General features: G+C 65.9%; 50 protein-coding genes (1 of these 50 only partly in view). 25 read left to right on the plus strand and 25 right to left on the minus strand.

Annotated features, from left to right (window positions below; translation table 11 throughout):
* Positions 1-305: 305 nt before the first annotated feature.
* The 3 genes from FJ887_RS09830 to FJ887_RS09840 all read right to left on the minus strand — a co-directional run bounded on the left by FJ887_RS09830 (position 306) and on the right by FJ887_RS09840 (position 5499).
* Complete coding sequence (locus FJ887_RS09830; RefSeq protein WP_140955315.1) at positions 306-2519, minus strand: glycosyltransferase; 2214 nt, start codon at positions 2517-2519, stop codon at positions 306-308.
* Entirely contained in the window at positions 2516-3430 is a 915-nt protein-coding gene (locus tag FJ887_RS09835; RefSeq protein ID WP_250786209.1) for a hypothetical protein, read from the minus strand. The genes FJ887_RS09830 and FJ887_RS09835 overlap by 4 nt, the downstream gene beginning before the upstream one ends.
* 224 nt (positions 3431-3654) lie before the next feature.
* The gene (locus FJ887_RS09840) at positions 3655-5499 is read right to left on the minus strand and encodes an asparagine synthase-related protein (RefSeq protein WP_140955319.1); all 1845 of its coding nucleotides are present in this window, start codon (positions 5497-5499) and stop codon (positions 3655-3657) included.
* Between the two features lie 1184 nt (positions 5500-6683).
* Here FJ887_RS09840 and FJ887_RS09845 point away from each other — a divergent pair.
* The 3 genes from FJ887_RS09845 to FJ887_RS09855 all read left to right on the plus strand — a co-directional run bounded on the left by FJ887_RS09845 (position 6684) and on the right by FJ887_RS09855 (position 10276).
* Complete coding sequence (locus FJ887_RS09845; protein ID WP_140955321.1) at positions 6684-9182, plus strand: glycosyltransferase family 4 protein; 2499 nt, start codon at positions 6684-6686, stop codon at positions 9180-9182.
* 86 nt (positions 9183-9268) lie between these two features.
* Positions 9269-9481, plus strand: coding sequence for a UDP binding domain-containing protein (locus FJ887_RS09850; RefSeq protein ID WP_350457226.1), 213 nt, complete (start codon positions 9269-9271; stop codon positions 9479-9481).
* Between the two features lie 84 nt (positions 9482-9565).
* The gene (locus tag FJ887_RS09855; RefSeq protein ID WP_140955323.1) at positions 9566-10276 is read left to right on the plus strand and encodes an 8-oxoguanine DNA glycosylase OGG fold protein; all 711 of its coding nucleotides are present in this window, start codon (positions 9566-9568) and stop codon (positions 10274-10276) included.
* Between the two features lie 90 nt (positions 10277-10366).
* Here the strand turns inward: FJ887_RS09855 and FJ887_RS09860 are convergent, their stop codons facing one another.
* The 4 genes from FJ887_RS09860 to FJ887_RS09875 all read right to left on the minus strand — a co-directional run bounded on the left by FJ887_RS09860 (position 10367) and on the right by FJ887_RS09875 (position 15023).
* Positions 10367-11134, minus strand: a complete 768-nt coding sequence (locus FJ887_RS09860) for an ABC transporter ATP-binding protein (protein WP_101624409.1) — start codon at positions 11132-11134, stop codon at positions 10367-10369.
* Positions 11127-11981, minus strand: a complete 855-nt coding sequence (locus FJ887_RS09865; protein ID WP_350457227.1) for an ABC transporter permease — start codon at positions 11979-11981, stop codon at positions 11127-11129. The genes FJ887_RS09860 and FJ887_RS09865 overlap by 8 nt, the downstream gene beginning before the upstream one ends.
* 77 nt (positions 11982-12058) lie before the next feature.
* Positions 12059-13345 (minus strand): FAD-dependent oxidoreductase, encoded by a 1287-nt coding sequence (locus FJ887_RS09870; protein ID WP_140955327.1) that lies wholly within the window; start codon positions 13343-13345, stop codon positions 12059-12061.
* Between the two features lie 163 nt (positions 13346-13508).
* Entirely contained in the window at positions 13509-15023 is a 1515-nt protein-coding gene (locus FJ887_RS09875; RefSeq protein ID WP_140955329.1) for an alanine/glycine:cation symporter family protein, read from the minus strand.
* 165 nt (positions 15024-15188) lie between these two features.
* On the opposite strand from FJ887_RS09875, the gene FJ887_RS09880 reads away from it, so the two are divergent.
* From FJ887_RS09880 to FJ887_RS09905, 6 genes are all read left to right on the plus strand, one after another.
* The gene (locus FJ887_RS09880; protein ID WP_140955331.1) at positions 15189-16118 is read left to right on the plus strand and encodes a dihydrodipicolinate synthase family protein; all 930 of its coding nucleotides are present in this window, start codon (positions 15189-15191) and stop codon (positions 16116-16118) included.
* A 102-nt stretch (positions 16119-16220) separates the two neighbouring features.
* Positions 16221-17228 carry a proline racemase family protein gene (locus tag FJ887_RS09885; protein WP_140955332.1) on the plus strand — a complete coding sequence of 336 codons (1008 nt, stop codon included), beginning with the start codon at positions 16221-16223 and terminating at the stop codon, positions 17226-17228.
* A gap of 35 nt (positions 17229-17263) precedes the next feature.
* Entirely contained in the window at positions 17264-18061 is a 798-nt protein-coding gene (locus FJ887_RS09890; RefSeq protein WP_063250414.1) for a GntR family transcriptional regulator, read from the plus strand.
* Positions 18062-18074: 13 nt separating this feature from the next.
* Positions 18075-19340, plus strand: coding sequence for an NAD(P)/FAD-dependent oxidoreductase (locus tag FJ887_RS09895; RefSeq protein WP_100227434.1), 1266 nt, complete (start codon positions 18075-18077; stop codon positions 19338-19340).
* Entirely contained in the window at positions 19337-19699 is a 363-nt protein-coding gene (locus FJ887_RS09900) for a (2Fe-2S)-binding protein (protein ID WP_140955333.1), read from the plus strand. The genes FJ887_RS09895 and FJ887_RS09900 overlap by 4 nt, the downstream gene beginning before the upstream one ends.
* Positions 19696-21159, plus strand: coding sequence for an FAD/NAD(P)-dependent oxidoreductase (locus FJ887_RS09905; RefSeq protein WP_140955334.1), 1464 nt, complete (start codon positions 19696-19698; stop codon positions 21157-21159). The genes FJ887_RS09900 and FJ887_RS09905 overlap by 4 nt, the downstream gene beginning before the upstream one ends.
* Positions 21160-21249: 90 nt before the next feature.
* Here the strand turns inward: FJ887_RS09905 and FJ887_RS18350 are convergent, their stop codons facing one another.
* Positions 21250-22029 carry a pyridoxamine 5'-phosphate oxidase family protein gene (locus FJ887_RS18350; RefSeq protein WP_140955335.1) on the minus strand — a complete coding sequence of 260 codons (780 nt, stop codon included), beginning with the start codon at positions 22027-22029 and terminating at the stop codon, positions 21250-21252.
* 298 nt (positions 22030-22327) lie between these two features.
* Between FJ887_RS18350 and FJ887_RS09915 the strand changes: the two genes are divergently transcribed.
* The 3 genes from FJ887_RS09915 (at position 22328) to ykgO (ending at position 24656) form a co-directional block, all read left to right on the plus strand.
* Positions 22328-22654: a rhodanese-like domain-containing protein gene (locus FJ887_RS09915; RefSeq protein WP_009377292.1), complete on the plus strand. Its 327-nt coding sequence runs from the start codon at positions 22328-22330 to the stop codon at positions 22652-22654.
* Between the two features lie 145 nt (positions 22655-22799).
* Complete coding sequence (gene pgm / locus FJ887_RS09920) at positions 22800-24455, plus strand: phosphoglucomutase (alpha-D-glucose-1,6-bisphosphate-dependent) (protein ID WP_140955336.1); 1656 nt, start codon at positions 22800-22802, stop codon at positions 24453-24455.
* 78 nt (positions 24456-24533) lie between these two features.
* Entirely contained in the window at positions 24534-24656 is a 123-nt protein-coding gene (ykgO, locus tag FJ887_RS09925) for a type B 50S ribosomal protein L36 (protein WP_009377295.1), read from the plus strand.
* 107 nt (positions 24657-24763) lie between these two features.
* Here the strand turns inward: ykgO and FJ887_RS09930 are convergent, their stop codons facing one another.
* Positions 24764-25186: a winged helix-turn-helix transcriptional regulator gene (locus FJ887_RS09930; protein WP_223289975.1), complete on the minus strand. Its 423-nt coding sequence runs from the start codon at positions 25184-25186 to the stop codon at positions 24764-24766.
* Between the two features lie 232 nt (positions 25187-25418).
* Here FJ887_RS09930 and FJ887_RS09935 point away from each other — a divergent pair, with 232 nt between their 5' ends.
* The 5 genes from FJ887_RS09935 (at position 25419) to FJ887_RS09955 (ending at position 29008) form a co-directional block, all read left to right on the plus strand.
* On the plus strand, positions 25419-25784 hold the full coding sequence (locus tag FJ887_RS09935) for a DoxX family protein (protein ID WP_009377301.1): 366 nt from the start codon (positions 25419-25421) through the stop codon (positions 25782-25784).
* Between the two features lie 5 nt (positions 25785-25789).
* Positions 25790-27271 carry an MDR family MFS transporter gene (locus FJ887_RS09940; RefSeq protein WP_250786210.1) on the plus strand — a complete coding sequence of 494 codons (1482 nt, stop codon included), beginning with the start codon at positions 25790-25792 and terminating at the stop codon, positions 27269-27271.
* A 258-nt stretch (positions 27272-27529) separates the two neighbouring features.
* Complete coding sequence (locus FJ887_RS09945) at positions 27530-28354, plus strand: RelA/SpoT-related domain-containing protein (RefSeq protein WP_081590981.1); 825 nt, start codon at positions 27530-27532, stop codon at positions 28352-28354.
* Positions 28347-28553, plus strand: a complete 207-nt coding sequence (locus FJ887_RS09950) for a hypothetical protein (RefSeq protein WP_009377306.1) — start codon at positions 28347-28349, stop codon at positions 28551-28553. Before FJ887_RS09945 ends, FJ887_RS09950 begins: the two co-directional genes overlap by 8 nt.
* 113 nt (positions 28554-28666) lie before the next feature.
* A complete protein-coding gene (locus FJ887_RS09955; protein WP_009377308.1) occupies positions 28667-29008 on the plus strand; it encodes an HIT domain-containing protein in 342 nt (113 codons plus the stop codon).
* A gap of 151 nt (positions 29009-29159) precedes the next feature.
* On the opposite strand, the gene FJ887_RS09960 is transcribed toward FJ887_RS09955, so the two are convergent.
* Positions 29160-30215 (minus strand): LCP family protein, encoded by a 1056-nt coding sequence (locus tag FJ887_RS09960; protein WP_009377310.1) that lies wholly within the window; start codon positions 30213-30215, stop codon positions 29160-29162.
* 409 nt (positions 30216-30624) lie between these two features.
* Here FJ887_RS09960 and FJ887_RS09965 point away from each other — a divergent pair, with 409 nt between their 5' ends.
* The gene (locus tag FJ887_RS09965) at positions 30625-31863 is read left to right on the plus strand and encodes an MFS transporter (RefSeq protein ID WP_101624399.1); all 1239 of its coding nucleotides are present in this window, start codon (positions 30625-30627) and stop codon (positions 31861-31863) included.
* A 181-nt stretch (positions 31864-32044) separates the two neighbouring features.
* Here the strand turns inward: FJ887_RS09965 and FJ887_RS09970 are convergent, their stop codons facing one another.
* The 8 genes from FJ887_RS09970 to mhpA all read right to left on the minus strand — a co-directional run bounded on the left by FJ887_RS09970 (position 32045) and on the right by mhpA (position 43576).
* On the minus strand, positions 32045-32725 hold the full coding sequence (locus FJ887_RS09970; protein ID WP_140955338.1) for a response regulator: 681 nt from the start codon (positions 32723-32725) through the stop codon (positions 32045-32047).
* The gene (locus tag FJ887_RS09975; RefSeq protein ID WP_140955339.1) at positions 32722-35580 is read right to left on the minus strand and encodes a DUF4118 domain-containing protein; all 2859 of its coding nucleotides are present in this window, start codon (positions 35578-35580) and stop codon (positions 32722-32724) included. Before FJ887_RS09975 ends, FJ887_RS09970 begins: the two co-directional genes overlap by 4 nt.
* Positions 35580-36173 (minus strand): potassium-transporting ATPase subunit KdpC, encoded by a 594-nt coding sequence (gene kdpC, locus FJ887_RS09980; protein ID WP_140955340.1) that lies wholly within the window; start codon positions 36171-36173, stop codon positions 35580-35582. Before kdpC ends, FJ887_RS09975 begins: the two co-directional genes overlap by 1 nt.
* Positions 36174-36311: 138 nt before the next feature.
* Positions 36312-38495: a potassium-transporting ATPase subunit KdpB gene (gene kdpB, locus FJ887_RS09985; RefSeq protein WP_140955341.1), complete on the minus strand. Its 2184-nt coding sequence runs from the start codon at positions 38493-38495 to the stop codon at positions 36312-36314.
* A gap of 1 nt (position 38496) precedes the next feature.
* The gene (kdpA, locus tag FJ887_RS09990; protein ID WP_140955342.1) at positions 38497-40167 is read right to left on the minus strand and encodes a potassium-transporting ATPase subunit KdpA; all 1671 of its coding nucleotides are present in this window, start codon (positions 40165-40167) and stop codon (positions 38497-38499) included.
* Complete coding sequence (locus FJ887_RS09995; RefSeq protein WP_140955343.1) at positions 40164-40385, minus strand: hypothetical protein; 222 nt, start codon at positions 40383-40385, stop codon at positions 40164-40166. Before FJ887_RS09995 ends, kdpA begins: the two co-directional genes overlap by 4 nt.
* 294 nt (positions 40386-40679) lie before the next feature.
* Positions 40680-41810, minus strand: coding sequence for an alpha/beta hydrolase (locus FJ887_RS10000; protein ID WP_140955344.1), 1131 nt, complete (start codon positions 41808-41810; stop codon positions 40680-40682).
* The gene (gene mhpA, locus FJ887_RS10005; RefSeq protein WP_095375104.1) at positions 41807-43576 is read right to left on the minus strand and encodes a bifunctional 3-(3-hydroxy-phenyl)propionate/3-hydroxycinnamic acid hydroxylase MhpA; all 1770 of its coding nucleotides are present in this window, start codon (positions 43574-43576) and stop codon (positions 41807-41809) included. The genes FJ887_RS10000 and mhpA overlap by 4 nt, the downstream gene beginning before the upstream one ends.
* Positions 43577-43727: 151 nt before the next feature.
* On the opposite strand from mhpA, the gene FJ887_RS10010 reads away from it, so the two are divergent.
* Positions 43728-44669 carry an AraC family transcriptional regulator gene (locus FJ887_RS10010; RefSeq protein ID WP_082834972.1) on the plus strand — a complete coding sequence of 314 codons (942 nt, stop codon included), beginning with the start codon at positions 43728-43730 and terminating at the stop codon, positions 44667-44669.
* A 36-nt stretch (positions 44670-44705) separates the two neighbouring features.
* Here the strand turns inward: FJ887_RS10010 and FJ887_RS10015 are convergent, their stop codons facing one another.
* A complete protein-coding gene (locus FJ887_RS10015; protein ID WP_063250407.1) occupies positions 44706-46463 on the minus strand; it encodes an FAD-binding protein in 1758 nt (585 codons plus the stop codon).
* Between the two features lie 77 nt (positions 46464-46540).
* Here FJ887_RS10015 and FJ887_RS10020 point away from each other — a divergent pair, with 77 nt between their 5' ends.
* The 4 genes from FJ887_RS10020 (at position 46541) to FJ887_RS10035 (ending at position 50275) form a co-directional block, all read left to right on the plus strand.
* A complete protein-coding gene (locus tag FJ887_RS10020; protein ID WP_063250406.1) occupies positions 46541-47527 on the plus strand; it encodes a LysR family transcriptional regulator in 987 nt (328 codons plus the stop codon).
* A gap of 129 nt (positions 47528-47656) precedes the next feature.
* Complete coding sequence (locus FJ887_RS10025) at positions 47657-48193, plus strand: hypothetical protein (protein ID WP_063250405.1); 537 nt, start codon at positions 47657-47659, stop codon at positions 48191-48193.
* A 70-nt stretch (positions 48194-48263) separates the two neighbouring features.
* Complete coding sequence (locus tag FJ887_RS10030) at positions 48264-49628, plus strand: sensor histidine kinase (protein WP_162909100.1); 1365 nt, start codon at positions 48264-48266, stop codon at positions 49626-49628.
* Positions 49625-50275, plus strand: a complete 651-nt coding sequence (locus FJ887_RS10035; RefSeq protein ID WP_063250403.1) for a response regulator — start codon at positions 49625-49627, stop codon at positions 50273-50275. Before FJ887_RS10030 ends, FJ887_RS10035 begins: the two co-directional genes overlap by 4 nt.
* A 30-nt stretch (positions 50276-50305) precedes the next feature.
* Here FJ887_RS10035 and FJ887_RS10040 read toward each other — a convergent pair whose 3' ends face one another.
* From FJ887_RS10040 to FJ887_RS10055, 4 genes are read right to left on the minus strand one after another with little or no spacing between them, the layout of a single operon-like run.
* Positions 50306-51241, minus strand: coding sequence for a galactosyltransferase-related protein (locus FJ887_RS10040; protein ID WP_095375105.1), 936 nt, complete (start codon positions 51239-51241; stop codon positions 50306-50308).
* Positions 51231-52331, minus strand: coding sequence for a glycosyltransferase (locus tag FJ887_RS10045; protein ID WP_063250401.1), 1101 nt, complete (start codon positions 52329-52331; stop codon positions 51231-51233). The genes FJ887_RS10040 and FJ887_RS10045 overlap by 11 nt, the downstream gene beginning before the upstream one ends.
* Positions 52328-53536, minus strand: a complete 1209-nt coding sequence (locus tag FJ887_RS10050; protein WP_140955345.1) for a glycosyltransferase — start codon at positions 53534-53536, stop codon at positions 52328-52330. The genes FJ887_RS10045 and FJ887_RS10050 overlap by 4 nt, the downstream gene beginning before the upstream one ends.
* Entirely contained in the window at positions 53533-54798 is a 1266-nt protein-coding gene (locus FJ887_RS10055) for a glycosyltransferase (protein WP_063250399.1), read from the minus strand. The genes FJ887_RS10050 and FJ887_RS10055 overlap by 4 nt, the downstream gene beginning before the upstream one ends.
* 326 nt (positions 54799-55124) lie before the next feature.
* Here FJ887_RS10055 and FJ887_RS10060 point away from each other — a divergent pair, with 326 nt between their 5' ends.
* A complete protein-coding gene (locus tag FJ887_RS10060) occupies positions 55125-55850 on the plus strand; it encodes a GOLPH3/VPS74 family protein (protein ID WP_063250398.1) in 726 nt (241 codons plus the stop codon).
* Positions 55851-56224: 374 nt separating this feature from the next.
* Here FJ887_RS10060 and FJ887_RS10065 read toward each other — a convergent pair whose 3' ends face one another.
* Together FJ887_RS10065 and FJ887_RS10070 are read right to left on the minus strand one after the other, a co-directional pair.
* The gene (locus FJ887_RS10065) at positions 56225-56866 is read right to left on the minus strand and encodes a copper resistance CopC family protein (protein WP_063250397.1); all 642 of its coding nucleotides are present in this window, start codon (positions 56864-56866) and stop codon (positions 56225-56227) included.
* 85 nt (positions 56867-56951) lie between these two features.
* Positions 56952-57524, minus strand: a complete 573-nt coding sequence (locus FJ887_RS10070) for a low molecular weight protein-tyrosine-phosphatase (RefSeq protein WP_063250396.1) — start codon at positions 57522-57524, stop codon at positions 56952-56954.
* A 53-nt stretch (positions 57525-57577) separates the two neighbouring features.
* Here FJ887_RS10070 and FJ887_RS10075 point away from each other — a divergent pair, with 53 nt between their 5' ends.
* Positions 57578-57671, plus strand: the beginning of a protein-coding gene (locus tag FJ887_RS10075; protein WP_162909101.1) for a M13 family metallopeptidase. Its footprint extends 1904 nt past the window's final position; only the first 94 of its 1998 coding nucleotides appear in the window; the start codon lies at positions 57578-57580; the stop codon falls past the right edge of the window.

The raw sequence follows: 57671 nt of genomic DNA on the forward strand, positions 1-57671 counted from the left end.
GTGGGCGTGACGGCGGACAACGATGACTCGTACGATTCCGCGGCCAGGAGACAACTAACGCAGGCGCTCGGGACTATTGAACCAGTCTTCAAGGATGGATCCTTGCTCGGTAATGTGCTTGCCAATACACGCGAGGTCAACAAAGTTGAGTCGGCAGGGTGTTGTGAAGTCTGAAACCGAGAAAGGCGGGCGGCCAAGTCGATTTCTTTCGCTTGGACATGTGAGCACATCCGTCTTCAGAAGGCCACGGCGCATATCCGGATAACGACTCGGTCTACTCTGAAATCACCGATCCAAAACCCCATTTACGACGAGCTGTTTGTGGCGCTATTGGGCGTCGAGAGGGAGTCGATCACGATCTCCTTCCACGTTTTTACGACACGTTCAGACGACCACGCCATAGCGCGCTTTTGCATCTCGAGGCCGCGCGAAACTCGAACGTCGTACTCGCGCGCTCTCAGTACTGCATTTTTCATAGCTTGCAAATTGTTATAAACTAAGTCAGATCCGAAAATATCTCGGGCGCCCACCCGGTCCCACACTATTGGAATACTGCCAGACGACATTCCTTCAGCGGCTGCCAGGTGGAAAGTTTCCCGTTCACTCGGAGACACGACTATACCGATCTTTCGTAGCCAAGATCCAACGTTCGGTGAGAACGCTTCGAATACGAGGTTGTCACTTGCCGCAGAATCGCGCACCCGCGCGAAAAACTCGAGATACAATTGACGTTCCAGTGGGTCGTTCCATACATGAGGATATTCCCACGGAGGTCTACCCTTGATAAATAAGGTATACCGATCGTCGTCGCGAATCAACTCCTCCAACAAATCCAAGGCTCGATCCGGACGTTTAAGAAATGGAACGAATCCCAACATTCCAATGTTGAATTCACTTCCCGGCAGCTTGGGTCGCTCCAAATCATGCGCGTCAATCGCATTCGAAATCACAGAAGTCCGCGACAGGTCGAGCTGAAAACGGGCCACCACCGCTGCCCGGTGATGTTGAGAAACAAACGACAAATGATCAACTTGGCGAAAATCGATATCTCTCAACCAGGGGCCGTTTATCTCAAATCCGTGGAATCGGCAAACCAAAACTTGGCCCGGCCTCTTGTGTCGCGCATACCACGCAAGGTTCGGCCCGGCCCATTCGCAGAAGATGACGTCGGAGTCGCGAGCAGCAGAATTAGACGAAACAGGATCATTGGTATGCAGTGAGCTCCAACGGTCTGCACGAACTAAAAATCGATCGTCAGACTCAAAACCCGATTCTATCTCGCGAAGAAACTTTGGATCGTGCGTGGCGAATGTAATCGACACCTTCTTGTTCCCTACTTGGTCTCTGCCTCCGAAACCGCGTGCTCTGAACTGATCACGCAGTCTACTAGCGGCGGCGGAAACCGTGAACTCGTCAAGCGGGAACTCGGAGACATCCACCCCGGCATCAGTACTATTGAGTTTCGCGACCAACAACGCAACATCATCCACGTTAGCCGCCGCTGGAATATAGCCCGCAAACGAATCGCCGAGCAGCTCCCGGTTGGACCTGGAGTTGTTCACCAACGGAAATACGCCGGCAGACAAATATTCCAAGACCTTAGTAGACAACTCGAGTGATGAGTCCATACCGTCTGAACGCCAACTCACTCCATACTCACATTGCTTGACGATCTCGATCGTCTCGTCTCGGGACAACGCTCCAAGATAGCGGACCCCACTGTCGTCATCTTCGTTTGCAGCGATGAGGGCTGACCGCATCCGATCTGGCCATTCGGGGTCAGATTTAGAACCTTGAAACTTGTCACCAATCATCCACAGCTCCGAGGCTATTCCCAGGCGAGCCAACACCCGCGGCAGGTTCAAAAGCTCAAGGGTCATCCATTCCCGGGCGAACTTTCCCGCATAGCAGATGCGGACAGGCACACCTTCCCGGCGTTGAGCATCAGCCTCGAGGTTGCCAAGAGCCGGAATCATTGGAGGCATGAGCACCGTCTTCCCAGCTGCGACTGGCGCTACCGCTTCCAGGTAACTACGAGCTTCTTCAGTCTGGGAAACCATTACCGCGACCGATTCGGCAACGCGACCGAGACCGTCACGCAATTTCACGTTGTACTCACTCGGGGGATATGGGAGGTCTGTTACATATGCCCATGTTCGCGACGATAGCTCTGAGCGGCTCGCGACTTCGGTACTGATGCGCAAACCTCGGAGGAAAATGAGGTCGTAATGCTCACGCTCGTCGATTTGCGCGATGCGACGGGCCGTCTCTGGCGGATTTAGTCGAGCCACATAAGCCGCACTGTCAACGGTGAGTGGTCCTTCTGCCAACGGCGGAAGCAACGTAACATTTTCGAGTGATCTCACCTGATGCGACAGCTTGGACGTATATAGCGATTCTTTTAGTAACAGATCCACGCGGTCCGTTGCGCCGGACAATGCGGATACCGCTGAAAGCAACCAAATTGAGGAACCATCCAGAATATTGAGGCTGATGTCTGCATAAACCAAGATTTTCAACGATCGGCTCCTCTCGAAAATACGCAATCGGAAATAGAGTGCACCACCKTGGTATAGGTTACCGCACCATCATCATTATTGGGTTGAGGCCGCAGAATAATCCTATGACGATGCTCCAGTTCTCTAGTATAATGATTGGCTACCCCTGATCGCGCGACCATAACGGTAAGAATCCCTCGCGATTTTGCCAACTTCAGTATTTCACTAAGCATCAGAAAGAGCTCAGTGCCTTCGGCTGAATCCGCCCCGAACCAGGGACCACTTTCAAACGCTGAATCCTCAACAACCAGATACGCCGCAGCTACGGGCAACGTATTCAAGCCAGAGTCTGGTCGCAGTCCAACAACGTTACCGAAGACGCTCATGTCATCCCGTAGAGCTTGAGTCGCAATTGCGGCAATGATAGGTCGCTCATCAGTATCCCGTAGGGGTTGTTCCAACAGCATGCGATACTTTTGACTAGACGCAGGATCATCCAGTTTTGCCGCTGCGCCTCGGCCGGCCTTCACGCTTTCACCGCTCTGGCCCTGAGAACTGTAGGTTGCGATTAAGGACGGATTGAAAGGATTGATTCCGGCCGCGGCTCCAGGAACCACGAAATCGCTCGAAGTTTCTTGGGCCTCTAGGGACGCCGACGTCTTCAATTCATCCGCAGCCTTCTTTAGAATTTCTATATTCCTTTTAATCTGAGAGAGCTTCTCCAGACTTGCCCTAAGATCGCGGGTACGGTAAGCCACTGCGGAGGCATCAATCCGCGTCTTCTTTGTTTCCTGCATGGCGGCGGTAAGGCGTCTGTCAATTCGTACCGCTTGTCGATGCTGCGTCCAGGATGACACCAAAATCAAAAAAATGAAACATCCAGAGCCCAGAAACGAGAGTATCGCCAGAATAAGGTTACCAGTGCCAATCATAACAGAGACACTGATCATTATAATTGAAAGAACCGAAAGCACACCTAGGAATTTGAATCTGTGTCTACTCAGGTGACGCATTGATTAACTCCCAATCCAATAACACTTTACATCGAGTTTATTTGTTGCACAAGCGGTTGTTTCCGCTACTCGCGACCATTCGGAGGTCTCTTCACTTCAACCTTCGGCCGCCATTCCATCTTTCAACGACTTTTGTTGAGGTTCTAGGTGTCGGATAATGCCAGCCATCCCCGGGCCAACCAAAGATCCACCAAGACAATACGCCATATATGCATGGAAACCATTCTCCTTTGCGCCTTCTTTTGATATCGCTTCGATGAGTCGCCGGCCCTCATCGAAGCCAACTCATCAATCCGAGCTCGCATATCAACGCTTAGATACTCGCGCACCTCAGTCCATCGCTCGCTTGTTACGAGGTACTGGGAAGCAGCCTGTAGCGGATCATACAGGTAGGCAGCCATACGCTTCTCGGCGTCCGGGTCCCTGACGACTGGCCGGTCGTACGGATGCGGCGAGCGATTTCTTGCCGCGTAGTGAGGTCCGGATATGCCTTGCAGCGGCTCGTTGGCTTCGAATCGAAAGCCGGTTCCGTAGGCCATCGGGATCCTCACAGCGTCTTCCCAAATTTCAGATACTGCAAGAAACGCAGTTATGTTCTGCACTCTGTTCCGAGTCGGCAAAGCGTCGGCGACGGCGGTGACTTGAGAGTCGGTAAATGGATAGAATATTTGACTCTCTCGATCTGCTTGGATTGTGTGGGGTTGAAGATACCTGCTCGACCGCAAGTCCCTTGCATGGGCATACAATAACTCCATGTTAGTGTTTGCGTTCACGCTTGCTAGCCATTCAGATATCGCCAGGTCGGTCAGCGCGTTCTCATACTCATTCGCTATTCGATGATTGATTCCGTAGATTTTACCTTGAACATAATCAAGAGTATTCGTCATGGTTTTATCCATCACGCCTTTAAACAGCGGCCATTGCCCGGACACCAATACCTCTGGAGGGTTTAACGGCGCGGCATTCGCATATGGTGCTACCAGAGATTCGGAGGGGATATATCCTTGTGACTCAAAGATGGATCGTTCCAGAGAAGCAATAAAATCAGTACTATCAACAAAGTCGGGATGCTTGACGATATGCTCTATTCCAGCAGCCTGCGCGAGCTCCGACGCAACCATCACGTCCTCAGAATCGTTCGAACCCTGCGTTACAGCCGTGATTTTGAGATCTTTTCGATCTTTTAATAATCCAAGTACTATTCGGCTATCGAGACCACCGCTAAGCCGTAGCTGAATGCTGTCTGAAAATCTCCGTTCGATGCCGCGAAGGGTTGCGTCTTGAAACGCGTCGGCGAGTTCATTGGCCCCAATACGCCGCGGATCTTCCGAATCCTGAAGAGTGATTTCGGGCGGCTTTGGATTAGGTCCAACGGAGGTTGCGCTGCCCACCACGGACAACGATGTCCGCGGAGGCAAAACCTTTACACCGGAGAACGGCGTAACTCCTGATACCGAATATCCGACGTTCAAGTACTCCCGCACGTAGTTGGGGTCGAGCTTGATGTCTGCAATTGCGCCGCCAGCGAGTCCGAGTGCCACGAGCAACGGCCGATTCGAGATGAAAATATACTCGCTGTTCTCACCATAGTGGACTGCTTCTAACGTCGGCACAGTGTTCCATGCGTAGAAACGATCGGTGCTACGGTCCCCGATTATCGCCATATAGGTCCCCCACACCTCTTGCGTGTATCGATAGGATCCTGCACGGCTATCAATTGAGTCGAGAAGGCGGCTGGCGGTATTCGGCGAGCTGGTAAGGGACCAGCGTCCTTTTTTCATCGCAAAATTGTCGGCCTCGTGGTCGGCCAACCAGGACGTCAAAACCGCGCCGCTACTGGAAACCTCAGATCGCGAGTCCGTGTTACCTCTGTACCGCGGCCCAACAAACTGATCGGCCTTAACAACCAGCGAACGGTGAAGGCTCTCTGGGTCAGCTGCATCCGTGGCCCCTGTTCGCTTCGGTATTGTCACCAGCACCAATGCCATATTTCTCCTCGTTCTTTACTGGACCGCAACGCGTTCCGTTCCGAGATCGAGGACTCTGTCGGCCCTAGCTCTCATGCGGGATTTATCCTACTGGAAGAAGTCGCATATTCTAACTTGAAGCAACGCTTGATCGTACAGCGACGGACCTAGGACTCGTCCAAGATCAGTCATCCCGCCAACCTTGTCGGGCATCCGTCCGATCGCGCGGCCCTGGGCGGTAGTTCACACGTCCCCACGTTCTCGAGCGGGCCCAAGCTTTCAGTGAACAGCATCTGAGGCAGAGTCATTCTTCCGTGAATCCTGCATCGACAGCGCCAACGTTCAGGAAGTCAGTCGTCCACCAACCAGCGCTGGACGCTCTAAGATGCTACGAACCACTGCCCACCGGGCAGCATCGTGTTCGCGGCCGACACCCGTATAATTGCTCAAATGTGTGTGCCCTGCCGGCTCTGTGAAAATTTACGATACCTTAATGTTAAGGGTGCAGAAACGCAATGGCGTCCGAACTTAGCAACGCTTACGAATACTTAGATCTCCGAGTTTCCTAGGTTGAAGAATGGACTTTCCTTCAGAACGGCACCTACAAGTTGGCGACTACTCGGAAGTCAGTTATTCTAACGCCCGAGGTGCAACGATAGTCCTGGGGTGCTAATCGTCGCGTCCGTAGTGCAGAGCGAATTCAGGAAAAATGATTCTACTTGCGCTCCAATCTCCCAAACCGCAACGTAGACTTGAAAACACTATTTCCCACGGCAGCCTGAAAGATAAACGCGCAAGATGAATAGCAGTCTCCTAACCAACGTCAACTTTTAAAAATCCGGGTACGCAAAGGGCGAATATGCCAATTCCCAGCCTGAAGTTACAGCTTGAATGAAGAATGAGCAATGGGAACGAACTATGTTGGAACCAGAAGCTCCTCTAACAAAGCGGAACTGCACACTTTGTACTTGTTGTATGCTTCTCGCAGTAAGTTTGATAAGCAAGACCAGGCGACCGCTGACAGTCTAACTCGCTCGCTCCCAGGAATTTGCGCCTCTTGAGCCCCCGTGTAGGCTACTAGAAGTCCAACACGTTCGCCAACCTGCACACCAGCGACGTCCGTCTGGTCTCGATTCGGGTGGACCCTACCGCGCCACCGCCAGTGGAAAGGCAAGCATTTGCATAAACCATTCGACCGTCCCCACATGGTGATGGCTGTCGGAAACTCGGTCACCGGCGATTCGCGCGTAGAGAAGATGGCTGTTACAGCAGCGAATTCTGGATTTGACGTGACCATTGTCGGCGTCAAGCACAGAACGACGCACACATTTGGAGCTTATAGAAACGTCCCTATTTACCGTCCGACACCGGATTGGACTGATTACAATAACTTCTTGAAAGCGAAGAAAGAGAGTTTTTCAGTCACGCAAGAATCGATTGAGGCAATCACCAAGTCCATCGATTCCAAAACCCGTGCTACGACTCGTCGTCTGCAAAACTTCGCGGACGGAGTTGGTGAGATTTCAAAGGTTATTGCCCCGATGCATCTGGATCGATATAAAACCCCCAATATCGACTGGATGACTGCCATAGTTGGCAAGGTGGGGCGGCTACGGCATCGAGCCGTTCAACCATGGGCAAATATCAAGAGTGGGAAAAGTTGGTTATACAGCGCGCAACCTGGGGCATGGAGGGAGCTTTGGAAACAAATTGAAGGTTTCGAGGCTTTGTTCCTGAACGCCTTCCGTGAACTCAAGCCCGATATCATACATGTGCACGATAGACACCCAATGTCGGCCGCCTATATTTATCAATCCGAGCAAAAGGCGCTTGGAATCGATCTCAATTGGATTTACGACGCCCACGAGTACTTACCCGGACAGCGATTCAGCGGACCAATACAGCATAGAATCGGATGGCTCGCAATGGAACGTGAAATGATCCAGAAAGCGAGCGCAGTTATCACTGTCTCGGACGAGTTGGCAGAGAATCTCGAAAGGAGGCATAGCCTTCTTCAGCGACCTTGGGTAGTATCGAACGCTCCGACTTCGACCGGCACCTCGCGACTTCTCTCCGGCCGTACTGATTTGCGGTCGGAATTGGCGCTCGATTCGAGTACTCCGCTTATGGTCTATGTGGGTAAGCTCGCCGAGCGGCGCGGCATTTACACCGCTGTGGACGCTTTGCCCCAGTTGGAAGGGGTCCATTTGGCGTATTTGGCTTCCAAAGACCCGGGTCCTCGTGACGAGTTGCGCAAGCGCGCCCTTGCGCACGGTGTCGAAGATCGATTGCATATACTGGATTATGTCCCTTCCTCATTGGTGCCCAGCTATATTTCGACAGCCACTATCGGGTTGAGCCCACTTTACGCTACTCCCGCCCATGAACTGGCCCTAGCCACCAAGATTCGTGAATATCTACAAGCGCAGCTTCCAATGGTCGTGTCGGATCTCAAGGTTCAAGGCGCATTCGTTCGTAGTACTGGAATTGGCGTCGCGCATGCACCAGGAGACACGCAATCTTTCGCTAAGGCCGTTCGAGCAGCATTGCGCGATATTGCTGACCTTCGAAGCAACATTTCGCCCGATCTATTGCGCGAACACTCTTGGGAACGCCAAGAGGAAGTCCTGGAAGTCGTCTGGAAAAGTTTCCTACCGCACAGTGTCGAGAAACAAACAATTCAAAAATCCGAGTCAAATTTATCCTCGGTCCAGGCTGCGCCCACTCTTTCACAGCGCACCCAGGCCATTGCCGATGCTGCGACCAGACTTGGGCTTCGGGCAATACTGAAGCGTCCTGACGGTTTCTTGTACCGAGTAGAGGGCGACGTCTGGCAGATGGTTGCTATCGCTGAGGGAGATCTTCGTTCTCAATTGTCAGTGTGGTCAAAAATCGTATCCGAACCTGGTCTATTCATTTTGGAAAGCTTCGAACCGCCGTTACCGATGTCTATTATTAGTCCTGAGGGAATGGTTCCGATGTTCCAAGACTCTGGAGTATCTGTACTGTACGACGCTCCAGAAGGCATCCTGAAAGACCCAAATGATGTCCTGGAGGTAGAGCCCCGAAGTTTCTGGGCTGATATCTCTTCAGAATCCGTCCAACGAACGTCGATTCGACGTCGCCGACTCCGGAAGCTACTCGAAGCCTGGAAACCTATTCTCACTTCCGCTGAACCGGGATTTGGTAACACCGAGAGCAATCGGCACTGGCTTCCTTTAATCCTACCGGTTGAAAAGAGTTCAAGCGACTCGTACAATCAGTCCACGGAAGCCGCTATTTCCGATGGGTTACGCGTGGGCATATCGACTGCTAACCGCTCAAAATCGGAACTGGAAGCAATTCGCTTGGCGATCAACAGCATACACGGTTATTCCATGTTCGATCCGTTTGATCAACTTGGCGAGATTGATATTGCGATCGGCAGCTTAACATCCGCAACTTATTCCGAGGACGACCTCAGGTTCATGGCGGCCGGCGTTCCAGTGATAGGAAACGTGTCGCCAGCTGTCAGGTTGTCGATTGAGCGCGAGGTCCCTATTATTCAATCTGATTTGGATTCGCTTCACTACGAGCTACAAAGGGTAGCAGGCGAACCGCAATTGCTATCCCAAGCTGCACGGAATGGACTCGACTTCGTTTCCACCTTCCACAGTTGGGAGGCATTCGACTCGGCACTCAGCGGAATTGTGCTCCACAGCTGATCGTGTTCGCAAGTGACTGTCGACCGATGCGCCGATTCGGTCAGCAAAAGGTTTAATGTCTATGGGTCATAGGGTTCTTTCAGATATTGAATTCTACCGGTGGCGATCTGGATCCTGTCGATCGCGTGCCGCCGTCCGACCTTGCTGCGCGGGCCAATGTCACCCTCACCGATCTCAACGATGCTGTGAAGGCCGCGGACATCGTCCTGCTGCTCGTCGACCACACCGAGTTCGGCCGCATCGACCGTTCGCAGTTCGCCCAGAAGATCGTCCACGACACCCGAGGCGTGTGGAACTGACCGCCTCTCAAACTCACTGAATGCGACTGTGGGTGCCCGGATCATCCGGGCGCCCACAGTCACATTGGCCGTTAGAGTGAGTTCATGATCCCCTCACACGAGGTTCCGGCTGACCTCCTCACATTTTTGGACCGCCCCTTCGACGCACAAATGGCGTTCTCCTATCCGCGGGAATCCTGGTCTCGATGGCTCGGGCACTTGGACGAACTCGGCCCATTCATCGACGACCTGCCGGCAGCACTGGATCGACCAACGGTCACCGAACTCGTCGCCACGCACGCACACAACGATCCCATCTCCGCTTTCGTTCCCGTAATGATCTGGGGCCATGGGAACTCCGGCTACGGTCCGTACCGGGTGGCCCGCGTACTCACGCAGTCGAATACACCCATGGAATCTCAGGTGGATCAATCGGTCGTCCGCAAGCTCGCCGAAGGATATCGAGTTGCCGCTGCAGAGGGCCCCATCGCGGGGTACTGCCGAATGAACAATGAGGCCTACATCAAGCACCTCGGGCCCGCTTTCTTCACCAAATGGCTGCACTTCTCCACGGCGGCGACAGCGACTGATCCTGCCGGGGTTGCCCCGATTCTCGACCGTTTGGTTCTCGACTGGTTGCACGATCACGACATCACGATCAGGGCTGGCAAGACCCCCGGGTACGAAACCTACGTCTCGCTGCTCTCATCGTGGGGAGAGGAGCTCCACGGCCTCGGCCCCGCTCAAGTCGAGGAGCGGATATTCCGACTCATCCGCGATGCACAAGAAGCCGAGAGAAACCTCGAAGCGCTCTGAGTGAAGGACTGTGGGCGCCCGGATCATCCGGGCGCCCACAGTCTTTGAATGAACCGATCGTCGGCCTGAGCTCGGTCGACGACCACTCCCCTACTTGTACGACTCGTACTCCTTGACGACGTCATCGGTGGGGCCGTCGGCCCGCAGAACGCCCTTTTCGATCCACAGCGTGCGATTGCACGTATCGCGAATCGAGCGCATCGAATGCGAGACGAGGAAGACCGTACCGGCGTTCTCGCGGATCTCACGGATCCGGCCCTCACTGCGCTGCTGGAACTTCTTATCGCCCACGGCGAGTGCCTCATCGACGATGAGGATCTCGTGCTGCACCGCGGTGGCGATGGCGAACTTGAGGCGTTGCGACATGCCCGAGGAGTACGTGCGCATCGGCATGTCGATGAAGTCGCCGAGGCCGGTGAAGTCGACGATGTCGTCGAACTTCGCTTCGATCTGCGATCGGGTCATCCCGAGGGCCAGTCCGCCGAGGATGATGTTGCGTCCGCCTGAGAGGTCGGGGATGAGCGCGGCACCGACGCCGAGGAGGTTCGGCCGCGCACTCGCGTACACGGCACCCTGCGATGCCGGGGTCAGGCCGGTGATCGTGCGCATGAGCGTCGATTTGCCCGAGCCGTTGCTACCGATGACACCGATCGACTCGTTCGCGTACGCCACGAAGCTCACGCCCTTGAGCGCATGGACCTCACGCAGCCCGCGGGTCTTCTGGAGCATGCCGCCGGCACCGCCGAGCTTGAGCTTCTTGCCCGTGGCCAGTGTCTTGTAGACGACGTGGACGTCGTCGCAGACGACGACGGGCGAATGCGGTTCGTTCGTCTCGCCGGGAGTCGTGTTCTCACTCATCGCGACCGTACCTTTCCTCGGCCTGCCAGAAGAAGACGAAGCCGAAGGCGAAGATCACCGCGGCCCAGATGGCGAAGTACCCGAAGTATTCGTAGGGGATCTCGTAGCCGTTCATGAGGATGCCGCGCGAGATCGAGAGCACCTCGTTGAGCGGATGCCAGTCCGCCAGGGGCTGCAGGTCGGGCCTGCCCAACCGGTCGATCATCTCATCGAGGGAGAAGAACACACCCGAGGTGTAGAAGATCATCCGGGAGATGAACGGCGTGACCTGGCTGAGGTCCCGGAAATGGACGGTGATGCGGGCGAAGATGAACGCCACACCCTGGCAGAAGATCCAGAAGAGGAGGATGAGCGGGATGAAGAGCAGCCACTCCCAGGACGGCCTGGCCCCGTAGATGACCGCGACGATGATCATCAGCGCCATCGTCGGCATGAAGTTGAGGAGGTTCTGCATGACCGTCGCGATCGGCAGGACGATGCGCGGGAACGGCAGTGACTGGACGAGAGAGGCGTTCGAGATGATCGACTTCGCACCGCCGTTCATCGACGAGTTGAAGAACTCGAGCATGAAGACGCCGATGACGACGAAGGGCACGAAGTCCGGAGGCCGCACTCCTGCACCCTTGAGCAGCACACCGAAGATCGTGCCGTAGATGATCGCCGAGAACGTCGGGCGCAGCACGACCCAGAGCATGCCGAGCCGATTGCGTTCGTTCTCCGACTGGATCCGGTACCGGGACAGCGTCAGCGTGAAGTCACTGCGCTTCCACAGCTGCTTGATGTATTGGGGGAGAGACGGCCGCCCACCCACTCTGTCGAGTCCATGCTCGGCAGCAAGCTTGGCCATGTCCATGTAGGTAAAGATTCTCTCGTCGGCAATGGGGTTTGAACACAGGAAGTCTACGCGATGACCGCGTACCGGTCTCACAAGCGGCTGTGAGCCTTGAAGTCGAATTCGGGGTCGTCGAGCTGCGCGCGCGTCGGACGATTGGAGCCGGCGAGGACCCGCCGTGCGGCGGCCTGCATGGGCGGCCAGTTGAGCGTTTCGACGCCGACGAGCTCGGCCTCCGGCTCCGGTCCCGCGAAGTGGAAGACCTGGAACTTCGCCCCGCTGGGATCGCTGCGGACAATCGTGTCCGTGGCATCAGGGCTGGTCAGACCCGCCGTGAAGACCTTCTCCGGGCCCTGGAAGCTCCAATGCCACGGAACGTCGGTCCAGGGCTCCACCCCCGCCGAGGCGGTCGCCCCGTCCCGTGCGCCACCGTCGGCATCCTCGGCGAGGATCTGCTCGGCGAGGTACTTCCCGTGGCTCTCGGCGACCGGCTCGCAGGCCCACGGATGGTTGACCGGGAACCGGCCGCCGACGATGTGGGCACAATCACCTGCCGCCCATACTCCCGGGTAGGCGGTGCGCAGGTGCGCGTCGACGTCCCACGCGAACGTCGGCGCCTCCCCCGCCACCGTGCCTTCGGGATCGGCGGGATGCTCGTCGGTCGTCGGCAGGGACCCGTTGATGGGGATCCGCACTGGACGGGCGCCGACGCTCGTGACGAAGAGATCGTGGACGCCCTGCGGGATCGCCGCGGCATCGGTGTGCTCGGTGACGAAGCGGACGCCGGCCTCCTTGTGCTTGGCGAAGAGCGCCTGCCGCACCGGTGCCGAGAGCTGCCGGCGCAGCGGCTCGGTCCCGCGCAGGTAGACCGTCGCCTTGTGTCCGGCAGCGACGGCGGCGCTGGCTACCTCGATCCCGAGGTACCCGGACCCGAGCACGCCGACGTCGAGCGGGTCCCCCGCCTCGGCGACGAAGCCGCGGATCCACTCCGCCTCGCCGAGGTTGTAGACCGGCAGCGCATCCGGGTACCCGGGGATCTCCGGCCGGTCGGCCTCCATTCCCGTCGCGAGGATGCAGTGCGTGAAGTCGAGGGTCTCCCCCGAGGCCAGGTGCACGGTCCCGGCGATCTCGGCTCCCGCCTCGGCGAGGGTGAGGGAGACGGCGCGATGCCGGACGTAGGTGATGCCCTCATCGGACTCGAGGTGGTAGGGCAGGTGGTAGCGGGCGTCGTCGAAGAGGTGCTTCGACAGCGGGGGCCGCTCGTACGTGTCACCCGCCTCCGGGTCGACGAGGGTGACGGGCTGGCCTGCCTGGCTGAACTCTCTGGCGGCGGTGGTCCCGGCCAAGCCGGCACCGATGATGACGATCTGCTTCCCCATAGCTCCATGCTAGACCGGGACCGCCCCATGTCAGACCGGGTGAGGCGCGCGCCGGAGTGAGCGTCGTCACTGCTCGGTGGGTGGCTGGTTCACTCAAGCACAAGCGCACTTTTCGACTGTTCCTCGCGGCGAAAAGTGCGCTTCGGCTTGAGCGAGGGCGTTGCTACCGCTGGCGCGCGTCCGCCTCTCGGCCCGCCAGCTTCTTGTTGTTGGCGCGGGCGACGGCGACGGCGGCCGGCGGATTCTCCCCCGTCCACGCGTCGGCGCCGCGGATGCCGAGTTTGATCGGATCGAAGACCGGGTCGAGTCCCGCCTTCTTCTGCGCCGTGTAGTCGCGGAGCACCTTCGCGACGAGCGGGGCGAGGAAGACGAGGCAGATCATGTTGATCCAGCCGAGCGATCCGTAGCCGATGTCGCCGATGCCCCAGATGAGGTCCGCGGGAAGGACCGCGGAGAGGAACGCGATGACGACCATGAGGACCTGGAGGATGCGGGTGACGATCCGCAGCGCGGCACCTTTGAAGAGGTATGCGGCCGCCGAGGTGGAGATGTAGTTGAACGCGATGAGCGTCGTGAACGCGAAGAGGAAGAGGGCGAGGGCGACGAAGACCGACCCGAAGCCGGGGAAGACCGAGTCGAGGGCGACCTGGGTGTTCTCCGTGCCGGGTTCGATCCCGGGCATGTTCTCCATCAGGGTCCGCCCCGCCTCGGTGACGACGTTGTAGCTGTCGGTCATGAGGATCATGATCCCCGTCGCCGAGCACACGAGGACCGTGTCGACGTAGATCGAGAACGCCTGGACGATGCCCTGCTTGGCCGGGTGGGAGACCGATGCCGCCGCCGAGGCGTAGGTGCCCTCACCGACGCCGGCGACGTTGGAGAACACGGCCCGGCGCACACCCCACGCCACGGCCGCGCCGACGATGCCGCCGAAGACCTCGTGGACGCCGAACGCCGAGCTGAAGACGAGCGCGATGACGGCGGGCACCTTGTCGAGGTTGACGACGATGACGACGACCGCGAGCAGGATGTAGCCGGCGGCCATGAACGGCACCGCCTTGTCGGCGACCGCGGTGATCCGCTTCGTCCCGCCGATGACGATGATGCCGAAGACGACGGCGACGATGAGGCCGGTCACCCATTCGGGGGTGCCGAAGGCGACGTTGGCGCTGTTGGCGATGTTGAAGCTCTGCACGCCGGGGGCGAGGATCGCGTAGAGGATGACGGTGGCAGCGGCGGCGATGACGGCGAGCCACTTCTGTCCGAGGCCGCGCTCGATGTAGTAGGGGATGCCGCCGCGGTACTCGCCGTCGATGCGGCGCTTGAAGACCTGGGCGAGCGTCGACTCGGCGAACGCCGTCGCCCCGCCGAGGATGCCCATGACGATCATCCAGAACAGGGCACCGGGCCCGGCCACGGCGATCGCCGTGGCGACACCGGCGATGTTGCCCACGCCGACGCGGCTCGACAGGGTGAGGGCGAGCGCCTGGAAGCTCGAGATCCCTCCCTCGTCGCCGGCGGAGCTCTCCTTGAGGATCTTCACGAGATCGGGCAGTCGTCTGATCTGCACCGCTCCCGTCCAGATCGTGTAGAGCAGGCCGAGGCCGAGGGCCATATAGGCCATGGGATTCCAGATGCCGGTGTTGATCGTGCCGATGACGTCGAGCAGGTCGTCCATAGGTCGACTCCTTTGTGACATGGACTCAGTGACAGGGACTGCGGAAACGGGACTGTGGAACTGGGAACCGGGGAACGTGACACACGCCACCCCATGTGTGTACCATTGCACAGTAACATGTCACACCGCATTAAAGAAGATGCGATCGAACCAGAGGGAGAACCCATGTCGACCAAGCCCTGGCACGGTGTCATCGTCGCCACCGCCCTGCCGTTCACCGACGACTACGCCGTCGACTACGACGCCTTCGCCGAGCACGTCGCGTGGCTCGCCGCCAATGGCTGCGACGGAGTCGCCCCCAACGGCTCGCTCGGCGAGTACCAGACGCTCTCCGACGACGAACGCGCCCGTGTCATCACCACCGCGGTCGAGGCGAGCCCCGCGGGCTTCCACGTCATGGCCGGCACCGGCGCCTACGGAGCCCTCCAGTCCCAGCGGTGGGCGGAGCAGGCAGCGGAGGCCGGCGCCACCTCGGTGATGCAGCTGCCCCCGAACACGTACCGAGCCGACGCCGAGATCGTCAGGGATCACTACGCGAGGGTCGCCTCCGTCGGCCTGCCCGTCGTCGCCTACAACAACCCCATCGACACGAAGGTCGACCTCGTCCCCGAGCTCATCGCCGAGATCCACGCCGCCGGCCACGTCGTCGGCGTCAAGGAGTTCTCCGGCGACCCTCGCCGCATCTACGAGATCAAGGAGCTCGCTCCCACCCTCGACATCCTCATCGGCACCGACGACACCGTCCTCGAGGTCGGCCTCGCCGGCGCTGTCGGCTGGGTCTCGGGCTACCCGAACGCGATCCCCCGCGCGTGCATCGAGCTCTTTGAGCTGTGCACCTCCGGCGACGTCGCCGACCTCGTCCGCGCCCAGGAGATCTACCGCGACCTCCACTCGCTCCTGCGCTGGGACTCGAAGACCGAGTTCGTTCAGGCGATCAAACTCTCGATGGACGTCCTCGGCCTGCGCGGCGGACTCTGCCGTCCCCCGCGCCTGCCGCTGTCCCAGCCGTTGGTCGAGCGCATCGTCGCCGACACCGAGGCCGCGGCCGCCAAGGGATACGCGACCGAGACCCGGGCGACCGCCTCGGCGCTCTAGATATCATGCGAAGACCGGATCCCGGGGACCTCCCGGGACCCGGTCACCCGATCGGCATCCCCTCACCGTCGAGGGGCCCTGGCCATCAACGAGGAGGCCGTCTTGCGCACGTCTCGCGTCTTTCACGCCGTCGACTCGCACACCGAGGGCATGCCCACCCGCGTCATCACCGGCGGGGTCGGCGTGCTCCCGGGAGCGACGATGGCCGAGCGCCGCGCATGGTTCATTGCCCACCGCGACGAGCTGCGCACCCTGCTCATGACCGAACCCCGCGGGCACGCGTCGATGTCGGGGGCGATCCTCCAACCCCCGACCCGATCCGACGCGGACTGGGGTGTCCTCTACATCGAGGTCTCCGGATGCCTGCCGATGTGCGGACATGGGACCATCGGCGTCGCCACCGTCCTCGTCGAGACGGGAATGGTCGAGGTGAGCGAACCGGTGACGACGATCCGCCTCGACACTCCGGCAGGTCTCGTCCTCGCCGAGGTGGCCGTCACCGACGGTCACGCCGACTCCGTGACGATCACGAACGTCCCCTCCTTCTCCGACCGCCTCGGCGCCGAGGTGGAGGTGCCGGGCCTCGGAACAGTCACCTACGACCTCGCGTTCGGGGGCAATTTCTATGCGATCGTCGACACCGAGAGCCTCGGCATCGAGTTCCGGGAGGACCGGAGCAACAAGGACGAGCTGCTCGCGGCGGGGCTGGCGATCATGGACGCGGTCAACGCGAGCGATCCGCCCGTCCACCCGGAGCGCGACGACATCAGCGGCCTCCACCACGTCTACCTCACGGCCCCGGGCTCGGATGCCGCACGGTCCCGGCACGCGATGGCGATCTCCCCGGGCTGGTTCGACCGGTCCCCGTGCGGGACGGGCACGAGCGCGCGGATGGCCCAGCTCCACGCGCGCGGGCAGCTGCCGCTCGAGACCGACTTCGTCAACGAGTCCTACATCGGGTCCCGGTTCGTCGGCCGACTCGTCGGGGAGACCAAGGTGGGTGGCCGTCCCGCGGTCGTGCCGACCGTGACCGGCCGGGCCTGGGTGACCGGCACCGCCCAGTACTTCCTCGATCCGTCCGATCCGTTCCCGGCGGGATTCCTCCTATGAGTATCCTCGTAGTCAGCCGACGAAAGGACTCTCCCGTGCCGGATCTCCCCCGCCTCGATCGCCCGAAGAACCTGCGCGAGACCGTGCTGGGCCGCCTGCGCACGGCGATCATCACCGGCGACCTCGCCGAGGGGGAGCTCGTCTCGGCGCCGGTCCTCGGCGAGCAGCTCGGGGTCTCGGCGACCCCGGTGCGCGAGGCGATGATGGACCTCTCCCGCGAGGGCCTTGTCGAGACCGTGAAGAACAAGGGCTTCCGGGTGACGACGATGACGGACAAGGACCTCGACGACCTCGCCGCGATCCGCCTCCTCATCGAACCGCCCGTCATGCACGCAGTCGCCGAGAACATCACCGAGGAGGCCTTCGCCGAGCTCACGGCGCTCGCCGATGCGTGCGCCCGGGGTGCCGCCGAGGAGGACCTCGCCGAGTACCTCGCCCACGACCGCAGCTTCCACGCGCGCGTCCTCTCCTATGCCGACAACCCGCAGCTCACCGAACTCGCGACCTCCCTGCGCCTGCGCACCCGCCTCTACGGCATCGCCGCGCTCGCCCGCCAGGGCAGGCTCGTCGCCTCCGCGCAGGAGCATCATGAGCTCATCCGTCTCCTCCGCGACCGTGACGGGGCGGGCGCCGAAGCGCTCATGCGCGCCCACATCGGCCATGCCCGCTCGATCTGGGCGACCGGCGGCGAGGCGGGCGACGCTGGGGGTGTCGGCGGTAGGGGTGCCAGCGGCGCAGGTGCCGGTGGTAGGAGCGCCGGCAGTGCGAGTGCCGGCGGTGCGAGTTTGGGAGGCGGCGCGGGAGGTTCGGGCGGCCTGGGAGATGCACCGTGATGGGCTCGGGCGCATGAGGCGGCCGGACGGGACCAGCGACGTTCTCGTCATCGGCGCCGGCATCGTCGGCAGCGCGATCGCCTACTATGCGACCCGCGCGGGTCTGAGCGTCACCGTCGTCGAGCGCGGTCTGCCCGCCTCGGGAACCTCGTCCCGCTGTGAGGGCAACCTCCTCGTCTCCGACAAGGAACTCGGACCCGAGCTCGCGCTCACCCAGTATTCGCTGAGCCTGTGGAAGGGCGAACTCGCCGAGTTCGCCGACCGCTGGGAGTTCGAGGCCAAGGGCGGGATCATCGTCGCCTCCCGCGAATCGAGCCTGGCCTCCCTCGACCGGGTGACCACCGCCCAGCGGGCCTTCGGCGTCGAAGCGATCCCCCTCGATCCGAATCAGCTGCGCGAGCTCGAACCCCATATCACCGCCGAGGCGCTCGGGGCCGCGTTCTATCCCGATGACTCCCAGGTCCAGCCCATGCTCGCCGCCGGCCATCTTCTCGCCCTTGCCGAGGACCGCGGGGCGCGGCTCGTCACCGACTCCCCCGTCGTCGAGCTGCTGCGTGCCGGCGATCGGGTCACCGGGGTGCGGACGCCGACCGGGTCGTACTCCGCCGGGCACATCGTCAATGCCGCAGGGACGTGGGCGAGCGAGATCGCTGCGATGGCCGGGATCGAGCTTGCCGTCCTGCCGCGGCGCGGCTTCGTCCTCGTCACCGAACCCCTGCCGCCGATGATCGCCCACAAGGTCTACGCCGCCGAGTACATCGACAATGTCGGCAGCTCCGCCGACGACCTCCAGGCGAGCCCCGTCGTCGAGGGAACCCCGGCCGGGACGATCCTCGTCGGTTCGAGCCGGGAGCGCGTCGGCTTCGACGAACGGGTGAGCAGTGAGGCGCTCGGGGCGATTGCCCGCAACGCCGCCGCCCTCTTCCCGTTCCTCTCAGACACCCGCATCCTCCGCCACTACCACGGCTTCCGCCCGTACTGCGCCGATCACCTGCCGGTCATCGGACCCGATCCGAGAGCGCCGGGGCTCTGGCATGCGTGCGGTCATGAAGGTGCGGGCATCGGACTGTCGGTGGGCACGGGCAAGCTCCTTGCCCAGGCGATGGCAGGCGAGGACGCGGACCGCGACCTCACGCCGTTCGCCCCCGAACGGTTCGAGCAGTCGGGACTCCTCGACGGGCCGGCAGAAGTCACCGGGGATTCGGGGATCGTCGGGCCGGCGGGGGTCGAGGCGACAGGGCGAAATGCTGTCCCCACATGGAGGGAGGAGTCGGCATGAGCGATGAGGTCACCGCGTCCTTCGACGGATCCCCGCTGAGCGCGCCCGCGGGAGCGAGCGTCGCCGCCGCCCTCCTCGCTTCGGGACGCACGAGCTGGCGGACGACCCGGGCTGGTCGGCCGCGCGGACTCTTCTGCGGGATCGGCGTGTGCTTCGACTGCCTCGTCGACATCGACGGTCAGACCGGGCAGCGGGCGTGCATGATCCCGCTCGCCGAGGGCATGGACATCCGCAGTGCGGGCGGACACGCTCGTCGGGTGCGTCCGACACCCCGCGGTGGCGGTCGGCCTTCCCGCGCCGACGGCCCACCTCCCCGCGGTGACGATGGGACGACCGCCGACAATCGGGGCAGACGATGAGTCCCGCTCTCACGGCAGACATCGCCGTCATCGGAGCCGGGCCGGCCGGCCTCGCGGCAGCGAATGCCGCTGCCGCCGGCGGAGCGTCGACCATCCTCGTCGTCGATTCGGCCATCCAACCGGGAGGTCAGTTCTGGCGGCACCGCACCGAAGCCTCGGCGGGCGATGACGGGCACCTCCACCACGGGTGGGACGACTACCTCGCTCTGCGGGCGGCCTTCGATGCGAGCATCGCCACCGGCGTCATCGACTTCCGGCCCTCAACCTCGGTGTGGGCGGTGGCAGCGGGCGAGGACGGCTTCATCCTGCGGCTCGCCCCGAGCCACGGCCCCGGACAGTCTCCCGACCCGGTCGTCCGGGCGTCGCGCCTCATCATCGCCACCGGCGGTTACGACCGGCAGATCCCCATCCCCGGCTGGGACCTGCCCGGGGTCATGGCCGCCGGCGGCATCCAGGGGTTCGCGAAGCAGAACGACCTGCTGCCGGGCAGGCGCTTCGTCATCGCCGGCACCGGCCCGTTCCTCCTCCCCGTCGCCGACACCGTCGTCCGGCTCGGCGGCGAGGTCGCCGCCGTCCTCGAATCCTCCCGCCTCACCGGGTGGCTGCCGCACATGAGGTCGGCCGCAAGGGTGCCGGAGAAGGCGCTCGAAGGTGCCGGCTACGCGTGGACGTTCCTCCGCGAGCGCATCCCCTATCGGACCCAGACCGTGATCACGGAGATCCTCGGCGACGATCGGGTCGAGGCCGTGCGCACGGCACGGATCGACTGCCTCGGCGAGGTGGTTGCCGGCACTGAACGGATCCTCGACGACATCGACGCGGTCGGTCTGGGGTGGGGGTTCACCCCGCAGCTCGAGCTGCCGGTCGCCCTCGGGGCGGACACACGGGTCGATGTCGACGGGTCGCTCGTCGCCGTCGTCGACGAGGGTCAGCGGTCCTCGGAGCCCGGGCTCCTCCTCGCAGGCGAGGTCACCGGGGTCGGCGGTGCTGCCCTCGCGGTGGCCGAGGGTCGTGTGGCCGGAGCCGTCGCCGCCGCTGAGGTCACCGGGCGGACGGCGCCGGGGCTGCGCGCCGAGCGGGCGACGATCGCTCGCCACCGGGCGTTCGCCGCATCGATGCACCGGGCTCATCCGGTGCCTGCGGGGTGGGAGGGCCGCCTCGGCGAGGACACAATCGTCTGCCGGTGCGAGGAGGTGCCGGCGGGTGCGATCGTCCGTGCTCGCGACGGGCTGGCCGCCACCGATGCCCGGTCGCAGAAGAACATGACGCGTGCCGGCATGGGCTGGTGCCAGGGCCGCGAGTGCGGGTTCGCCGTGACGTGCCTGTCGGGTCGCGGCGGCGAGGCTGCACCCGGTGCCGGCCATCCGGCGCACGCCGAGGATGCAGCTGCGTCACTCGCGCAGACGATGAAGCGACCGGTCGCGCAACCGGTGCCGCTGTCGACGTTCTTCGACCTGTGACGCCGAAGACCGTTGTCGGTCAAGCCGGAGCGCACATATCGAAGCGAGGAACCGTCGAAAAGTGCGCTCCGGCTTGACCGAGGACCTGGCTCAGAGCTCCGTCGTCTGGCTTCCGCCTTCGGGACGCTGGCCGGTGACCTTGGCCTTGATCATCTGCGCAAGGCCCGCGACCTTCCCGCCCTTGAGCCCCCAGTGCTGGGCGGAGTCGGTGACGACGTGGAGGAGGCCGAGGTTCGGGTCCTCCTTGCCGCCCTCGAACCATGTGGCCGCATCGTCGTTCCAGAGGTAGTCGATCTTCGCCTGGCTGTCGACGAATTCGACCATGCCGGCTACCGAAAGCCAGTTCCCGGCCTCGGAGACGGCGATGTTGACGTGCGGGTTCTGCCGCAGGGCCCCGGCCTGATCACCGTCGAGGCCGATGAAGAACCAGACGTCGGCATCGTCGGTGACCTGTTGCGGCGCCATCGGGTGGGCGAGGAGCTTGCCGTCGGCGAGCGCTGTCGTGAGCATGACGTACTTGGCGTCGCGGAGGATGCGCACGACGTCGCGCTGGTCGAGGCCGTCGGTTGCGGACTCCTCCCGTCGGTGGCGGCGGTCGGTGGCGTCGCGCTGCGGGCCGGTCGCGGCGTAGCCGACGGTCGCGGACTCGTCGATCGCGGTGTGCGAGCCGTCCGGGTTGCGGTAGAGAGTGAAGCCCTCGGCGGTCGCGGTCTCCTGAGCGCGAGCTTCGACGTTCTCCTCGGTGTAGCCGACCTTCGCGCCCTGTTCGATGTCAGCGGTGCCGCCGATCTTCTCGGTCGCGTGGTCGAGGCCGGCAGCGGCGTCGCGTGCCGTCTCTTCTCCGTTGGACTCATTCCTGTTGCGGCTCATGATGCTCCCCTTCGCAGACGGATTCCGTCCCCGAGCGCCTGCACGCGAGCGGTTGCCCGGCAGGCCACGGACGGTCATGCCGTCATTCTCACACGAGCGCGCCGAAAACAACAGTGGCCTTGTCTCAACTGGCGGTTCTCAACCGGCGCCGGGCGCACCGCACTCGCCTGCGCGCGTTCGGCCACCTCGGCGAAACGCTGCGACTGCGGAACCGCAGAGCCACCGGGGACGGTCCGACCGCCTCGGCGAGGGGATGGGGCTGATGCGGCCGCCTGGGCACGGTCCTACACTGGGAGGCATGAGCGAACCATCTGTCACCGTGACCGAGATCCCCGACGGCGCCGCGATCATCGACGTGCGCGAGGACGACGAGTGGGAAGCCGGACACATCGAGGGCGCGATCCACGTTCCCCTCGGCGAACTGCCCGAACGCCTCGACGATCTGCCGCTCGACGACGACATGTACATCATCTGCCGCACCGGCGGACGGTCGCTGCGGGCGACGGCGTGGCTCAACCTCAACGGCTTCGACGCCTACAACGTCGAAGGCGGCATGGGTTCGTGGAACATCGACAACGGCAAGCCCATCGTCTCGGAGACCGGCCAGGAACCCTGGGTGAAGTGAAGCGGTCGCGGCACGACGCCGCGACCCTGGACGTGGGCTGACTACCGCCTGTGACCTGCCCTCATGCATGGGCGTCTGCGTCCACGATGCAAGAACTCGGGGGCCCTGACTGTGTCGAGGCGAACGTGTTTGGCAAGGTAGGCATATGACTACTCGTGCCGGCCAACTCGCCCAGGACAGGGACCTCATCGACGTCCCCGCACTCCTCGACTCCTATTACGACCTCGTCCCCGATCCGTCGGTGCCGGGACAGGCCGTGAGCTTCGGGACCTCGGGGCACCGCGGCTCGAGCTTCAATCGGGCCTTCAACGAAGCCCACATCGCCGCGATCACCGCGGCCATCGTCGACTACCGCAAGGATCACGGTGTGCGCGGACCGATCTTCCTCGGCCGCGACACCCACGCGCTGAGCGAACCCGCGTTCCTCACCGCCCTCGAGGTCCTCGCCGCCGCCGACGTCCCCGCCCTCATCGACGAACGCGACGGCTACACGCCGACCCCTGCGCTCTCCCATGCGATCCTCGGCTTCAACGCGGGCAAGTCGATCGGCGACGCCCAGGCCGACGGCATCATCATCACCCCCAGCCACAATCCCCCGGCCGACGGCGGCATCAAGTACAACCCGCCCCACGGTGGACCCGCCGGCACCGAGGCGACGAAGTGGATCGCCGACCGCGCCAACGCCTACCTCGAAGCCGGGTGGGAGAAGATCCCGCGCACGAGCTTCCAGCGCGCCTTCCATCTCGAGAACACCGAGAACTTCGACTTCATCTCCAACTACGTCGGCGACCTCTCCTCGGTCATCGACATGGACCTCATCCGCGACTCCGGGCTGAGGATCGGTGCGGACCCGCTCGGCGGGGCGAGCGTCGACTACTGGGCAGCCATCGCCGAGGACTTCGACCTCAACCTCACCGTCGTCCACCCCGAACTCGACCCCACCTGGTCGTTCATGACGCTGGACTGGGACGAGAACATCCGCATGGACTGCTCGTCGCCGTTCGCGATGGCCGGCCTCATCGCCTCCCGGAACGACTACGACATCGCCACCGGCAACGACGCCGACGCCGATCGCCACGGCATCGTCACCCCCGACGCCGGTCTGATGAATCCCAACCACTACCTCGCGGCCGCGATCGACTACCTCCTGGAGAACCGTCCCGACTGGCCCGCCGAGGCGGCAATCGGCAAGACGCTCGTGACCTCCTCGATCGTCGACCGGGTCGTCGCCGCCCACGGGCGCCGCCTCTTCGAGGTCCCCGTCGGCTTCAAGTGGTTCGTCCCCGGCCTCCTCGACTCGACCCTCGCGTTCGGAGGTGAGGAGTCCGCCGGTGCGTCCTTCCTTCGCCGAGGTGGCAAGGTGTGGTCGACGGACAAGGACGGCATCATCCTCGCCCTGCTCGCCTCGGAGATGACGGCGAAGACCGGGCAGACACCGTCACAGCGCTATGCGGGGCTCGCCGAGAAGTTCGGCACGAGCGCCTACGCCCGCCAGGACGCGCCGGCCAACCGCGAGCAGAAGGCCCGCCTCGGCGCCCTCGAACCCTCGCAGGTCACCGCATCGACGATCGGCGGGGAGGACGTCACCTCGGTGCTCACCTCGGCACCCGGCAACGACGCGCCGATCGGCGGACTCAAGGTGACGACCGACAACGCTTGGTTCGCCGTGCGACCGTCGGGCACCGAGGACGTCTACAAGATCTATGCCGAGTCCCTGCGCGACGAGGACCACCTGCGCGCCGTCCAGCACGATGCACGCACCCTCGTCGACGGGGTGCTCGGCAAGCAGCCGCAGGGGTGAGGCTCGGACGCTAGGGCCTGCGGAATACTCTCGCCTGGTTCTCCGTTGACTCATTCAATCGTCAACTAGGAGGCAGTCATGCAGGCCAGGAATTCCCTTCGCTCGATCAAGAAGCAGCCGGGTTCGCAGGTCGTCCGTCGTCGCGGACGCACCTACGTCATCAACAAGCTCAACCCGCGCTTCAAGTCGCGCCAGGGCTGATCAGCTGAGACATGCAGAAGGGCGCCGGTTCCCATCTCGGGAACCGGCGCCCTTCTCGTGTGCGGTCGTCGGCGAGACGGCCCAGGACGTCCCCGCGGGGACGTCTCTCACTCTGCTGCCGCGTCGTAGGCGTCGCGGTTGGCAGCGATCTCGGCCGTGTGGGTGGCCGCCCATTCGGCAAGTGCGAGGACGGCGGGCACGAGGGACAGGCCCAACGGCGTCACCTGGTACTCGACGCGGGGAGGGATCTCCGCGAACATCTCCCGCTCGACGAGACCGTCGCGCTCGAGCTGACGCAGCGTCTGCGTGAGCATGCGCGACGAGATCCCCGGAGTCATCGACTTGAGCTCGGAGAACCTCCGCGGACCCTCCTGCAGCATGCCGATGAGCATCATCGACCACTTGTCGCCGACGCGGGCGAGGATCGATCGGAACACCTCCGGGTCGACGTTCGGACCCTCACAGATCGCCTCCATGCGCGGTTCGTCGACGCCTCCACGGGCATCGTTCCTCACTGATGGGTCAGTCATCGCCTTACTCTCCTCCCCGCGCACTGCCGACTCGCCTCGGTGCGGCGGCCCTGTCGTGCCCCTCCTCACCGAGGCGACCCACCCCAGAGATCGTCCCTGGCCAGGTCAAATGGTTACCTCCGTGTGACTCGGTGACGTTGCTGTGCGTGCCACACCCTGCGGAATAATTACCGACGGTATCTAGGTTACCACTGGTAACTATTGACAGTACGAACCGTCCGAAAGGGGCACAATGCTCGTTCTCTCCATCATCACGTGGGCCCTCTCCGGCCTCCTCGCCGCACTCTTCCTCATGGCCGGCCTCGCCAAGGTGCGCAGCCCGCACAATTCGACGAAGCCGATGCCCACCCTCCTCGACTACACACCCGGTCAGGTCCGGTGGATCGGCATCGTCGAAGTCCTCGGGGCGATCGGCATCATCCTGCCCGCACTCCTCGGCATCCTCCCCTGGCTCACCGTCGTCTCCGCACTCGGGCTCGCCCTCATCCAGTTCCTCGCGATCTTCGCCCACAGGAAGCACAACGAGGCATTCACCATGAACATCATCGTTATGGTCGTCGCACTCGCTGTCGCTGTTCTGCGCATCGCAGGGGTCTGATGACGATGAGGGAATCCACTGCAGTCGACCGGGCCGCGGCCGCTGACCCGACTCCCGAGTCAGCGACCCCGCGCAAAGGCACCGGGGTGATCTGGCTCCTCCTCGGCGCCGCCTTCGTCACCCTTTTCAACGAAACGGTCATGGGTGTCGCCATCCCGCACCTCGTCACCGACCTCGGCGTCACGCTCACCCTCGCCCAATGGACGACCACGGCTTTCATGCTCACGATGGCCGTCGTCATCCCGACGACGGGCTACCTGCTCAAGCGCCTGAGCACGCGACAGGTGTTCCTCTTGGCGATGAGCCTCTTCACCGCCGGAACGCTGCTCGGCGCACTCGCACCGGAGTTCTCCGTCCTCCTCGTCGCTCGCGTCATCCAAGCCTCGGGCACGGCGATGATGATGCCGCTGCTCATGACGACGATCATGACCCTCGTTCCCGCGCACGAACGCGGTCGGTTCATGGGACGGATCACGATCGTCATGGCCGTCGCCCCGGCCCTCGGACCGACGCTGTCCGGGTTCATCCTCAACGTGCTCAACTGGCACTTCCTGTTCTGGACGATCCTGCCCGTGGCGATCCTCATGATGATCATCGGGGCGCTGCGTCTGCGCAACATCGGCGAACAGAGCCACTCACCGCTGGACTGGGTCTCCCTGCCGCTGTCCGCCTTCGGCTTCGGTGGACTCGTCTACGGGTTCAGCACCCTCGGCAGCGCCACGCCCGATTCCGCCCCTCAAGCGCTGACCGCCCTGGCCGTCGGTGTGCTCAGCCTGGGACTGTTCATCTGGCGGCAGATCGTCCTCCAGCGGGACGACCGGGCCCTGCTCGATCTGCGAGTGTTCCGGTCACGGACGTTCGCCCTGGCCATCGGCCTCGTCGTCGTGATGATGGCGGCGATGTTCGGTTCGATCATCCTCCTGCCGATCTACCTGCAGAACGTCCTCGCCCTCGATTCGGTGACGACCGGGATGCTCCTGCTCCCCGGTGGCCTCGTCATGGGCCTGGCCGCGCCGATCGTCGGTCGCCTCTTCGACCGCTTCGGTCCGCGACCGCTCGTCATCCCCGGGGCGCTCATGGCCAGTGCCGTGCTCTGGTCGCTCACCCAGCTGGACGAGAACTCACCGGCGTGGTTCGTCCTCCTCGGACACATGGGGCTCTCGATCGGCGTCGCCTTCATGATGACGCCGCTGCTCACCTCGGCGCTCGGATCGCTCACCCCGCAGCTCTACTCGCACGGGTCGGCGACGGTCGGCGCGATCCAGCAGGTCGCCGGGGCGATCGGCACGGCACTGTTCATCACCGTGCTCAGCATCGGCACCGTCCAGGCCGCCGGTTCGGGCGCGGCCTCGGTCGCCGCGCAAGCCGACGGGGTCTCGGTGGCATTCCTCGCCGGCGCGGTGCTCTCGCTCATCGCCGTGGTCGGCAGCTGGTTCGTCCGCAACCCGGCCCCGCTCGCCGCCCCAGCGTCGCCGGCCGCGAAATGAACCGGCCAGAGAGCTGAGCAGCGCAGAGCGCCCCGTCCCGGAGGAATCCGGGGCGGGGCGCTCTGCTGTGATCACCCGCCTCGGCGGGGTTCGCACGGTTCCGGACGACCGCCTCGGTGAGACTGAGCGGATGCCGCGGTACACAGCAAAAACCCGCCCCAGAATCACCTGGGACGGGGTTCGCTGTGTCTGGGAGGAATTTCGATTGCGGCCACGCGAAGACCCTAGGCCAGATGATCATCCGGTTATAGTTGCGAAATGGCCAATCCACCTCGGCTGCAGACGCCACCTTGGTCTCAAAACGACCTCAGGGCGCTCGGGAAGGCACTCCGGGATGGAACAACGCCCCCAGGCAGGGCACCAGATTATGAGGAGGTACTTGCGTGGTACCTCGACTTCTCTGGCGATGTCCTGGAGCACCTCGAGGGCCTCGATTGGTCGCCACTGGGATTGGCAGCGGCGCCCGGAACATCGCGCCCAAAGACAGTTGGCACTTTGATCGAAAAACTCCGGCGAGATCGCTCGACTCCATTGCAGAACATCGGCGACCTGGCAGGGGTTCGCATCGACGCCGATATGTCTCTTTCGGTGCAAACTGCGTTCGCTGATTCGGTCGCGGCCACAATTCGCGACGAGGTTGGTGATGCGAACGTCTTCATTAAAGATCTGCGTGGAGGCGAACACAGTGGGTATCGTGCAGTCCACGTCTTGACCAAGTATCCGGCGGGCCGATGCGAAATTCAGCTTCGAACGCAGCTTCAGAGCGCATGGGCCAACGCGTATGAACTTCTCGCGATGATTGTGGGACGAGAGATTCGCTACGGAGGTATGCCGTCAAATGCTCCCGGGCGAAGCCTCGTAGTGTCGATGCTGCAAGAATCACGGACCATCGCAGAGTTCGAGGGTCGCCTGAACCTTCTCAGTCACTTGTCTCACGTTTCCGAATCAGTCGACGAAGCCACACGCAAGATCCTGGCGTCCAAGTACAATGAAGACAAGAAGGGTGAGGAGCCGATCCTGCGGTCGTTGCACGACATGGAGCAAAGGCTACTCGCGTTAGTGAGAGGGGACCGTGATGACTAAATTCGTCCTCGCCTATAACAAGCGCACCGCTGAGCTCGTGGTTCTGGAGAAGTTCGGTGAGTCCAAGGACGCCGTCCGACGGCGTATGGAGCTGGCCGAAACTCACTTCGGCTCCGACTGGGAATTGGCGGTTCTCACGAGCCGAGATGAAGAGACTCTGCGCTCGACACATCAGAGGTACTTCGCCTCATCAGTTTGACGCATTTGACGTGCCATGAGGCTGGCCCTCACCAGGTCTGTCTACGACTCACATCCTCGAGCGAGTTCAGTCGCGTCATCAGACTGTGGTTCGACAGGTGCCAGAATTGAGGCATGACATGCATCCTGTGTGCGATCGCCAACGGGACCGAAGAGGCCGAGATCATCTTCGAAGATGACGACTGTCTGGCCATCACTCCACTGCGCCCGATGACCCCGGCACACGTTCTCCTGTTCCCGCGCGAGCACGCAGCCGATCTGCCTTCGTATCTCGACAGTTCGCCAGAGGGGGCCGGACGTCTGATGCGCCGGGCCGCTCAGACTGCGCGCACCTTGGGCTTCGAGTCTCGTGGATACCGGCTCGCCTGGAACTTTGGGCCGGACACGAACCAGAAGATCACGCACCCGCACCTTCATCTCCTCGGTGGACGGTCGCTGTCCGATCAGCTCGGCTGAAGGTTGTTGCGGCACCGGGAAGCTGAGCGGAGGCCTGCGGCACACAGCAGAACCCCGCTGCCAGGATCACCCGGAACGGGGTTCAGCTGTCACTGCGCGTCGACGGCCAGGACGGGACCGCCTCGGCGAGGGGCCGTCGGAACCGAAATGATCAGAGGTGCGCTTCGGGCGCAGACTTGACGTACTCGTCGACGGTGTCGTTCTTGAACGCGTCCTGGAGCTTCTTCAGCTCGTCCTGGTCGACGTTGACGATCGACTGACCGTCGGCCGAACGGCCGACGCCGGCGGTCGGGGACGTGAAGAACTCGATGTCGCCGGGGCGGACGTCGCGCATCGCGAACGCGGTCGAGGAGATGTACTGGGCGTTGAGACCGGAGTCGACGTACATGTACGGGGCGAACTCGGTGACCATCTCCTGGATCTTCGCCGGATTCGACAGGGTGTCGGCGGAGATGAGCTCATTGATAAGGCCCTTGATGAACGCCTGCTGATTGCGGGCGCGCTGGAAGTCGCCGTCCTTGAAGCTCTTGCGCTCGCGCACGAAGGTGAGCGCCTCGTCGCCGTTGAGGAGGTTCTCGCCCTTCTCGAACGTGTACCCGTTCTGGGTGAACGCCTGTTCGGAGTTGACCCGGACCCCGCCGAGGCTGTCGGTGAGTCCCTTGAAGCCCTCGAAGTCGATGATGGCGACGTGGTCGATGGGGGTGCCGATGAAGTCAGAGACCGTCTTCACGGCCAACGGCAGTCCGCCGTAGGACAGTGCCGCGTTGATCTTCGCCTTGCCCTGGCCTTCGATGTCGACCCAGCTGTCGCGCGGGATCGACATGATCTGGACGTTCGACCCGTTCTCAGGCAGGTGCATGACGAGGATCGAGTCCGAGCGCAGGCCGCGCGAGGAGTTGACGTCGACGTCCTTCATCGGCTCGTCGGAGCCGAGGAGGAGGATGTTCGTTCCGCCCTCCTCATTCTTCGCCTCGGGGCGCTGCGAACCGAAGACCTGCTCATCGCTGAGCTGATTGGCATTGTCGTCGAAGGACCGACCGACGTTCCACAGGTAGACACCGACACCGAGGACGCCGAGGACGACGACGACGAGGACGCCGACGAGGACCTTGCGCCACACGCGCTTCTTCTTCCGTCGCGGTCGCCGGGATTCCTCACTGTCGTTGTCGTTGGTGAAGATGTCATCGAACGGGTTGTTGTCCGTCATCGGCGCTCCGGATCTGGGTTCGGGGCGGCGCAGGGGCCGGCAGAGGAGAGTGGGCAATCCCGCTCATTGTATAGGGGTCCGATGACGTCCCGATGACCCACTCTGCCGATTCGCGTGGCCTGTCGAACCCCTGATGGCAGGGCTGCTTGCCGGGTCGGGAGCCGGTTGCGGCGGGGGCCGTCAGGCGTCCTGGAGGGACGGGTCGGCAAGGGGCGATGCCGGTCGGAGGACCACCTCGGCGAGGTGATGACCACCCACGACGACGGACACGGATTCCGCATCGAGAACAGGAGGATCCAACGGAAGAGGACGGAACGGCGACGGATCCCGGTCAGATCACAGGGTGAGATGCCACTCAACCTGCGGGATCCGCGGTTGCGAGCCGTAAGGGCGGAGATAGACTCGTCTGATGTTCACAAACTATCGGGAAATTCTGTCGCTTCCCGGTGCTCTCAAGTTCTCCTTGGCAGGTCTTGTCGCACGGATGCCGATCGCCGTCCTCGGACTCGGGATCGTCCTCTTCATCCAAGGCGTCACCGGTTCGTACGGCCTGGCAGGCATCGTCGCCGCCGTGTACATGATCGTCCAAGCCCTTGCAGGTCCCGGGATTGCGCGCCTCGTCGACCGTCGCGGCCAGGCGAAGGTCATGGTGCCCATCGTCATCACGCACCTCATCGCGCTCACCCTCCTCATCGTCTCCGTCTACCTCGACTGGTGGGTCGGTCTCACCTTCGTCTTCGCCGGCATCGGCGGCGCCACCGTCGGCTCCGTCGGATCGCTCGTGCGGTCTCGCTGGTCGCACCTCGTGAACTCGCCGAACCAGCTGCAGACGGCGTTCTCCTGGGAATCCGTCGCCGACGAGCTGCTCTTCGTCTCCGGACCGGTGCTCGCCACGGTGCTCGCGACCGCCGTGTGGCCGCCCGCGGGCATCATCCTCTCGATGATCTCCGCCGGTGTGGGATCCGCACTGCTCTACATCCAGAAGTCGACCGAACCGCCGCCGATCGAACGGTCCACCGAGGCGAAGGGCCACGTCTTCTCCAACCCGGGGATCTTCACGATCATCATCGTCAACGTCTTCCTCGGCGTGAACTTCGGCGCCATCGACGTCATCGCCGTCGCGTTCTCCGACGAGCAGGGCGTGAAGTCGCTCGCCGGCTTCCTCCTCAGCGCGTTCGCGCTCGGATCCCTCATCTCCGGTGCCATCTACGGGGCGAGGAACTGGAACTCCGCGACCCACCACCGTTTCGGGGTGACGGTCTCGCTGCTCGCGATCGGCACGTGCACGATGCTGCTCGCCCGCGACATGTTCACCTTCGGCCTCATCCTCTTCATCGTCGGCTTCACGATCGCCCCGAGCCTCGTCGGCGCGAACTCCGTCATCCAGCAGCTCGCCCCGCCGAGGCGGCTGACCGAAGCCTTCGCGTGGCTGGGCACCTCGCTCGGCTTCGGCGTCGCGTTCGGGTCGGCGATCGCCGGCAACCTCATCGACCACTACGGGGCGCACACTGCGATGCTCCTGCCCGCAGGCTGTGCGGTGCTCGGGGCGATCCTCGCGCTCTCGCTGCTCAAGCTGCTCAACCCGTCGCGGTCGAGCCACGAAGTCCGCATCGAGAAGGACCGCCGCAGGGCCCGCGTCGAGGAGTGAGGGGCGCCGGGCGGGTTGGGAGACCGGCCTGGCGATTTGCTGGTCACTGCGCCGAGGTGGCGTGACAATCACTGGTCACTGCGCCGAGGTGGCGCGGCCGAAATCAGCCCAGCCGCCTCGGCGGAGTGACCAGCAAATCAAGGGGTGCCTAGGTGGAGCGACCAGCAAATCGCTTCGTGCCCTACGGGGTGAAGCGGTAGCCGATGCCCATCTGCGTGTGGAGGTACTGCGGGCGCGCCGGATCGGCCTCGAGCTTCGAGCGCAGCTGCGACATGTAGACGCGCAGATAGTTCCGCTCCTTGCCGAACTCCGGGCCCCACACTTCGGTGAGGAGGGTCTGCGCCTCGACGAGCGCGCCCTTGTGCTTGACGAAGACCTCGAGCATCTTCCACTCGATCGGAGTGAGGTGGACCGGCGCGCCCTCGACCTCGAGCAGGTGGGCGGCGAGGTCGATGACGACGCGCCCGTCCGCGGTGCGCACGACACCGGACTCCCCCGTCCGGCCCGTCCGCCTCTCGATCGCCCGCAGCCTCGCGAGCACCTCGCCGAGCGAGAACGGCTTCGTCACATAGTCGTCGGCACCGGCGTCGAGAGCGGCGATCTTCCCGTGCGAATCGTGCCGGGCCGAGACGACGACGATGGGCACCTCGCTCCACCGCCGCACCTGGGAGATGAGCTCGATCCCGTCGACATCGGGCAGTCCGAGATCGAGGAGGATGACATCGACCTCGGACTCGCTGAGCACCTCGTTCATCCGCCGTCCGCTGCCGGCGACGACGACATCGTGCCCCTTCGCCTGGAGGCCGATGCCCACAGCCGTGGCGATATCGGCATCGTCTTCGACGATGAGCACCCGCTTCATCGGCGGCCCTCCCCTGCCTGCAGTCGGTCGTCCTCGGTCGTCGTCGCCATGTCGTCGGTCGCTTTCTCGCCGACGTCTGCCCTCACCGAGTCATCGTCGCCCGCCGAGGCGGTTCCCGCGGCGGCGCCGATGAGTTCGTCGTCCTCGCCGCCGGGTTCGTCCGCCGAGGTGGCATCCTCGTCCTTCCCGCAGCGCGGGAACGTGAGCACCGCGGTGAAGCCGCCTCCGGGGGTGTGCTCGGCGGCCAGGTCGATGCCCATCGCCCGGCACAGGCCGAGCGCGACGGCCATGCCGAGTCCCAGGCCCTTCGCGTTCGACTCATCGAGCCGGGTGAACGGGGTGAAGATCGTCTCGAGTGCATCATCGCTCACGCCCGGTCCGGAGTCGGCGATGCGGAGGTAGACGGCCTCGGCGCCGGTCGAGGCATCGATCGTCAGCGGCGCCCCGTCACCGTACTTGAGCGAGTTCTCGACGATGTTGACGAGCACCCGCTCGAGGAGCCCGAAGTCGACATCGACCCACGCGTCGGGATCGATGTCGACGGTGATCTCGGGGCCAGAACCGTCTGCGGCACCCCGGCCCGACACAGTGCGCGAACTCGACCGGTCCGCGTTCCCGACCGACGCGGCCGCGCCACCAGCAGGCCCGACCACAGCCCCGGCGCCCGCACCCTCGGCATCCCCACCCGCACCCCGCTCGCCCGCGGTCACGGTGCGGACGTTGTCGGCCCCCACCTCGGCGAGGGCAGAGACGACGAGATCGGACACGGGGACCGGGGACGTCGAGATCGTCACCGCACCGGACTGGATCCGGCTCATGTCGAGGAGGTTGTCGATGAGCTTCTCGAGCCGCAGCGTGCCGTTCTCGATGGTCGTGAGCATGAGGCGCTCATCGGCGTCGGAGAGCTCGATCCCGTCGAGCATGAGCGTCGACGTCGCCGCCTTGATCGCCCCGAGCGGGGTCCGCAGATCGTGCGAGACCGCGGTGAGCAGGGCCGTGCGCACGGCGTTGCCGGCGCTGAGCTCGCGGGCCTGCGACCGGGTCGCGGCGAGCTCGGACTCCGTGAGCACCCGGAGCAGACGCCCCGCGTAGGCGTCGAGGATCCGCTGTTCGCCGGCGCTGAGCGGCTGGCCCTTGAGGAGGAGGGCGGTGTCGTCGTCGAGGTCGAAGGTCTCGGTCGCCTCGGCCCGGGTGGTCACCGGCTCCCCCGCCGAGGCGGTCACCGCCCACTCCCCTGCCTCGTCCTTGCTCAGCACGGCGACACCGTCGAGGACGAAGGTCGTGCGGATGCTCTCGACCATCGACTCGGGGCTGTCGCCTTCGGCGATCATCGATCGGGCGAGCTCGCTGAGCACCGACCCCTCGTGTTCGGCGGCCTGGGCCTGCCGGCTGCGGCGCGCGGCGAGGTCGACGACGGTGGCGACTGCGACGGCCACGGCGATGAAGATCGCGAGCGCGAGGATGTTCTCGAACTCGGCGATCGTGAATGATCCGACGGGATGGGTGAAGAACCAGTTGATGAGGGCGGTGCCGAGCACGGCTGTCATCACCGCCGGCCACAGCCCGCCGATGAGGGCGACGATGACGACGACGGTGATGTAGCTGAGGAAGTTGATGCTCAGCGACACCGCTCCCGGTCCGAGCGCGATGAAGAGGACGGTGAGTGCGAGTGGGGCGAGCGCGCCGATGACCCAGCCCAGTATCCGGCGCAGCTTCGAGATCGCACTGCCCGGCCGGTTTTCCCGGCGGGGCCGCCACACGCGCGCGGCCTGCGAGTGGGTGACCATGTGGACGTCGATGTCCGCGGCGGAGGCGATGACACGATTGGCCACCCCGGGGCTGAAGATCCGGCCGTACCAGGGGGTGCGGGAGACCCCGAGGACGATCTGGGAGGCGTTGACGGTGCGGGCGAACTCGACGAGCGCGGTGGCGGCGTCGTCGCCGACGACGGTGTGCCACGTCGCATTGTTCGCCTCGGCGAGCTCGCGGGCGCGCATGAGGTCAGGGGCGGTGGCCGAGCGGGTGCCGTCGGGTTCGACGACGTGGACGACGAGGAGTTCCCGGCCGGCCACCCGACCGGCGATGCGCAGGCCGCGGCGGATGAGCGTGATCGACTCGGCACCCCCGGTGACGGCGACGATGATCCGGTCGCGGGCGGCCCACGTGTCGCGGATGCCCTTGGCATCCCGGTACTCCTCGAGGCCTTCGTCGACGCGGTCGGCGAGCCAGAGGAGGGCGAGTTCGCGCAGGGCGGTGAGGTTGCCGAGCCGGAAGTAGTTCGACATCGCCGCATCGACCTTCGCCGCGGCGTAGATGTTGCCCTCGGACAGGCGGGCGCGCAGGGCGACCGGGGAGATGTCGACGAGTTCGACCTCGTCGGCGGTGCGGAGGAACGGGTCGGGGACGCGTTCGTGCTGGACGCGGCCGATGATCGAGCCGACGACGTCGCCCAAGGATTCGAGGTGCTGGATGTTGATCGTCGTGAACACGTCGATCCCGGCAGTGAGGATCGCCGCGACGTCCTCCCACCGCTTCTCCCGGTCCCCGGAGCCGGGGACATTCGTGTGGGCGAGTTCGTCGATGACGACGAGCTCGGGCGCTCGGGTGAGCACCGCCTCGGCGTCGAGTTCCTCGAAGGTCCGCCCCTGGTAGGGCACCTGGGCGCGCGGCAGGGTCTCGAACCCCTGCGCGAGTGCCGCGGTGTGGGCGCGGCCGTGGTCCTCGACGATGCCGACGACGACGTCACGCCCTGCATCCCTGGCACCTGCGGCGGCTTCGAGCATCGCCACGGTCTTGCCGACTCCGGGTGCGTACCCGAGGAAGACCGTGAGCTTCCCCCGCCGAGGTGACCCCATCAGTTCTCGGGATCCGCGACGTTCACGGCGGTGCCGGGGGTGTTCTGCAGGTCGTTATTCAGGGTGACGACGTTGACGCGGGGTTCGCCGATGAAGCCGAGGATCGGCTGCTTCGTGTTCTTCTCCACCATCGTCTCGACTTCCTCCCTGCTCAGTCCGGTCTCCCTGGCGACGCGATCGATCTGCAGTCGAGCATACTCAGGACTGATTTCGGGATCGAGACCCGACGCCGAGGCGGTCACCGCATCCGCGGGGATCGTCGCCGGATCGACGTCCTCGCGCTCGGCGATCTCGGTGCGGCGGGTCGTGATCGCGGCGACGAGTTCGGGGTTGGTCGCGGCGAGGTTCGACGCACCCGAGGCGAGCCCGTCGTAGTCGCCTGCCGAGGGGCGCGGGTAGAACCATTCGTCGCCGGTGACCGGCTGGGCCATGAGCGCGGAGCCGACGACCGCGCCCTCTGAGTTGCGGATCGTCGAGTCCTGACTGGGCACGACCTTGGCGATGAGGACCATCGTCAGCGGGTAGGCGAGGCCGAGGAGGAGGGTGAAGACGAAGAGGGCTTTGAGCCCGGTGAAGGCCTGACGGATGAGCATGGTCTGTCCTGTCTGAGTGAGGTGGGCGGTGGGCCGATCGGCCCGGGGCGGGGGTGCCGACCGGGATCCGGCTGCCCCGGGAGGGGCGCCGCGGCGGCGTGAGACCCGGCCGCCGCGGACGGGGGGTGTGGCGGCCGGTCAGAGGAACGGGCTGATGACGAGGTCGATGAGTTTGATCCCGATGAAGGGGACGATGAGCCCGCCGAGTCCGAAGATGAGCAGGTTGCGCCGCAGCAGGCTCGCCGCGCTCGTCGTGGCGAACCGCACCCCGCGCAGAGCGACGGGGATGAGGGCGACGATGATGAGGGCGTTGAAGATCACCGCGGAGAGGATCGCCGATTCCGGACTGTGCAGGCCCATGATGTTGAGCGCCCCGAGCCCGGGGAACGCGAGGAGGAACATCGCGGGCACGATCGCGAAGTACTTCGCGACGTCATTGGCGATCGAGAACGTCGTCAGCGCCCCTCGGGTGATGAGCAGCTGCTTGCCGGTGGCGACGATGTCGATGAGCTTCGTCGGATCCGAATCGAGGTCGACGAGGTTGCCGGCCTCCTTCGCCGCCGAGGTGCCGGTGTTCATCGCGACCCCGACGTCGGCCTGTGCGAGCGCGGGCGCATCGTTCGTCCCGTCCCCCGTCATCGCGACCATCCTGCCCCCGGCCTGCTCAGACTTGATGAGGGCGAGCTTGTCCTCTGGGGTCGCCTCGGCGAGGTAGTCGTCGACCCCGGCCTCCCGGGCGATCGAGCGGGCCGTGAGCTCGTTGTCGCCGGTGATCATCACCGTGCGGATGCCCATCTCCCGCAGCTGCGCGAAGCGATCGGCCATGCCCGGCTTGACGATGTCGCGGAGGTCGATGACCCCGAGCACCCGGGCGGAGGAGGCGTCGGCGGCATCCGCCGTCGAGGCGGTCGCCTCGGCGACGAGGAGGGCGGTGCCGCCGCCGGTGTTGATGCGCTCGACCTCGGCGCTCGCCTCGGCGGGGATGTCGGCACCACGGTCGATCGCCCACGCGAGGACCTCACGGGCCGCCCCCTTGACGATCGTGCGCGACCCGACTCCCTTCTCACCGGGAAGGATGATGCCCGAGAGGCGGGTGGCGGCGGAGAACGGGATGAACTCGGCGGTCGGGAAGGCCTCGAGACCGGCGGCGTCGATGCGGAAGTCGCCTTCGGCCAGGGCGACGACAGACCGGCCCTCCGGGGTCTCGTCGGCGAGTGAGGACAGGCGGGCCGCCTCGGCGATCTCCTCATCCGTCGTCTCCCCGAGGGCGACGAAGTCGGTGGCCTGGCGGTCGCCCATCGTGATCGTCCCGGTCTTGTCGAGCAGGAGCGTCGAGACATCGCCGGCGGCTTCGACGGCGCGCCCGGACTTCGCGAGGACGTTCGCGGCGACGAGCCGGTCCATGCCGGCGATGCCGATCGCCGAGAGCAGCGCGCCGATCGTCGTCGGGATGAGGCAGACGAGGAGGGCGATGAGGACGGTCAGCGATTGAGGGGCGCCGGAGAACGCCGCGATCGGGGCGAGGGTGGCGACGACGAGGATGAAGATGAGGGTGAGGACGGAGAGGAAGACGCCGAGGGCGACCTCGTTCGGGGTCTTCTGGCGGCTCGCGCCTTCGACCATCGCGATCATCTTGTCGAGGAAGGATTCGCCGGGGCTCGCGGTGATCGAGACCGTGATCTCGTCGGAGAGGACCTTCGTCCCTCCGGTCACGGCACACCGGTCGCCGCCGGCCTCGCGGATGACCGGGGCGGACTCACCGGTGATCGCCGATTCGTCGACGGTGGCTGCGTCTTCGATGACGTCGCCGTCGCCGGGGATGACCTCACCGGCGGTGACGAGGACGCGGTCCCCGGCGCGCAGCTGGGAGGCGGGGACGGTCTCCCGCTGCCCCTTGTCGAGGATCCGGGTCGCGTTCGCCGTCACCCGGGTCGCCCGCAGGGAGTCGGCCTGCGCTTTGCCGCGGCCCTCGGCGAGCGCCTCGGCGGTGTTGGCGAAGACGCAGGTGAGGAACAGCCAGATGCTGATCGCCCACGTGAACGGGGTGGGGCCGGTGATCGCGAGGACGAGGGTGACGACCGCTCCGATCTCGACGAGGAACATCACAGGGTTCCGCCATGCGACCCGCGGGTCGAACTTCTTCAGCCCGAGGAGCACGGCCCGGGTGAGCGCCGGAACCGTGATCGAGCGTCCGGTGCCCGTCGGCCGGTGGGAGGGTTCGGGTCGGTGTGCTGTGCCGGGCGGCGTCGTCGGGGTGTCCTCGACGAGGCGGGAGGGCGTCGGGCTGCTGGTGAGCTTGGAGGCCTTGGTGTCGGTGCGCATTTCAGAGGAGTCCTTCGTTGATCGGGCCGAGGGCGAGGACGGGCAGGAACGTCAGGGCGCTGACGATGAGTCCGGTGCCGACGGTGACCCCGACGAACAGGGGTCGGTGGGTGGGCAGGGTGCCGGGGGTCGCCTCGGTGGAAGGTTGGGCGGCGAACGCACCGGCGAGCGCGAGGACCGCACAGATCGGACCGAACCGGCCGATGAGCATCGCCAGTCCCAGGGCGGTGTTGAAGAACGGGGTGTTCGCATTGAGTCCGGCGAACGCGGATCCGTTGTTGTTCGCCGCCGAGGTGAACGCGTAGAGGATCTCGGACAGACCGTGGGGGCTGTCGGCATTGAGGATCGAGTCCGCGGCGTTCGGCCACATCGTCGCGACCGCGGTGCCGGTGAGCACGAGGGTCGGGGTGATGAGGATGACGGCGGAGGCGAGCGTGATCTCCGTGCGTCCGATCTTCTTGCCGAGGAACTCCGGTGTCCGGCCGACCATGAGGCCGCAGATGAAGACGGCGAGGACGGCGACGACGAGCATGCCGTAGAGGCCGGAGCCGACGCCGCCGGGGGCGATCTCGCCGAGCATCATGTTGAGCATGAGGACGCCGCCGCCGAGGCCGGAGTAGTTCGAGTGGAACGAGTCGACAGCACCGGTCGAGGTCAGGGTCGTCGAGACGGCGAAGAACGCGGAGGTGATGACGCCGAAGCGGGTCTCCCTGCCTTCCATCGCGGCCCCGGCCGCATCGGTGGCCGGCGTGGACAGCGTCGTCTCGGTGAGGATGACGGCGACGAGGGAGAGGACGAAGAACGAGGCCATCGCGCCGAGGATCGCCCAACCGTGCCTGCGGCTGCCGACCATGACGCCGAAGGTGCGCGGCAGGGCGGAGGGGATGAGGAGGATGAGGAAGATGTTGGCGAGGTTGATGAGCGGGCTCGGTGCCGAGAGCGGGTGGGCGGAGTTCGCGTTGAAGAAGCCGCCGCCGTTCGTGCCGAGGTGCTTGATGACCTCCTGGCTCGCATTCGGTCCGCCCGGGATCGTCTGCGTCACCTGCGATCCGCCGGCCACGGTCTCGACGACCTGGTCCGGGGTGAGGTTCTCGATGACGCCCAAGCCGATGTAGATGAGTGCGAAGACCACCGAGACCGGCAGGAGGATGCGGAGGACGGTGCGGGTGAGGTCGACCCAGAAGTTGCCGATGAAGAGCGAGCGCTGCCGCATGAACCCGCGGATGAGGGCGACGGCGACGGCGATGCCGACGGCGGCGGAGACGAAGTTCTGCACGGCGAGGCCGGCCATCTGGACGAGGTAGCCCATCGTCGCCTCACCGGAGTACGACTGCCAGTTCGTGTTCGTGACGAACGAGACCGCCGTGTTGAACGCCTGATCGGCGGTGACGGCGGGCTTGCCGTTGGACAGGGGCAGGAACTCCTGGAGGCGCATGAGGCCGTAGAGGAGAAGGATCGAGACGAGGGAGAACCCGAGGACGGAGAGGAAGTAGGTCTTCCACCGCTGCTCGGATGAGGAATCGACGCCGGTGAGACGGTAGAAGAGCCGCTCGGCCTTCGTGTCCTTCGTCGAGAGGAAGACGCCTGCCATGTAGTTGCCGAAGGGCACATGGACGGCGGCGAGGACGGCGAGGACGAGGAGGATCTGCGTGATGCCGGTGAACCAGGTCATGCGCGCGCCTCCCCGCTCGAATCCGGGGTGGAGGGGGTGCCGGGGGTGCTGCCGGTGGTTCCGGGCGTCGTGCCGGGGGTGCTGCTCGGGTCGGTGATGCGCGCGGTCGTCGCGCTCTCAGCGGTGACCTTCTCGAAGACCAACGCCTGGGCGGCAAGCCCAGCGACAGTCGCGACGGCGAGCAGCAGGTAGAGGAGATCGGCGAAAGGAGCGTCCATACGGTGTGGCCTCGTTCTTCTCGTGCGGGTGGGTCAGTGCACGACGGCGCGGTGCGCCGCTGTGCGGTACTCCCCCATCACACACGTCTCCCGAGGTCACGGACCCGGATCCTAACGCGGTCTTAACACCTCCTAACGCACTTTTGACACCCCGACGAGGCGGTCGCCCCCACAGCAGCCCATTCAGTGGTCACTCCCCCGAGGCGGTCGGATTCGGTGGTCACTCCCCCGAGGTCGGGGACGCGATTTCGGCCCGACCACCTCGGCGCGGTGACCACCGAATGGGAATGCAGCTCACTCGTCACCGGAAACGGGAGGGACGATTCGGTCGGCCAGCCAGTCGGCGACGACATCGGTGCGTTCGTCGCTGTCGTTGTAGATCGTGTGATCACCGCCGGGCCACTCGACGAGCAGCGCATCGTCGCAGGCGTCGAGGAACGGCGTCTGGTCCTCCTTCTCGACAATGGGGTCAGCCCCGCCGTGGACGACGAGGAGAGACCCGACGATCGTCTGCGACCCGGGGTCGAACGCGAGACGGGCGAAGTTCGCCTCGAGGGCAGCTTCATCGTCGCTGCCGAGCATCGCCGCCGCCTGCTCCCGGAAGGTTCGGAACGGCAGGAGGCGCGGCATCGCAAATCCCCCGTTGACGACCGTTGCCGAGATTCGGTGGTCGGCTGCTGCGGTGAGGGCGGCGAAGGTCCCGCCGAGGCTGTTGCCCCAGATCCCGATGGGTGCACCCGCGAGGTCGGGGTGGGTGTCGAGGACGTCGACGAAGCGGCCGAACGCGGCCGGGACATCGCAGTCGAGGTGGATGCCGGAGACGAGACGACTCTCCCCCTGCCCCGGGCCCTCGGCCATGAGGGTGGCGATGCCGCGGGCGGCGAGCGCGTCGCTCATCCGGTAGTACGTCGCACCCCAACCGCTCTGCCCGCCGAAGACGATGACGCTCGCCAGCGGGTCGACGGGCGTGCGCAGCCACCCGACGAGCACCCCATCGCCGAAGCTCACCTCGACGCGGCTGAGTCCCGATCCGGGGATCTCCGTGATCGCGGTGAGAGCGGCGCGAGCCTGGTCATAGAGTCCACGCTTGCGGTGGCCGTCGGGCACCGGCATCTGTGCGAAGAGGAAGTCCGCTGCGGCAGCGCGGTAGGCACGGATCGCGGTGAGGTCGTTCCCCCGTGCCGCCGCGTCGCGACCTCGGTCGAGCTGCACCTCGCCGAGGTGCTCGAGAGTCTCATCCCAGCCGACCCCCTCATCGGTGGCTGCCCGGAGGCGGCTGACGTCGCCGTAGAGGACGCCGCCGTCGAGGAGTCTCTGCACCGGCATCGCCCGCCAGTGGGCGTCGAGCTCCGCGTGCGGATCGGTCTGAGGGTCAGGCTCGGCGACAACGTACGGCTTCCTGCCCGTGAACAGTTCTCCCGTCATGCCGACACCACCGTCGCGTCTGCCCCGGCGGTCTCAGAGTTCTGAGCACGTGGGGTTGGCACGCGCGGAGTCTGCGCACCCAGGGCCTGTTCACGCCAGGCCCGCGCGCCCCGCAGCTGACCGAGCAGTTCATCGACGAGGCCGGGCACCTCGGCCATCGACCCCGTGCCGAACACGACGAAGTCGGGCCGGGCGACATACGCCTCGGCGCCGATCGCGGCGAAATAGTCGCGGTACGTGCCGTTGTCATCGGTGACGGACCACGGATTTCCCGGCCGTGTCGAGACGATGTCCACCCCTACCTCGGCGAGGCGATCGAACTGCGACCGCGAGAGCACGGATGCGGGATCACCCGAGGTGACAAGGTTGATCCGGTTGCCGATGATGTCGTCGAAGAGCCCTGTCCGCCAGTCCTTCGTGATGACTCCCTGAGGTGAGAGCGTGCCGGCGAACGGCTGCTCACCGGGCGCGAGATACCCGGCGTCGATCGTCGGGAACGGCGGCGGTGGGGGCGCGGTTCCAGTGCGGAACGCCTCGTCGCGGGCCTTCGCCGCCTCGACGTCGCGGAGGTTGGCGATCTCACCGAGGGCGACACTGGTGGCCTGGATGACGGCGACGTGGGGGCGGCGTTCGGCTTCGTACGTGTCAAGGAAGGCGTCGTCGGCGAAACCGCGGAGGACAAGGTCGAGCTTCCACGCGAGGGTGAGTCCGTCGCGCATGCCCGAGCACGCGCCCTGCCCCATGTAGGGCGGCATGGTGTGGGCGGCGTCGCCGATGAGGAACGCCCGCCCCTCGCGCCACCGCTGCGCGGTCCGGGCGGAGAAGACGTAGACGATCTGGCGGAGGATGCGCACGTCGTCGGGACCGAGGCCGTGACGCTCGCGGAACCACCGCCACGCGTACTCCTCCGTCGCCGCCTCCTCCAGGCTCTCACCTGGGAGGACGGCGACCTCGAAGCGGTGGCGACGAGCCCCGATGGGCATGAACATGTTCGGCCGGACTGGGTCGCAGAACTGGGTGCTCACGGCGAAGCGCTCGGGCAGCTCGCGCAGCTTCTCCGTGTCGAGGTTGAGCCACACATCGTTCGATTCGAGGTCGTCGCGCTCGATGCCGAGGCTCGTGCGCACGAAGCTGTTGGCGCCGTCAGCGCCGACGATGTACCTCGCCGTGACGGTGCGGTCATCCGGGTGCGTGCCATCGGATCCGTCTCCGGGCTGACCGGTCTGTCCCTGTCGGTCCTTCGACCACGGACGGATGCGCAGGGTCACTTCGTCCGAGTCCTGGCTCAGGTGCACCGCCTGCCAGCCCTGGAGGACGTCGACGGTGTCCTGGCCACGGATGTCGGCGTCGATCGCATCCTCGATGTCGGGCTGGTACATCGTGTAGTGCGCCGCGTAGCCCGAGGACTCCCCCGACCAGTCGACCGTGAGCAGCGTCTCGCCTTCCCCGTTGCGCCAGATGTACTCGCTCGCCGGTTCGCTGCCCTGGAGGGCCCGATCGACGTCGCCGACGTTCTGGATGATGCGGGCGACTTCGCCGTCGATATGAGTGAGCCGGGGCAGGCCGTAGAGGGACGCCCACCGTTCGACGGCGAGGACGCGGTGGCCGCGTCGGCCCAGCGCCGAGGCGAGGACGAGCCCCGATGGTCCGTATCCGACGACGATGACGTCGTAGGTGTCGGATGAGGCAAGGTCGCCGCATGGGCGGGGGATGCTCTCTGCGGGGAGGGAACTGCGTTCCGTGGGGTCAGGGGTGGCGGCGATCATGGGCACTCCTTCGTGACTGAGATCGAGATCGGTCCCATCACGGTAGGAGGCAGACCCGCGCGCGGCGACGCGATTCGCGACACGAGCATCCGATAAGCGACATGACTTCTTGCCCGTTCCGCAGTCCGCGGTCGGCGGCTATCGTGGGGGCATGACCGGGGTGATGAGGCCAGGAAGCGTCGACGAGTTCGAACGCTTCGTCGGTCGATCGCTCAGCCCACACCGGCTGTTCGAGATCGACCATCGATGCTTCGTGCCCGATGTCTGGTCGATGCGTCTCGGACGACTCAGCCTCGTCCAGTTCTCCCTGGGCACCGACGCGGAGGTCGACATCCCCGAACACGCCGACTACATCGACGTCGTCGTCGCTCGCCGAGGCGGGGCCGAGATCGCGATCGGAGCGGAGACCGTCCCGGTCACCGCTTCCGGCACGGCCGCGATCCTCGTTCCGCAGGCCAGAGTCCGCATGGCCCTGCAGCCCGACTACGACCAGATCCACCTGCGCATAGACGAGTCGGTGCTCCGGGCCCACAGCGAGACCCTGCGACCAGCGGCTGGTCGCTCTCCGATGCGCTTCCGCTCCCACGCCCTGCCGCTGAGTGCAGGGTTCGGCACGTGGCTCGGGGTGCTCGAGGGCCTCGTCGCCGACGGCCGTGCCGGTCAGGCCGTGGCTCCGCTGCTCACGCCTACGATCGAGGATCTTCTCCTCACCCAGCTCGTCGTCGGCCACCCGGACCTTGCCGGAGAGTCCACGAAGGAATCGGACTGGTCGACGACGCCGAAGCGGGTGCGCAGGGCGCTCGACTTCATCGCCGACCACCTCGGCGAACCAGTGACGGTGACCGAGATCGCCGAGGCGGCGGGACTGAGCGTGCGCACCCTCCAACGCGCGTTCCGAGAGGAGCTGGGCACCTCACCCGTCGAGCACCTGCAGCGTCAGCGACTCCACGCGGCCCGATCCGACATCCTCAGCGGAGACGAGACGATGAGCGACATCGCCTTCCGGTGGGGCTTCTCTCACCCGTCACGGTTCGCCGCTGCCTACCGCCGTCTCTTCGGTGAGCTGCCCTCACAGACGCGCGCGCAACGCTAGGGCGCCCGGACGACAGAACGCCCGGACGCGTCCGCCTCACTCGACGAGTTTGCCCTCGACGCTGATCTCCCCGGAGTGCATGAGCGCTGCGACCTCGGGGTCGACGGCCGGGATCGTCTCGCGGACGACTCCGGTCGCAGGCGACCACACGAGGTTGACGGTGAGCTCAGGGTCGAGCTCGGGGTAGTCGCTGCGGTTGTGGCAGCCGCGGGTCTCCCGCCGCTCGAGCGCGGACTCAAGGGTCGCGCGGGCCGCGAGCACCGAGGATCTGAGGTCGAAGGCGTGCGCGAGATCGGAGTAGCCGGCGATGTCGGGGTGGATGCCGACGTCTGCCATCCGCGCTTCGATCGCCGCGAGCTTCTCGAGTCCCGCGAGCAGTCCGGCCTCGTCGCGGACGACGCCGGCGTGCTCGGTCATGAGGTTGCGGACCTCGCGCTGCAGGGCCCGGACGTTCTCCGCCCCATCGGAGGCGAGCAGGTCATCGATCTCGGCCCGCGCCTCGGCGAGGGACTCCTGCGAGCGCACCTGAGCCTCGAGCTCATCGGAGTAGGCGATCGCCGACTGTCCGACGATCCGGCCGAAGACGAGGAGTTCGATGAGGGAATTGCCGCCGAGGCGGTTGGCCCCGTGGAGGCCGGACGAGGCCTCGCCGATCGCCCACAGTCCCTCGACGTCGGTGCTGTGGTCGACGGGATCGACCCACACTCCGCCCATCGAATAGTGCGCGGTCGGAGCGATCTCGATCGGGTCCTTCGTGATGTCGAGCATCTGAGTCTCCATGAGCGTCTGGTAGACGCGCGGGAGCCGGGACATGATCGTCTCGCGCGGCAGGTGGGAGACGTCGAGCCAGACGCCGCCGTTCTCCGTGCCCCGGCCCTCGGCGATCTCCGTGTACGCGGCGAGCGCGACCCGGTCGCGGGTGGACAGTTCCATCCGCTCGGGATCGTAGCGCTCCATGAACCGCTCGCCGAGGGCGTTGCGGAGGATGCCGCCCTCACCGCGGGCGGCTTCGGAGACGAGCGTGCCCGCTGCGTTCTCGGGTTCGAGGATGCCCGAGGGGTGGAACTGGACGAGTTCGGCGTCGCGGAGCCGGCCGCCGGCTTCGACGGCGAGGCGGAAGGAATCGCCCGTGTTCTCATCGCGGCGTGAGGACGTGCGGCGCCAGATCCGGTTGTGACCGCCGGCGGCGAGGATGACGGCGTCGGCGTGGATGCGATAGCGGGTGCCGTCGACGAGGTCGAAGCCGTAGGCGCCGAAGATCCGGCCGTCGGCGGTGAGCAGCTTGGTGATGTAGACGGTGTCGAGGATCGGGATGTCGAGCTCGGCGGAGCGGTGGATGAGGGCGCGCTGGATCTCCAGGCCCGTGTAGTCGCCGGCGAAGGCGGTCCGCCGCCATGTGTGAGCGCCGAAGAAGCGCTGCGAAATCCGGCCGTCGTCCTCCTTCGCGAAGTCCATCCCGTAGCGCTCGAGGTCGGCGATGCCCTGCTCGGCACCCTGGGTGACGATCTCGACGGTGCGCGGGTTGGCGAGGTCGTAGGATTCCTTGATCGTGTCCGCGGCGTGCTGCTGCCACGAGTCCTCGGGGTCCATCGTCGCGAGAGCGGCGTTGATGCCGCCGGCGGCGAGGGAGGTGTGGGCGTCGTCCTTCGAACGCTTGCCCACGGCGATGACGTCGACGCCGGATTCGGCGACCTCGATGGCCGCCCGGAGACCGGAGCCGCCGGTGCCGATGACGAGGACGGAGGTCGAGAGAGCGTGTTCTCTGATGCGGGCGTTGCCCTGTGTTCTGCTCATGCCTTCCACGTTAGGATCGCCTACACGATACGTCCAATGCATTGTTCGACTCAACACGATAGCAATAGACTATTGCCATGAATCTCGAACAGCTCGCGAGCTTCGTCGAGGTCGCCGACACCGGGCACTTCACGAAGGCCGCCGCGACCCTCCATCTCGCGCAGCCCTCCCTGTCCCGGCAGATCTCGACCCTGGAGAAGGAGCTCGGGGCCGAGCTCTTCCATCGCGCCCGCGGCCACATCACCCTCACCGCGGCCGGTGAGGCGCTGCTGCCGACCGCGCGGAGGATGCTCGCCGACGCCGAGGCGATCCGCCTCGACATGGACGAACTCGCCGGTCTGCGGCAGGGTCGAGTCCGTCTCGGGGCGACTCCGACCCTGTGCGTGAGCCTCGTCGCCGAGGCGCTCAGCCGCTTCCACGCCGAGCATCCCGGAATCGAACTCGAGGTCATGGAGAAGGGCTCGCGCGAACTCGTCGAGGCCCTCGGTGCCGGGCAGCTCGACCTCGCGCTCATCACCCGGACCTTCGACCTCGGGGCGATCGCCCCGCGCCTGCACATGCAAGAGGTGCTGCGCGAAGACCTCGTCGTCATCGCAGCCGCCGACGCACCGGAGGCGGCCGACGCACCCGGAACCGCGGATACGGGCTCGGCATCCGCGCCGGCCCTCGGGGACACGATCACCCTCGCCGAGGTGGCCCGCCGCCCCCAGGTCGTCTTCCACCACGGCTACGACCTCCGGGAAGCCACCTCGGCGGCGTTCGAGGCGGCGGGACTCACCCCCGACGTCGTCGTCGCAGGGGTCGAGATGGATGCGGCGATCCGCTTCGTCGAACGCGGACTCGGGATCGCCATCGTCCCCGCGATGGTCCTCGTCGACCGGCCGCGGCTGCGCTCGGTCCGCCTCGTCGACCCCGGCCTCTCGCGCGCCGTCAGCCTCGCCCAGCGCGCGGACGTACGGCCGACCACGGCCGCCTCGGCGATGGAGAGGACGGTGCTGAGCACGGCCCGGGCACTCGCCTCGGCGGAGTCGGAGCTCTCCCGGTACGTACGGCTCGAGGGATAGGGCGACGGGGTCGGGTGAGCGGTCTCCACCCGGATCTCCACCCGCGGGTGGTTCGCGTCGGCTCGACCTCGACGAAGGATGGGGGCAGCGGATCGCACCCGGCGATCCCCCTCACTCTGGAGACCAACCGTGACTCTCGATGCCCCGTGGATCCCGATCGCCAACGTGCTGCTCGCCCTCGTCGTCCTCGCCCTCATCCTCTACCGTCAGCTCAGTTGGCGGCGCCTGTCCCGGATGGTGCGCGTCGCCGTCATCGTCATCGTCCTCGGCACGATGACCCTGCCCCTCCAGCTCGGAGACGCCGACCTCACCTGGGCATCGGCCGTGACCGCCATCGTCCTCATCGTCGCCGTCTCGCTCGCCGGCGGATGGGTGATGGGCCGGTTCGCGGAGGTCTCGACCGGCCCGGACGGTGAAGTCCGCATGCGCGGGGGATGGCTCGGTGTCGCCCTCTGGCTCGGCTTCATCGCCGTGCGCATCGGCATGGATCTCGGGCTGGCGGCCGTGATCTCCCCGGAGATGGCCACCGCCACCGGACTGCTCCTCATCTCGATCGGCCTCGCCCGGCTGACGAGCACCCGCATCGCCGCCCGGTGGGCCGCTCACCAACTGAGCGGCGGAGTCGATGCCGGGGCGCCGGTCCGCCGCGACCCTCCTCGCCCGTGAGCCGACCAAGGTCCGGACCGCATTCGCGTACGCCGTCTCGCCCGTTCGGTGGTGGGGTAGGATCGCGGCCATGAGGCCGGATCCGTCCCGCCGCACCGACGAACGCGGGAATCTGAGCAGTCGATGGCGACCCGCGGATGTCCTCACCCTCATCCTCGGCGTCGTCTTCGGCGGGTTCTTCACACTCTTCGCATGGGAGGTGTCCGTACCCGAACTGCGAGCAGTGGCGCTGGCGGCAGTGGCGCTCTGGGTCGCGGAGATGATGCTCGGGGCGACGACGAACGACTACCGCCGGGCCTCACCCGGACAGCACGCGGTGGGCACGGGGCTGCTCGTCGTCTCCCAGATCATCGCGTGCGCCCTCGCCTTCGCCCCGGGGTCGACGATGATCCCGCTCGCCGTCGCCGGCCTCGCCCGACTGGTCCGCCGCTCCGACCGCTCGGTCCTCGTCGTCACGCTCACCATCGTCGCCGATGCCTGCGCCCTTCTCGCAGCGGCGATCGCCGTCGGCGCCCCGACCGAACTCCTCATCATCTACCTGCTCGTCGGCGCCGGCGTGGGACTGCTCACCCGACTCCGGGCCGGCCGCCTCCTCGCCGAGACCCAGGAACGCGCGCTCCTCGAAGAGCAGCTGATCTCCCAGCGCGAGCGGGCGACGACCGCGGCGCTCGCCGAACGTGCCCGCATCGCCCGCGACCTCCACGACGTGCTCGCGCACTCCCTGGGGGCGCTGACGCTCCAGCTCGACGCGGCCGCCGCGCTCGCCCAGGCCCGCCGCTGGGAGGGACTCGACGCCCGCATCGACCGGGCGCGAGGGCTCGCCGCCGACGGTCTCGCCGAATCCCGCCGGGCGGTGGCAGCCCTGAGGGAGCAGCCGCGCCAGGACCTGCTCGACGGCGTCGCCGAGCTGCTGCGCGCTCATCGTGACAGCGGCGCCGACGTGCTCACGATCCTTCCGAACCGACCGCAGGCGGTGCTCGCCCGGCTCAGCCCGGAAGGGGTCGAGGCCCTGCTCCGCGCCGTCCAGGAGATGCTCACCAATGTCCGCCGCCATGCGCCCGGGCAGGCGGTGACCCTCGAGATGAGGTTCGCGGACGCCTCTCTCGATTCGGGCGCGGGCCACGGACCCGGCCCTGCCGGCGCCGAGGTGCCTCCCGTTCCCATCGTGCGCATCAGCGCCCGCAACCTCGTCGGGGACACTTCGGAGATGCGTGAGGCGATGTCACGCTCCTCCACTCCCGCGGCGGGAACAGGCACCGGCGGGTTCGGACTGCTCGGCATGCGCGAACGCTGCGAGGCTCTCGGCGGCGGCGCGGAGGGGCGCCTCGTCGGCGGGCGAACCTTCGTCGCCGAGGCATGGGTGCCGGTGGTGCCCCCGACCGATGCGGATCACTCCACGACCTCACCCGTCACACCATCGAGGGCCGACCGATGAGCATCACGGTGCTCGTCGCCGACGACCAGGCCCTCGTCCGCGACGGCATCGTCGTCGTCCTCTCCCTCACCGACGGCATCGAGGTCATCGGCGAAGCCCGCAACGGAACCGAGGCCATCGCCCTCGCCGCGGAACTCGAGCCGGACGTCGTCCTCATGGACCTGCGCATGCCCGGCCTCAGCGGGGCCGAGGCGACCGCACAGTTGACGCAGAGCCGTCCCGACATCCGAGTCCTCGTGCTCACAACCTTCGCCGACGACGCGAGCATCGACTCGGCGCTGCGGGCCGGTGCCGCAGGCTATCTGACGAAGGACGCCGGTCGTGAGGAGATGGTCGCCGCCATCCGTGCGACGGCCGTGGGCGGCACTCCGCTGGACACACGCATCGCCGGACGGGTCGTCGCCGGCCTCCCGGAGGCGCGCCCGGCCTCGGTGCGCGACCGGTTCCCCGAGCTCACCGCGAGGGAGGCCGAGGTCCTCAACCTCATGGCCGAAGGCGCATCGAACCCCGAGATCGCCGAGCGCCTCTTCCTCGGCGTCTCGACTGTGAAGTCCCACATCAACGCCCTCTTCGCGAAGCTCGGGGTGAGCCGGCGACAGGACGCGATCGCCCTCGCCCACGGGGAGGATCGCCCGCCCGAGAGCTGATCGAGGTCGAGGCCCTGCGATGGAGTGTGCTCAGCCCTCTGCCGTCAGACGCCATCCGGAACGGGCATCGAAGGTGACGAGGCCGAGGTCGCGGAAGGCGTGCAGCCACCCCTCCATCGGCCATATCCTCCACCGGTCGAAGAAGATCCGCGCATTGGCGACGATGTCGGCGACGTGTTCGACGGGTGGGGAGCTCACCGGGTGGTACCGGTGGAAGGCGTGCGCGCCGCCGACCCAGCGCAGTCCCACCCCGGCCCTCCTGGCAGCGAACGCGAAGTCGGTGTCCTCGCCCCCGTATCCGGCGTAGGTCTCGTCGAATCCGCCGATCCGGGCGAAGACCTCGGGACGGCACGCGAACGACAGCGACCAGAAGAGGGCGAACGGATCGGGAGCGCCCGGTCCGTCTGCCGTCGCGTCCGGGTCGACGTCGACGACCTCGCCATCGTTCGGATCGGGTCGAGCGGGGTGAGGGTGTGGGATGACCGGCGCCGAGGCGGCCAGCCCTTCCGTCTCCTCCTCCGTGAGGTAGGTGACCGGCCCGAGGAGGAGCCGACGGGTCGCAGTGCCGTCGCGCCCGGCCGCAGCGCGCTCGACAGTCCCGGCAGCTTCCTCGTAGCGTTCGAGGAGGCGCTCTGCCGGCAGGCAGTCGGCGTCGAGGAAGACGAGCAGCGTGGCGCCGAGCTCGACTGCGGCGGCGGCTCCGGCGTTCCGTGCCGCTCCGAGTCTGACCTTCCCGCCCGTCGCGTCGGCGGCGGTGGTGTCGATCGTCGCCGGCAGCGCGCCTGCATGATCGGCGAGGACGGATTCCGCGGAGGCTCCGGGGGAGAGCAGGCACACGACATGGCGGAGACTGCCGTCGTCGATGCGGTCGGGGTGGAGGCGCCGGAGTTCCGCGTGCTGACTCCGGATCCGGTCGAAGCGGTCGGGTGAGGCGAGGCTGATGACCACGGTCCGCTCAGACGACATGGGTCAGACCTCCGGAACTCGCGCACACCCGATGGATGACGTCGGCGGCCCGGCCGGGTGCCCCCTCGGTCTGCCAGGCCTCCCATGGGAAGTCACACCGGGAGACGGCGTCGACCTCCGCGTCGAAAGGCTCCCCGATCTCGAGTCGGTCGCGCACGGGGAACCCGAGCGCCTGCAGGAGGAGGCCGTTGGCGACCTGCTCGTCGAAGGGCCTGGTCTGAGGGACGAAGATCGCGGGGCTGCGCGCGGCCATGATGTCAGCGATCGCACCGAGACCGGCATTGCTGAGCACGAGCGCCGAGGACCTCAGCGCGGCATGGACGTCAGAGGTCCACGACTGCACATCGAGTCCGATCGCGCTCCAGTCATGGCGACTCCTCTCCCGCAGCCGCTCGAACGTCGAGGCTCCGAGGCTCGTTCCGCCGCGCGATCCGAGGAGGAGGAAGCGTCGACCTTCACCCGCCTCGGCGCTGCCATCGGTCGGAGTGGTGCTGTCATCGGTCGGAGCGGTGCTGCCGCCGGCCGCTTCGGTGCTGTCGTCGGTGGGCGCGGATGCGGAGATCCCGCCGACGAACGTCGTCTTCGCCGCATGCCTGACCGTGTGCGGCAGAGCCCGGGCATAGACCGCGTCATCGGCGGCCTGCGGTGCCGGCAGGGGGACGAGGAGTGCGTCGGCGAGCGCGTAGGCCTGCCGGTGCGCGGCGTCGGTGCGCTCTCCAGCCTGCGCGATGACCGTCACCGGCACGCCGAGGAGACGGGAGAGGAGGACGACCTCAGCCGAGACGTCGACGACCATGCCCGAGAGACGCGGTGCCGCCTCGGCGATCCTGACCATCCTTCGCCGGTGACCGGGAGCGTTCGTCGGCACCCAATGGAGGTGCCCACCGGCGGTCGGGTCGGCGGGCTCCCCGTGCGGGGGCGTGTCCGCCTCGAGCTCGATCCACTCCACGTCACTCGTGCGCGAGCGCGGCAGCCGCTGCGGCCGGGGCAGGCTCGAGAAGACGACGACGTCGTCGTCGAGGTGGGGGACGACCGCGGTCATCCGCCGCAGATGCCCGTGCCCGTGGTGGTGGACGTACCAGCCGATCACCCGGCGCCTCCGGTCCGCGCCAGCCGGGAGGCGCCGAGGCGGGAGCCCTCGCGATCGGGCCCGACGGTTCCGAGGTCAGGGGTGCGCGCGGCCACGGCGGCGGTGAACCGGTCGAGGAGGACCTCGGCGCACGCCCCGACGCTGAACCGGGACACGGCGTGGTCTCGGATCCTCGCGCGAGCGGTGCCGACCGCGCCGGAACTGCTCGCGGTGAGCACACGGCGGGTCGCCTCGGCGAGGTCGTCGAGGACCTCGTCGTCGGCGCGGGCCGCGGGGACGAGGGTGACGCCGTCGACGTCGGAGTAGAGGTCGGCGAAGGCACCACGCTCGAGTGCGACGACGGGGGTGCCGCAGAACAGGGATTCGATGACGACCTGGCCGAACGGCTCGTTCCACATCGGGGTGACGACGGTGGCAGCGGAGGCGCCGACGACCTCGGCGGTCTCCCGCTGGCTGAGGCACCCGAGGTAGTCGACGAGTCCATGGGAGCGCGCGATCGCGGGGGCGACGTAGGCGTCGAAGTAGTCGGGGTCGCCGATCGGACCGATGATCCGCAGCGGCACCCCGATGCGGGTGGCGACGTCGACAGCGAGGTGCGGGTACTTCTCGGGCACGATCCGCCCGAACCAGCACAGGCCGGGACCGCCCGCGCCCAGCGGCCAGACGGTCGCGTCCGCACCGTTGGTGACGACGTCGGTGGCGACTCCGGCGTTCGCCCACGAGGACTGGGCGTACCGGGAGACGGTGAAGACCCGCTCCGCTCCGGCGGAGTCGATGACGTCGACGAGGTCCATCCGCGGCGGGGTGTGGAGGGTTGTGAACAGCGGCACCGGGATCTCGGCCGCTCGGGTGAGGGGGACGGTGCTCACGGCGTGGTTGTGGACGACGTCGAACCCTCGCCCTTCGACCGCGAGGTGGTCCATGACGGTGTGGAGGCACGCGGCCTGGTGAGCGGCGACCTCGTCGGGCGGGTGCGCATCCGATCGGGGAGCGCTCAGCGGCCATGGCAGCTCGGGGTAGACGAGGGCCGGCGGCGAGTTCTCGAGGAAGTCGGAGCCCTCCTTCGCTGCGAGGGTGACGTCGTGGCCGCGCCGCCGCAGCTCCCGCACGAGGTTCCACTCGTGCGTCTCGAGCCCGCCGCGCAGCGGTTCGCGCAACGGGTAGCGGTAGTCGGCGATGACGAGGATGCGCAGCGGCCGGTTCACCGGGCACCTGCCGTGTCAGCGGGTGAGGGCGTTGCCGGTGTCGTTGCAGTTGCCGCAGTGGCTGGCGGTGTCGCAGTTGGCGGCGTCACTGCCGGAGCCGCGGCTGGCGTCTTCGCCCGTCTCGCCGCGACCGACCGGTAGAGCCGTGTGTGCGCGTCACGGACCTCGGCGAGCAGGCGGAGTCCGTCCTCACGGGAGCGGGGTGGCAGCGGCGGCGCCTCGGCGATCGCGTGCAGGCCAGCGCGCAGCGAGTCGGCATCATGGAAGTCCACGCCGAGGTTCGTCCCGGGCCGCTGATCGGCGAGATGGCCGACCTCGGCGTAGAGGACCCGCGTGCCGAGGTCGTTGGCCAGATCGAGCAGCCCTGAGTGAGTTCCGTGCCGGTAGGGCAGGACGAGGACATCGAGACGGGCGAGCCAGTCCTCGAGTTCGCGATCCGACATCGACGCCCAGACCTCGACGTCGGCGGATTCGGACCGGTCGAGCAGGCGCTTGAGCTCGGCGACCTCGGATTCCCGACCGGCGCGCACGGTCGGTCGCCGGATCACGGTGAGCCGCCAGTCATCATTGCGGAGAGGATCGGTCCCGAGGGCCCGGGCGAGGGCGGCGATCGCCGCGAGATCAAGCGACGGGCGGGCATCCTTGAGGAGGATTCCGGCAGTGTACGGTCGCCGCGCGGTGAACGGTCGCCGTGCGGCGAACGGTTGCCGCGCCGCGACGGGCGCGCCGGGCGACGACGGACGGTTCGCGACGGGCGCGCCGGGCGGTTGAGTGCTCGCCACCACAGCCTCGGCGACGTCGGAGCCCAGCGGCGGGTGCGGCACAACGGACACCTCGCGTGACCACCGCCGGATGATCTCCGCACGTGCGCCCTCGGTGAGGGTGATGACACGGACGGCATGCCGGAGGAGGACCTCGAGTCGGCGAGCGAAGTCGTCCTGGGCATGCTCGGGCAGCTGCGGATTCTCGAGGTCGTGGACCGTGAGGACGAGCGGCAGTCCGAGCCTGTCGAGGGCTGCGACGAATCGCTCGAGTGCGGACAGAGGAACGAGTTCGAAGCCGAAGTGAACGTGGACGAGATCGGCGTCCGCTGCCTGGTCCTCGTCCCACGCCTCGATGAGGAACTGTTCGACGACGGCGTCGGCACCGGAGGATCCGTCACCCGGCGCGGGCAGGATCTCGACCGCCGTCGGGTCCGTGATCGCGAGAACGTAGGGGTGATCGGCGGGAAGGGAGATCGCTCTGATCCTCTCCGCTGTCACCCTGTCACCTCCGTCGAATCGTCATGGTCGGAACGCTGAGAACGGCCGGTCCCGTCTCCTCGGCGCTCACAGTCTTCTCAGTGCTCAGGCCGTCGTCCCCGCATGCAGAAGCGGCAATGCACGTACTTGCGGCAGCGCACGGACGAGCAGCAACACACCCTGCCGATCGAACATTACCTTACGATGTAAAGAAGTGATAGGGGCTATTTGATCGGATGCCGTCATCGCGGCCGGCTGACCTGTCGCGCCCTGGCGGCTAGACTGCGTGGCACAGGTCACCGCACCATCCGTTCGAATGGTTGCCCGCCCCGAGGAAGGACCCGACCATGACCGCAGGCCCCGATCGCCGCGACCTCCTCATCAGCGAGGACCTCATGCTCCTGCTCCTGCCCGAATCCGGGAAGATCCCCGAGATCACCCCCGGACTCGAGTCCGCACTCACCGGGGCACTCCTCGTCGACCTCGCCGAGGCGGGGTTCATCGACATCCTCCCCGGCTCCGACCCGGCCTCGCCGTTCGTCCGTCCCGCCGAGGTGCCGCGCCCGACCGATCCGATGTTCGTCAACGCGATCGCGCTCCTCGGGCAGAAGGAGCGACCGCTGTCGTCGGCGCTGCCGATCCTCCTCCCCCGCCTCGACGACGTCCTCCTCGTCCGGCTCGGCAACCACGGCGTTCTCCACCACCGCAGTTCCCGCTTCCTCGGACTCTTCCCCACCTCGTCGTGGCAGGTGCTCGACCCGGCACCCGAGGAACGGCTGCGCGCGGAGATCGGCGCCGTCCTCGACGGCGGTGAGTCGGTCGACGTCCGCACGGGCACGATCATCGCGCTCCTCCACGGCGCCGAGGCGGCCCGGCAGATCTCCCCGCCGCTGACCTGGGATGACAAGGTCGCCCAGCAGGTGGCGATGGCCGCGTGGGCGAGCGCACCGATCCGGGACATCCTCGAGGCGGCGACCGCCTCGGCGAAGCACACGACCGAGACCGCGAGCGCGATCAGCGACTCCGCGACCGGGGCACGGGTGGCCCGCGCCTCGACCTGGCCCGACACCTGAGCCCCGCTTCCAACCGCCAACCGCGAGCCCGTCGATCCACGCTCGCAACCCCCCGATCAGCGCTCGCAACCCCCGATCCACGCGACACTCGAAATCCGCGCCGCGGGCGACGCGGATTTCCGGCCCCGCGTGGAACGAGAGAACCGGGATTCGCCGGAGCGTCGATATTCGAGCCCCGCGTGGATGGAGAGCCGAGCCCCACCGCCGACCGACCGCCACCCCACCACCCGTGAATGCGACCGGCTCGCACCCCACTACCCGTGAATGCAGCACCCAGCCACCCATGAATAGAGCAGGTCCCCTGACGCCTCCGTCCGGGGACCTGCTGTGCTGAGTCGAGGCTCAGCGCGGGATGCGACCCGCGGTGACGAGTCTCAGCTGTTCGTGCCGCCGTTGCCGTCGTCCTTCGTGCCGGGCAGGCCCTGGGCCTTGCGGCGCATGAGGAGGACGACGATGACGATGATGGCGAGCGCACCAACGCCGAGGAGGATGATCATCGGCATCGACATGCCGGTGTCGCTGCCGGTCGATTCGCCGATCTGACCGCGCTCTTCGGTGTTCTTGCCGGGTTCGTCGACGACGGCTCCGCCGAGGCCGGCCTTCGTCGACTGTTCGACCGAACCGCCGGCGCCCTCGGCGTCGCCGATGGTGAAGGCGAAGTCGCCGGAGATGGGGTGACCGTCGGAGGAGACGACGCGCCACACCACGGTGTACGCGCCGGGCTTGAGGTTGTCGGGCAGCGCGACGGAGAGCGTCGTGCCTTCCGCGGTGAGCTCACCTGCGGAGACGTCGGTGCCGTCGACCTTGACCATGACCTCGGAGCCCACGGCCTGGATCTCGCCGGAGAACTTCATCTCGAGCCACTCCGGCTGCTTGTCGAGCTGCGCCCCGTTCTCGGGGTTCGTCGAGATCAGCTGATCATGGGCGCTGGCCGGTGCCGCCGCGACGACGCTGAGCGCGGCGACGATGAGGGCGGCGAACACGAGCCTGAGAGCGGACCACTGTGTTCGAGTCATTTGCGATTCTCCTTCAACGATTGTCACGGCAAGGGGACTTCGCCATCGGCGAGTCCCGCCCCCTCCAGTATCCCAGATCCCAGCCTCACCGAGGATGCGCGGCGACGGCGCGCAGGTGATCTGTGAGGCCGGTCACAGACCTCTCCATTGTCTCAAGGGTTTCTTCGAAATCGGTCAATCGGCCGCCGTACCACGGGTCGGGGACGTCAGGAGCGGGTGCGTCATCGTCTCCCCCGCCGAGGCGGCCCCCGCTCCCGTACGGATCCGCCGTCCCGCCTCGGCGGGGGTCGACCGACGCCTCGGGGTCGAACTCGCGCAGCATGCGCAGCTCCGGGCGCGCCTCGGCGGGAAGGTCGGCGATGAGACGCTCAAGGGCGCGGTAGTGGCGGGCGGTCATCGCGACGGCGAGGTCGCGGTCGGCGAGCCATTCGGCGGTGATCTGCCGGGCGGCATGGTCGTCGGTGCGGTAGCCGGCGGCGGCGAGCACCCGCGCCTGCCGGGGGTCGATGGGGTTGCCCTCCTCCTCGTCGCTGATGCCGGCTGAGTCGACGACCGCCTCGGCGCCGATGGTCTCCAAGTGACGTTCGAGGACGCGTTCGGCGGTGACGGACCGGCAGATGTTGCCGGTGCACACGAACACGACGGACGGCAGAGCCATACTCTCACTCCTCACTCAGGGGACAAGGCCACCGTCCACGATACTGTTGCACCATGACTTCTCACACCTCGACGTCACCGGTGAATCCCGAGTCCGCGGGAGCCTCTGCTGACATCGCTCCCCTCGAGTCGGTGCGCCCGCAGGACG

Origin of the sequence: Brevibacterium sp. XM4083, assembly GCF_006489205.2 — a bacterium.
In the GTDB taxonomy this organism is placed as follows: domain Bacteria; phylum Actinomycetota; class Actinomycetes; order Actinomycetales; family Brevibacteriaceae; genus Brevibacterium.

What these genes read in the sequence shown, in the direction of transcription:
- FJ887_RS09840 (WP_140955319.1), bottom strand. Translation starts at nt 5,499, where the DNA reads ATGGCATTGGTGCTGGTGACAATACCGAAGCGAACAGGGGCCACGGAT.
- FJ887_RS09845 (WP_140955321.1), top strand. Translation starts at nt 6,684, where the DNA reads ATGGTGATGGCTGTCGGAAACTCGGTCACCGGCGATTCGCGCGTAGAG.
- FJ887_RS09855 (WP_140955323.1), top strand. Translation starts at nt 9,566, where the DNA reads ATGATCCCCTCACACGAGGTTCCGGCTGACCTCCTCACATTTTTGGAC.
- FJ887_RS09860 (WP_101624409.1), bottom strand. Translation starts at nt 11,134, where the DNA reads ATGAGTGAGAACACGACTCCCGGCGAGACGAACGAACCGCATTCGCCC.
- FJ887_RS09865 (WP_350457227.1), bottom strand. Translation starts at nt 11,981, where the DNA reads ATGGCCAAGCTTGCTGCCGAGCATGGACTCGACAGAGTGGGTGGGCGG.
- FJ887_RS09870 (WP_140955327.1), bottom strand. Translation starts at nt 13,345, where the DNA reads ATGGGGAAGCAGATCGTCATCATCGGTGCCGGCTTGGCCGGGACCACC.
- FJ887_RS09875 (WP_140955329.1), bottom strand. Translation starts at nt 15,023, where the DNA reads ATGGACGACCTGCTCGACGTCATCGGCACGATCAACACCGGCATCTGG.
- FJ887_RS09880 (WP_140955331.1), top strand. Translation starts at nt 15,189, where the DNA reads ATGTCGACCAAGCCCTGGCACGGTGTCATCGTCGCCACCGCCCTGCCG.
- FJ887_RS09895 (WP_100227434.1), top strand. Translation starts at nt 18,075, where the DNA reads ATGAGGCGGCCGGACGGGACCAGCGACGTTCTCGTCATCGGCGCCGGC.
- FJ887_RS09900 (WP_140955333.1), top strand. Translation starts at nt 19,337, where the DNA reads ATGAGCGATGAGGTCACCGCGTCCTTCGACGGATCCCCGCTGAGCGCG.
- FJ887_RS09905 (WP_140955334.1), top strand. Translation starts at nt 19,696, where the DNA reads ATGAGTCCCGCTCTCACGGCAGACATCGCCGTCATCGGAGCCGGGCCG.
- FJ887_RS18350 (WP_140955335.1), bottom strand. Translation starts at nt 22,029, where the DNA reads ATGAGCCGCAACAGGAATGAGTCCAACGGAGAAGAGACGGCACGCGAC.
- FJ887_RS09915 (WP_009377292.1), top strand. Translation starts at nt 22,328, where the DNA reads ATGAGCGAACCATCTGTCACCGTGACCGAGATCCCCGACGGCGCCGCG.
- pgm (WP_140955336.1), top strand. Translation starts at nt 22,800, where the DNA reads ATGACTACTCGTGCCGGCCAACTCGCCCAGGACAGGGACCTCATCGAC.
- ykgO (WP_009377295.1), top strand. Translation starts at nt 24,534, where the DNA reads ATGCAGGCCAGGAATTCCCTTCGCTCGATCAAGAAGCAGCCGGGTTCG.
- FJ887_RS09930 (WP_223289975.1), bottom strand. Translation starts at nt 25,186, where the DNA reads ATGACTGACCCATCAGTGAGGAACGATGCCCGTGGAGGCGTCGACGAA.
- FJ887_RS09935 (WP_009377301.1), top strand. Translation starts at nt 25,419, where the DNA reads ATGCTCGTTCTCTCCATCATCACGTGGGCCCTCTCCGGCCTCCTCGCC.
- FJ887_RS09940 (WP_250786210.1), top strand. Translation starts at nt 25,790, where the DNA reads ATGAGGGAATCCACTGCAGTCGACCGGGCCGCGGCCGCTGACCCGACT.
- FJ887_RS09945 (WP_081590981.1), top strand. Translation starts at nt 27,530, where the DNA reads ATGGCCAATCCACCTCGGCTGCAGACGCCACCTTGGTCTCAAAACGAC.
- FJ887_RS09950 (WP_009377306.1), top strand. Translation starts at nt 28,347, where the DNA reads ATGACTAAATTCGTCCTCGCCTATAACAAGCGCACCGCTGAGCTCGTG.
- FJ887_RS09955 (WP_009377308.1), top strand. Translation starts at nt 28,667, where the DNA reads ATGACATGCATCCTGTGTGCGATCGCCAACGGGACCGAAGAGGCCGAG.
- FJ887_RS09960 (WP_009377310.1), bottom strand. Translation starts at nt 30,215, where the DNA reads ATGACGGACAACAACCCGTTCGATGACATCTTCACCAACGACAACGAC.
- FJ887_RS09965 (WP_101624399.1), top strand. Translation starts at nt 30,625, where the DNA reads ATGTTCACAAACTATCGGGAAATTCTGTCGCTTCCCGGTGCTCTCAAG.
- FJ887_RS09970 (WP_140955338.1), bottom strand. Translation starts at nt 32,725, where the DNA reads ATGAAGCGGGTGCTCATCGTCGAAGACGATGCCGATATCGCCACGGCT.
- FJ887_RS09975 (WP_140955339.1), bottom strand. Translation starts at nt 35,580, where the DNA reads ATGGGGTCACCTCGGCGGGGGAAGCTCACGGTCTTCCTCGGGTACGCA.
- kdpC (WP_140955340.1), bottom strand. Translation starts at nt 36,173, where the DNA reads ATGCTCATCCGTCAGGCCTTCACCGGGCTCAAAGCCCTCTTCGTCTTC.
- kdpB (WP_140955341.1), bottom strand. Translation starts at nt 38,495, where the DNA reads ATGCGCACCGACACCAAGGCCTCCAAGCTCACCAGCAGCCCGACGCCC.
- kdpA (WP_140955342.1), bottom strand. Translation starts at nt 40,167, where the DNA reads ATGACCTGGTTCACCGGCATCACGCAGATCCTCCTCGTCCTCGCCGTC.
- FJ887_RS09995 (WP_140955343.1), bottom strand. Translation starts at nt 40,385, where the DNA reads ATGGACGCTCCTTTCGCCGATCTCCTCTACCTGCTGCTCGCCGTCGCG.
- FJ887_RS10000 (WP_140955344.1), bottom strand. Translation starts at nt 41,810, where the DNA reads ATGACGGGAGAACTGTTCACGGGCAGGAAGCCGTACGTTGTCGCCGAG.
- mhpA (WP_095375104.1), bottom strand. Translation starts at nt 43,576, where the DNA reads ATGATCGCCGCCACCCCTGACCCCACGGAACGCAGTTCCCTCCCCGCA.
- FJ887_RS10010 (WP_082834972.1), top strand. Translation starts at nt 43,728, where the DNA reads ATGACCGGGGTGATGAGGCCAGGAAGCGTCGACGAGTTCGAACGCTTC.
- FJ887_RS10015 (WP_063250407.1), bottom strand. Translation starts at nt 46,463, where the DNA reads ATGAGCAGAACACAGGGCAACGCCCGCATCAGAGAACACGCTCTCTCG.
- FJ887_RS10020 (WP_063250406.1), top strand. Translation starts at nt 46,541, where the DNA reads ATGAATCTCGAACAGCTCGCGAGCTTCGTCGAGGTCGCCGACACCGGG.
- FJ887_RS10030 (WP_162909100.1), top strand. Translation starts at nt 48,264, where the DNA reads ATGAGGCCGGATCCGTCCCGCCGCACCGACGAACGCGGGAATCTGAGC.
- FJ887_RS10035 (WP_063250403.1), top strand. Translation starts at nt 49,625, where the DNA reads ATGAGCATCACGGTGCTCGTCGCCGACGACCAGGCCCTCGTCCGCGAC.
- FJ887_RS10040 (WP_095375105.1), bottom strand. Translation starts at nt 51,241, where the DNA reads ATGTCGTCTGAGCGGACCGTGGTCATCAGCCTCGCCTCACCCGACCGC.
- FJ887_RS10060 (WP_063250398.1), top strand. Translation starts at nt 55,125, where the DNA reads ATGACCGCAGGCCCCGATCGCCGCGACCTCCTCATCAGCGAGGACCTC.
- FJ887_RS10065 (WP_063250397.1), bottom strand. Translation starts at nt 56,866, where the DNA reads ATGACTCGAACACAGTGGTCCGCTCTCAGGCTCGTGTTCGCCGCCCTC.
- FJ887_RS10070 (WP_063250396.1), bottom strand. Translation starts at nt 57,524, where the DNA reads ATGGCTCTGCCGTCCGTCGTGTTCGTGTGCACCGGCAACATCTGCCGG.